Source organism: Mesorhizobium sp. B2-3-6 (assembly GCF_006442305.1).
Lineage (GTDB): Bacteria > Pseudomonadota > Alphaproteobacteria > Rhizobiales > Rhizobiaceae > Mesorhizobium.
This window is the reverse complement of the sequence record NZ_VFVW01000004.1, coordinates 610,412-666,996: the sequence shown is the minus strand read 5'-3', so window position 1 is coordinate 666,996 and position 56,585 is coordinate 610,412. Positions and strand designations below refer to the sequence as shown.

The window sequence follows — 56,585 nt, the reverse complement described above, 5'->3', positions numbered from 1 at the left end:
CCGCGACGCGGTGTCGCCGGCTCCTTGCGACCCTTTGAGCGTCACGCTGAGCGCCCCCAACTTGCCGCCGGACGCCGTGGCGCCGCTCTCGCCGCCGTCTTCGGCGATGCCGACGGTGGCATCCAGCGATATCACGCGCCGGGTCTCGGCATCGCGGCTGGCGGATGCGGCGACGGTCACCGCCTTGCCGTCGACATTTGCCTGCGAGGAGAACTCCATGCCGCCTGTCCCCGACTGCAGGACGACCGCGTCGGCGACTGTGATCAACCTGACCGCCTCGGTGTCGGGCAAAACGAATGCCACATTGTGAAGATCGATACGGTGCAGCGATTCCTCGCGCACCGCATCGAGAGCGTGATTGATGTTGGCAAAGAGCGCATCGGACAGTTTTTCGGGATCGATCAGCCCGTCCCGATTGCGCAGCTCGGCCGTCCAGTCGCCGCCCGACGGCATCGCCGCGGTAACGATGCGCGCATCGGAAATCCTGGCGCTGGTCAGCCGCACCTCGCCTCGAAGCAGCGGCAGCAGGCGGATGCCGAAACGCACCCTGCCCGCATCGGCCATGGGTTTACCGTCGCTGGCCTTCAGGCTGACGTCGCTCACCTGGAGCGCGACGAAGCTCGAACTGTCGAGGGTGATGCGGGCGGGCCCGACCGCAACATCGACATCGACGCCCGCAAGCTTCTCGATGGCGGCCTCCGCCTCGACGCGCAGCCGGTCGGCCCCTATTCCGGAGACACCGATGAGATAGACAGCCACCGCCGCCAGCAGCACCAGCGCAACGGCGCCGGCAAACAGCCGCGATAGGATACGAAAGCCGCGGCCGATCGCCGCCTGGCCGAGCGGCGGAACGCGGCAAGCCGATGGCAAGGCGCCCAGGTCGGTGATTTCATCCCGCCTGAACCTGATCTTCTCGTGCTGCGGTTGCTCCTGATCCACGCAATTTTCCGTTCTACGAACTCGCTCGTGGACGAATCCCCGCTCGACACTATATCGGTGTGGCTTCGCGCGTAACCTCAAACAAGGGCATGGATATGGCTGACCTCAATGTGGGCGATCCCGCGCCGCAATTCGAGTTGCCGCGGGACGGCGGTGGTTCGCTCAGCCTGGCCGGCTTTGCCGGCAGACCTGTCGTCCTCTACTTCTACCCACAGGACGACACCACCGGCTGCACCGCCGAAGCGATCAGCTTTTCGCAGCTGAAGCCGGAGTTCGAGAAGGCCGGCGCCGTCGTGATCGGCCTGTCGCCCGACAGCGCCAGGAAGCACGACAAGTTCAAGTCGAAATACGATCTTACCATCGACCTTGCCTCCGACGAGGAGCGCAAGGTGATCGAGGCCTACCACCTTTGGGTCGAAAAATCGATGTATGGCCGCAAATACATGGGTGTCGAGCGCGCGACGTTCCTGATCGGCCGCGACGGGCGCATCGCCAGGATCTGGCGCAAGGTGCGCGTCAAGGGCCATGCCGAGGAGGTGCTGGAAGCTGTGCGGGCGATTTGAGGGGGGCGCCTCCGCGCCCTTGTTTTCAGAAAGCGATGCGAAGCAACCCCATGCTCGCTTTGCGGGCAATTCTTGCCGGCGTCTTGCTTCGGCAAAGCTTTGTTAACCTTAATAATGTGTAGTCGGGCTGTCGTGGTGTCGTAAACGAAAGCTTGGTCCCGTGAACGCAACCGGTCAGTCCGCGATCTTTGGCAGGCGCAAGGAACCGCATACAGTCATCATCGCCCGCGGCAGCGAGATCAGGCACTTCACGATCCGGCCCTGGCTGGTTGTATTTCTCGGTTCGGCGCTGGCGGCGATCGCCATCGGTTACCTGCTGGCCACCTCCTATCTCGTGCTGCGCGACGACCTGATCGGCGCCACCACCGCGCGCCAGGCGCGCATGCAGCAGGCTTACGAAGACCGCATCTCGGCGCTTCGCGCCCAGGTCGACCGCATCACCAGCCGGCAGTTGCTTGACCAGCAATTGATGGAAACCAAGGTGAGCGAGCTTTTGGAGCGCCAGACGCAACTCAGCCAGCGCCACGGCCGCCTCGGCCCGCTGCTCGACCGCGCCGAAAATGAAGTCGGCGCAGCGACGGCCGAAGATCCGGCAGTGCCGGCAAAGCCTGACAAACACGCCGAAGTGACCGGCAGCATCGCCCAGCCTGCTCAAAGCTACGCGCTGGCCAGCCTCGGCGCCGCCCCTGGCGCCGCCGACACCAGGCCGTTCTCCCTGTGGGCGACCCGCTCCGATCCGCTGCCGAACGATTCAGCCGCCGATCGTGCCGACAAGCTGTTCATTTCGATCAACAAGTCGTTGAAATCCATCGAGAATGACCAGCTCACGCGCATCAGCATACTTGCTGACAACGCCTACAAGAATGCCGACGCCATAACCCAGGCGCTCGAGGCGGCCGGGCTGCCGGTCGACAGCGACTTCGGCAAGAACGAAAGCGATGTCGGCGGACCGCTGATCCCGCTTGACAGCTCGATGTTTTTCGACAGCAAGGTCAAGGAACTGGACGAGGCGCTGGACACGCTCGACCAGCTCAAGAAGGAAGCACGCCGGCTGCCGCTCGCGAATCCCGCACCCGGTCATTCCGTCACCAGCCCGTTCGGGGTGCGCACCGACCCGATCCTCGGCACGGCCGCCCTGCATTCGGGAATGGACTTCAGGGCGCCGATCGGCATGGCGGCCAAGGTCACCGCGCCAGGCGTGGTCATCAAGGCGGGCTGGAATGGCGGCTATGGCCGCATGGTCGAAGTCGATCACGGCAATGGGTTTGCCACGCGCTATGGACATCTCAGCGAAATCGACGTGACCGTGGGCGAAAAAGTGGATGCCGGCGCTGTCATCGGCAAGACCGGCAGCAGCGGTCGCTCGACCGGCCCGCATCTGCATTACGAAGTCCGCCACAATGGCGAAGCGATCGATCCTTTGCGTTTCCTCACGGTCGGCAAGAAGGTCGCGCAGTATCTCTAACGCACGGGCCCAGGCCGCCGCCATCCCGCGCCGTCCTCATTGCTTTTTCGCATCCTTGTCGCCGTTCAGGGCTTTTCCCTTTCGAGGCGACCGCAAATTGTCGAAGCCCATATAGTGGTCGGTATCAGATGTGTTCCATCTGCCGCCCAGGCAGATGATGGCAATGGCCGCGGCAAAGATCAGCAAGACATAAATCTTATCCATGTCCCGCTATCTAGGGCGCGGTGATCAGCCGGACACCGGCCGGCTTTTCCGCCGTAGCGGGCGCGTCCCTCAAATGCGGTGCATTTTTGAATTCCATTTGACTGAATAAATATTTGGTGCCAACCTTGCCTCAACCGGGGACGCAAGGCATGGCATTGCGAGGGACCAATCAGGAGTTCGGGCGGCCGTACAACCGACGCATCGTGCTCGAATCGATCCGCCGGTACGGCCCCATCGCCAGGGGCGATATCGCCAGGCATGTCGGCCTCACCGTTCAAACCGTATCGACCATCGTTCGCGAACTGGAGGAGCAGGGTTACGTCCTGTCCGTACGCGAGGAGCCGAAGGGCCGTGGCCTGCCACCGGCGACGCTGCGCATCAATCCCGAGGGCGGCTATGCCGTCGGCATCCACCTGACGCCGCTGGGGATCGACGCGGCGCTGATCAATCTCAGCGGTGACGTGATCGACAGCTTGCACCGCGAGGCCCCCAACGCGACGCCCGATCATGCGTTCGACCAGGTCCGCGCCATGGTCCGCGACCTGACCGGAACGCGCGCCGCGGGCCGCGTCATCGGCATCGGCATGGCGCTTCCCGGCCCGTTCGGCGTGGACACGATGAGCTTCATCGGGCCGACCACAATGGCCGGCTGGAAGGACGTGGCGCTGCGCGAGCGGCTGACGGCGGCGACAGGATTGCCGGCCTTTTTCGACGGCGACATGGCTGCGGCCGCCATGGGCGAGCGCCTCTACGGCATCGGCGCCCAGCATTCCGAATATTACTATCTCTATTTCGGCGTCGGACTTGGCAGCGCCATGATGCATGACGGCAGCGTGCTGCGCGGCGCCTGGGGCAATGCCGGCGAGATCGGCCATATTCCCGTCGTTCCCAATGGCGAGCTTTGCCCGTGCGGCAATCGCGGTTGCCTCGAACGTTATGTCTCGCTCGAAGCGCGAGGGCGCTGGAAGGGCAGCGATGCCGATTGGGTCGCCGAGGTCGGCCCGATCTTCCGCAACGCCATTGCCATCATCGAGAACCTTTTCGACCCCGAGACGGTCGTGCTCGGCGGGCTGGCGGCGCCGGACCTGCTCGAACGCCTGGCGAGATCGGCTGCGCCTCTGCACAATTCGGTTTCGGCCCGCAAGGACCGCAAGACGCCACGCATCGTCGTCGCCGGCGGCGGCCAGCAAGCCGTGCTGCGCGGCGCGGCCGCATTGGCCGTCTCTGGCGTGTTGTCGCCACGCTTCGGCCAGATGTTCACCGCCGGGCGCGAACGCGGCCGCGACATCCTGACAGCCGGGGAGGTTGCCTGATGAGCGAACCCTTGCTGGTGCTCGACAACGTCACCAAGAACTACGGCGCAATCCAGGCGCTGAAGGGTATCAGCTTCTCGATCGGCAAGGGCGAGGTGGTCGCGTTGCTGGGCGATAACGGCGCCGGGAAGTCGACGCTGGTCAAGATCATCGCCGGCGGCCTGGAGCCCACCTCCGGCCGCATGCTGTTCGAAGGCAAGGAGTTCCTTGCCAAATCCCCCGCGGAGGCCAAGGCGGCGGGCATCGAGACCGTCTACCAGGACCTGTCGCTGTGCACGAATGTCGACGTGGTGGCCAATTTCTTCATGGGCCGTGAGATCACGCGCAAGGTGCTCGGCATTCCAGTGCTCGACGAGCGGGCGATGGAGGCCGTGGTCGGCAAGGCGCTTGCCAGCGCCGGCACCCGTATTCCGTCATTGCGCACCAATGTCGAGCATCTCTCGGGCGGGCAGCGGCAAGCCATCGAGCTCAACCGCTTCGTGCACTGGGGCGGCAAGCTTGTGCTGCTCGACGAGCCGTTTGCAGCGCTTGGCGTCGAACAGACGCGGCGCGGCCTCGACATGATCCGCCAGGTGGCGAACCAGGGCATCGGCGTCGTCATCATCACCCACATCATGCAGCAGGCCTTCCAGGTCGCAGACCGGATCGTGGTGATCCGGCAAGGCGTCGTGGCCGGCGATGTCGCACGCAACAAAACAAGTCCCGATGCGGTGATCAACATGATCACCGGGGAGACGCTTGCCGGTGCCGGACCGGCGGGCTGAGGGACAAAAGAGGGGTCCGGCACTAGAGGAGCCAACGATATGAAACGAATACTTCTTTCTGTCCTCGGTATCCTGGCACTGGCAGTTGCCACGCTCACGCCGGCATTCGCCCAGTCCAAGGGTACCGTCTACTACATGGTGCCGACCTTGCTCGATGAGTTCCAGACCGGCTCGGTGAGCGCGCTGGAACTGTTCCTGAAGCAGGTCGGCTACGAGATGAAGACGCTGAACGCCGACAACAAGACCGACGCCCAGCAATCGCAGATGAACGACGTCATCGCGCTGAAACCGAAGGCGATCATCCTGGCCGCCGTCGACTTCAACGCGTTGAAGCCGTCGATCGAGGCCGCGCGCGCGGCCGGCATACCTGTCGTGGAATTCGATCGCCAGATCACCTCCACTCCGTCCGACTTCACCTCGGTAGCCGGCACTGTCGAGATCGGCCACGTCGCCGCCGAACAGGCCGAAGCGCTGCTGAAGGCCAAGAACGGCGCTGTGAAGGGCAAGATCCTGCAGGTGCTCGGCGACCCCGGCGATCCCTACACGCTCGACATCCAGAAAGGCTTTGAAGAGAAGATGAAGGCGTTCCCGGACGTCAAGATCATCTCGCTGCCGGCCATGCAATGGGAGGCCAGCAACGCCGGCACCATCGTCGCCGACCAGATGCTTGCCAACCCCGACATCGACCTGATCTTCAGCCACGCCGCGCATCTTTCGGTCGCCGCCGTCGCCTCGCTCGAGGCCGCCGGCAAGAAGCCGGGCGACGTCATGCTGATGAGTTCGAACGGCGCGCCGGTCGGCCTCGACCTGATCCGCAAGGGCTGGCTCAACGTCGAAGTCGAACAGCCGCTCTACGCGCAGGCCGCGGCCGTCGCCATGTTCATGGACAAGGTCGTCAACAAGCAGGAAATCAAGCCCGGCGACTATGACGTGCTTGGGCTGAAATCAGTGGTGACCAAGGAGGCCTGGGGCCCCAACATCAAGATCCCGGGTGCGGCGATCACCAAGGAGAACGTCGACAATCCAGCCTTCTGGGGCAACCAGAAGCCGCCGACGGACACCGTTAAGCCCGTCGAATAAACCTTCCCCAGAACGGCTCCGGGCCACACGCCCGGAGCCGCCCTGCCCGGCAGAATTGCCCGGCATAGAGCCGCCGCGGCATTCGAACCCAAACCGGATCAGCCCATGAGCCCCCGCACCCGTCAAATCCTCGAGTTCGTCCTCGATAATCTCGTCTGGTTCATGCTGGTCTTCGTGCTGGTGGTGTTCTCCCTTTTCATTCCCAATTATTTCCAGCTCGGCATTTTCGCCAACATCATCGAAGCCTCCAGCGTGCTGGGCGTGATGTCGATCGGCCTGGCGCTGGTCATCATCGCCGGGCACATGGACCTGTCGGTCGAATCGGTGGCCGCGCTCAGCGCCATGACGGTCGGCATCCTGTTCTGCTCTTCGGGCATCGGCCTTGGCGTGCAGTTGCACCCGGACTGGCTGATGGTGCCGGTCTCGCTGCTGCTGGCGCTTGCCGTCGGCGGCATCATCGGCGCTTTCAACGGATTCCTGGTCGTCAAGGTCAAGATGAGCGCCTTCATCATCACGCTGGCCTCCTACATCTGGGTGCGCGGCCTGGTGCTGGTCATTTCGGGCGGCCGCTCGGCGCAGGATCTGGCGCCTGCCATCCGCTGGTTCGGCATCCAGCGGCTGATCGGTCTGCCGCTCACCGCCTGGATCGCGATCGCCTGCTTCGTCGTCTTCTCGCTGATTATGGCCAAGACGCCTTTCGGCAGGCATCTGGTGATGATCGGCGGCAACGAGACGGCGACCTTCCGCGCCGGCATCCGCGTCAACCGCAACCTGATCATCGCGTTCGTACTTGCCGGCGCCATAGCCGGCCTTGCCGGCTGGCTGCTCGCCATCCGCACATCGGGCGCCACCGCCAATCTCGGCGTCGGCCTGCTGTTCAACGCCTTTGCCGCCGTCGTCATCGGCGGCGTCAGCCTGAAAGGCGGCGTCGGCACCTTACCCGGCGTCTATGCCGGCGTGCTGCTTTTGTCGGCAATCAACACGGCGATCAATCTGATGGGCCTGCCCGCCAACTTCACCCAGGTCATTCACGGCTTGCTGGTGCTGGCGGCGGTCCTGCTCGACGCCTTCAAGCAAACCATTCGCCAGAGGCTCGCATGACCGTAGGGCCAGAGACCGGAAGACTGTCGGGCAAGGTGGCGCTGATCGTCGGCGCCGCGCGCGGCATCGGCAAGGGCATCGCCCAACGTTTCGCCGAAGAAGGTGCCAGGCTTGTACTTGCCGACACCGAGATCGAGGTGGGGCGAGCGACCGCCAGTGAACTTGACGCCGCCTTCATCGGCACGGACATCTCGCTTTTGGCCGATGTCGAGGCCGCCGTCGCGCTGGCGCTCGCGCGCCATGGCCGCCTCGACATCATCGTCCAGAACGCCGGCATTTATCCCTGGCAATTGCTGGAGAACACCAGCCCGGACGACTGGGATCGCGTCATGGCGGTCAATCTGCGCGGCAGTTTCAATGCCGCTCGCGCCGCACTGGTGCCGATGAAGGCGCAGCGCCGCGGGCGCATGCTGTTCACCTCCTCGATCACCGGACCGCACGTCACCAGTCCCGGCCACGGCCACTATTCCGCGACCAAGGCAGGCATAAACGGGCTGATCCGTTCGGCGGCGCTCGAATTCGCCGGCTACGGCATAACCGTCAACGGCGTCGAACCCGGCAACATTCTCACCGAGGGAATGGAGCTTCACCGGGGTGCTGCCTTCATCAAGAACATGGAAGACGCCATTCCGCTCGGCCGGCTGGGCAGCCCGCGCGACGTCGCCAATGCCTTCCTGTTCCTGGCCTCCGACGATGCCAGCTACATCACCGGCACCACGATTGTCGTCGATGGCGGGCAATTGCTGCCGGAGGGGAGCGACTTCAGGCTGGCGCCGCCGTGAACAACGCGTGAGGGGAACAAGAAAGCCAGCGCACATCATCACTGATGCCAAGCGCAGCCGCAGCGTCCCCGCTGGCGGTGATCGGCGGGGATTTGGCCCACCGGAACCTCATGGCGATACACCCGTTCTTCCATGTGTGATTCAGGAGATAGCCACAATGGATTGGAACCGCGTCGAAGGAAATTGGAAGCAGGTCAAGGGTAAAGTCAAGGAGCAGTGGGGCAAGCTCACTGATGATGATCTCGACCGCATCGCTGGCAAACGCGATCAGCTTGAGGGCATTATCCAGGAACGCTACGGCATCGAGAAGGATCGCGTACGCCGAGACGTCGACGACTGGTATAGTCGGCAGGGCTGGTAGATAGCAGAGCTGCCAGGGGAGGCGTCTTTGCCGAGAGCCGTTATGCCAGCGGTCGGCGGGCTCTCTCCGCCTTCCCGGTCATCGGCATAATGGCGCTCCGGCGCGCAAAAAGGCACAACGTCTACACCTGCAAGATCTGCGGCCAGAAAGCCGATATGCGCTACCTACGCCGGTGGATGAGCAGCTGGATCATAGGCCCTTGAGATCGGCTGGAACTCGCCCATGTCGCGTAGATGTTCCGTTATCGCGGAATATCGAACCATAAGGTTTTCCGTCATTATACTTCCTGGCGGACCCCAACCCGCCTGGCCGGCGTCCTGCAAGTCGGGTTTACCCCACCCGCCCCCAAAAAAGGGCGCCGGCCACCTCCGCTCGGCACGGCGCGCGCCTTGCGTGGATGGTGTGGCAGAATCAGGAGAATAACGAGTGGTCTGGTGCCATTCGGCAAGCCTTTGGCCTCGGGAACTGCGGTTTCCGCAGATGCCCGCAAACCGTATTCACTTGGCGATCCCACCCTCGCTACAGAACTTCTGGGCACGACAGGCTTTGTTTCGATCGATTTCATCGACGTGCGGGAACCGGTCTTCTATGTGCCAGACGTCGATAGAGCGTTTGATGCGATCATCGACCTTTAACTTGTAAAGGACGCGCTCGCGCGAACCGATGAGGCGGCCGACAAGGCATTGCTGCGCCTGCGCGATCTACTGGAGGCGCATATGACCAGCGAGGGCGTACTCTTCGACTCGCGCGCGTGGATCATCACAGCTCATACGGCGACAAGGTGATTGGCTCTTGCGGCCTTGATCGTCCGGAAACGCTTTCACTGTGTGGATGTTTTTAACAAGCAGGCCGCGGAGCCACGTCCCAGATCCGCAAGGTCTGGGTTATCCCCGGCAAGAAAACATTTTGACATTCGACGTCGACATTTCTCCCAAGCCAAGGGTTTGTTTCCCCTAGGAGAAATGGCGCGAGTGACGGGGCTCGAACCCGCGACCTCCGGCGTGACAGGCCGGCACTCTAACCAACTGAGCTACACCCGCGCATTGACGAGCACGTGTCAGCCGTGTTCGTCGTTGGGCGCTGGATAAGGGGTTCGCCACCGGGTGTCAAGCGCACGAAACCATCATAACATCAAACTGGAGAAGGTTTTTTGACAGCCGGCGTTTTGTTCGCAAATACGGCCCGCAACCACGGCGTCCCACACTCATTTGGCCTTGCGAAGCTGGTCCCGACCGCTTAAAGGTCCGGCCCGGAGCGGGCGATTAGCTCAGTTGGTAGAGCGCTTCGTTTACACCGAAGATGTCGGCGGTTCGAGCCCGTCATCGCCCACCATTCAGGCGCCTTTCATTCAAAACGCCTCAGCCCCTTGCCAGCAGCGCCTCGACCTCGTGCAAGTCCGGCATGGACGGCGCGGTGCCTGGCCTCGTCACCGAAATGCCCGCAACGGCGCAAGCAAAGCGCACGGCTTGCAGGGGCTCCATCCCACGCGACAGCGCGGCGGCCAGGCCGCCATTGAAGGCATCGCCGGCTCCCGTGGTCTCGACCACCGGGCCGGCGCTGACGGCGGCGACATGTTCGGACCGATCCCTCGTGTGCAGCAATGCGCCTTTCTCTCCCAACGTGACGATGACGGCGCCGGCGCCTCTTTCGAGCAGCTTGCCGGCGGCTGCGCGGGCGTCATCGACCGAGGCCACCTTCATGCCGGTCAACTCCTCCGTCTCGGTCTCGTTGGGCGTGAGGTAGTCGCAGAGCGAATAGATGCGGTCGGGGAGCCTGGCCGCCGGAGCCGGGTTGAGGATGGTCGTCACCCCTGCCCCGCGCGCGATCTCCAGCGCCCGCAGCGCCGCCTCGATGGGCTGTTCGAGTTGCGTCACGAAGACGCCGGCGCCACGAATCAAGGCGGCATTGGCCTCGATGTCGTCGGGCGAGATCAGCATCGCCGCGCCGGGGCTGACGATGATGGCGTTATTGCCGGTGCCCTCCTCGACGAAGATATAGGCAGCGCCCGTGTAGCTGTCGGGCGTGTCGATCACGGCATTCTTCACGCCGGCGTCCTTCCAGGTGCGCTTGGCCATGTCGGCGAAGGCATCGACGCCGAGGCGTGTGAGGAGGGTTGCATCGGCGCCGAGCTTACCGGCCGCAACCGCCTGGTTCGAACCCTTGCCGCCGGGACCGAGGGTGAAGGACGTTCCGAGGATCGTCTCGCCCATGCGCGGCTGCCGCGCGGCGCGATAGGCCGTGTCGGCGACGAAGACTCCGAGGATGACGATCGGCTTGCCGGCCAGCATGCCGCTACTCCGCATCCGGCGGGACCACGCCCTTGCGGAAGGCAAAACAGCCGTAGAACCGGCGCTCGCCGGTCTGGATGACGCAGTAAGCCTGCTTGGCGCGCTCGTAGAAAGCGTAGCGCTCGACCGGCAGCATCGGCCATGGCTTGCCCTCGGCGGCGTCGATCTCCTTTTGCACTTCCTGCTGAACGGGCGGGATCTCGTCCGGCTTGCCGACGATCTCCATGCGCGCGGCCGAATCGTCGACGAACGTATCCAGCGGGTAGAGCGACAGCACCGCCTTCACGACTTGCGCCGCCGGCGCGTCGATGCGCAGCAGCCGCCCGAGCGCCGTCTGGCGCGCCACCGAATCGGAGGGGAAGTTGGTGTCGGCGATAATCAGGTCGTCGCCGTGTCCCATCGCCCGCAATGCCTGGAGCACGTCGGCATTGAGGAGCGGATTGATCCCTTTGAGCATGATATTCCTCGTGAAATGAGTTTGAGATCAGAGACGCTTGCCGGTCTCGGCATCGAACAGATGGATGTGGTCGAGCCGCGGCCTGAGCTTGAGCGTATCGCCGGGCTTGAAGTCGTGGCGTTCGCGGAACAGCGCCACCATCTCGCCGTCCCCGAAACGCAGGAAGACCAGGGTTTCCGAGCCAGTCGGCTCGACCACCGAAATCTTGGCAGGCACGCCATCGGCATGAATCTCGAGATGCTCCGGCCGCACGCCATAGACGACGGCGCGCCCTTCCTCCGCAGCGCTGCCGGGCGCGACCGGGAACAGAGCGCCGGCGATGTCGACACCGCCCTTGCGCGCGACGCCCTTGAGCAGGTTCATCGACGGAGAGCCAATGAAGCCGGCGACAAACAAGTTGGCAGGCCGGTCGAACAGTTCCAGCGGTGCGCCGACCTGTTCAATGCGGCCGTCGCGCATCACCACGATCTTGTCGGCCATGGTCATGGCTTCGATCTGGTCATGCGTGACATAGATGGTGGTGGTCTTCAGCCGCTGGTGCAGTTCCTTGATCTCGGTGCGCATCTGCACGCGCAGCTTGGCGTCGAGATTTGAGAGCGGCTCGTCAAACAGGAACACCTGCGGGTTGCGCACGATGGCGCGGCCCATGGCGACGCGCTGGCGCTGGCCGCCGGAAAGCTGCCGGGGATAGCGTTTTAGATAAGGGTTGAGGTCGAGGATGTCGGCGGCGCGCTTGACCCGCTCGGCAACCACGGCCGGATCGGTTTTGCGCAGCTTGAGCGCAAAGGCCATGTTCTGCTCGACTGTCTTGTGCGGATAGAGCGCATAGTTCTGGAACACCATGGCGATGTCGCGCTTGGCCGGCGGCAAGTGGTTGACCACACGGTCGCCGATGGCGATCGTGCCGCCGGAGACGGTCTCCAGCCCCGCCACCATTCTCAGCAGCGTGGACTTGCCGCAACCCGAAGGACCGACCAGCACCACGAATTGGCCGTCAGATATATCGACGCTGACTTCGTGCAGAACCTTGACGGTTCCAAACGCCTTGGCCACTTTGCTGATCGCGACTTGAGCCATATCTCCCCCATCGGCTCCATTGCCGTATGCGCAGAAGCTAACCAACGCGACCTGCCAGGGCAAGCCGGTCTCTTCCCGACAAAAACCCGGTCTCGTTGACACGGCGTTTGGTTGCGAGAATAGTGACGGGCGCTGGTCCGAATACCGGTTGCCCGAACCAAAAAACGGAACTTCAATCGAGCAGGTGGGGTCCTGCATCGTTCGTTTCCGAACCGGGAGAATCGTTTGGCGCTCCAGCGCCTGAGAAATTTGGCCGCATTCACAACAGATATTCTGGGAGGAACATCGATGAAAACAGGTCTCTACGAAACGCTGGTCCGCGCGGGGGCAACCCGACGCGACATATTGAAGGGCGCGGCCTCGATGGCCGCGATCGCTGCCGCATCCGGCGCCGGGCTCGGCGCCCTCACGCGCCCGGCCTCCGCCGCCAGTGAGCTGCGCTCGAAAATCCTGCAGATCCCCGGCGTGGGCAAGGGTCAGCCGACCGACGCCGACTTCCAGAAGGTCGGCGAGCTCTGTCTCGAGGCGACCAAGGCCAATGTCAAGGAAGGCGAATTCGCCGGCGTCGAGCTTACCTTCATGGGTCTCAACAATCAGAACCTGCACAATGTGCTATTCCGCGGCTTCCTGAAGCCCTGGGAAACCTATACCGGCGCCAAGATCAACTGGATCGATCTGGCGCAGGCCGACTACAATGCCCGCCTGCAGCAGTCGATCGCCACCGGCACGGTCGACTTCGACATCATCGAGATGGGCGCGCCGTTCGAGGGCGACGTCTGCGGCAAGGGCCTCACGTCCGAGATGCCCGACTGGGTCAAGACCCAGATCGATTTCGACGACCTCGTCAACTATCTGAAGCCGCCTGTCGGCACCTGGAACGGCAAGCAGTACCGCGTGACCGTCGACGGCGACGCGCATAATTTCAATTACCGCACCGATGTGTTTTCCGATGCCGACCTCGCCAAGGCCTGGAAGGACGGCGGCGGCGGCGGTGAATGGGGCGTGCCGAAGACCTGGCAGCAGGTCCAGGCGGTCACCAAGTTCCTCAAGGGCAAGCAGGTCAAGGGTCAGGACGTCTACGGCTATCTCGACGCGCCGAAACCCTGGGGCGGATTCGGCTTCTATTTTCTCGGCAGCCGCGCCACCGCCTACGCCAAGCACCCCGACGACAAGGCCTGGCTGTTCGACGCCGACACGATGAAGCCGCGCATCAACAATCCGGCCTGGGTGCGCGCCATACAGGACGTGATCGACGCGCTGCCTTCGGAGCCTGCCGACCAGATCAACGCCGATCCAAACACCACCGCCTTCCAGCAGTTCCTGGCCGGCACCGGCTCGATGGTCACCTGGTGGGGCGATGTCGGCTCGAACGTCAAGACCAACGACTCCTCCGTCGTGGGCGACGTCACCGGCTTCTCGATCCTGCCCGGCTCCGACGATGTCTACAACTCCAAGACCGGGCAGTGGGACAAACTCGCCAGCGGACCGAACTATGCGCCGAACTGCGCCTATCTCGGCTGGGGCGTATACGTCATGGCCCGCGTCGATAGCGACGAGAAGAAGAAGAAGGCGGCATGGTCCGCCGCCGCCCATCTCGGCGGCAAGGACCTGTCGATCTGGACGGCGATGTACCCGTCCGGCTTCCAGCCCTACCGCAACTCACATTTCGACATTCCGGAGTGGGTGGCGGCGGGCTATGACGAAGCCTTCATCACCTCCTATCTCAAGTCGGAATCGGACAGCTACAACCACCCGAATGCGGCGATCGAGCCACGCATCCCCGGCATCTTCCAGTACTATTCAGCCGCCGAGGACATTCTGGCCAACACCTTCGCCGGCAAGATGAAGGCGCAGGAGGGCGCAGACGCCATTGCCGCGGCCTGGGAGAAGCTGACCGACCAGATCGGCCGCGACAACCAGATCAAGCTCTACAAGGCCTCGCTCGGCCTGTAGGCAGGCGTTATGATGGATCACGGCCCGGCGGAACGTCGCCGGGCCGTATCTTGGCCGGCTTCGGCCGGTCATTTGCGCAAAAGAGGCAAGAGGCGTGGCTGACCAGACTTCGACCACGAATGCGTGGCCGGCAAATTCCGTACCGACCGATCTGATCCCGCCCGGCCGCAAACGGCTTGGTTGGGCCCTGATGGCCGTCGCGACGCTCGGCCTTCTGGCAACGATCCTGGTGCAAGTCCTCTACAAGAGCGAGGTCGACACGATCGGCTTCGAGACATGGCGGCCCGTGGTCTACGCCTATGTGCTGTGGGGCGTGGCACTCGGCGTCGGCCAGGTGCTGACGCGCGGCGAAGACGGCCAGCGGGCGCTGTTCCTGCTGCCGGCGCTGCTGTTCACCATCGCCATGGTGATCTTCCCGACCCTGTTCGGCTTCTACATCGCGCTGACCGACTGGAACCTGAGTTCATTCTCGGGCCGCAAGTTCAACGGGCTCGACAATTTCTGGCAGATGCTCGGCGATCCCTATTATCGCAACGCGCTGTTCAACATGGTGCTCTATGTGCTGGCGGTGCTGGTCGAATATGTCATCGCCTTCGGCCTGGCGCTGCTGCTCAACGCGCAGATCCGGGCGCGCAAATTCTTCCGCGTCGTCTTCCTGATGCCGCTGATGCTGTCACCGGTCGCGGTCTCGTGGATGATCGGCAAATCGCTGATGGAGTACCGGTTCGGGCCGGCGGCGACACTGGCCCGCCACCTCGGTTGGGACAATCCAGCCTTCTTCTCCAACCCGATCACCGCCCGCATCTCGATCATGATGCTCGACGCCTGGACCTTCATCCCCTTCATGATGATCATGCTGCTTGCCGGCCTGCAGGCGATGTCGCGCGAGGTGCTGGAGGCCGCGCGGGTCGACGGCGCCACGGCCTGGCAGACCTTCTGGCAGGTCACTTTCCCGCTGATGCTGCCGGTGTCGGTGACCGCGGTCGTGTTGCGCATCATCTTCAAGCTGAAGCTGGCAGACATCATCATCACGGTCACCTCGGGTGGTCCCGGCGGCGCCACCGATTCCGTGTCGAGCTTTATTTATCGCGAGTACCGCGACCGTTCCAATGTCGGCTACGGCACGATGCTGGCGATGGCCTATCTCGTCATCATCGTGGTGTTCGTGACCTGGCTGCTGAAGGTCGCCAACCGCTTCGTGCGCAATGTGAACTAGTGCGGCAGGGATCATGAGCGTTCAGACCACCGACTATACCGTCTCCGAAATCCGCTCACCGGCGAGCTTCATCACCAGCCGCGTCTTTATCTACGGCGCGCTGGTGTTCTGGGCCTTCATCTGCCTGTTTCCGATCTACTGGACGATCACGACCTCGTTCAAGTCGGCGGTAGACGTGACCCAGGGGCATCTGATCCCCTTCGTCGACTTCCAGCCGGACTGGAAGGGTTGGCGATCGCTTGGCCTGTCGCCGGATTCGATCTTCCAGACGTCGACCGTCCGCGACGAATTCTTCAAGCGCTTCATGAATTCGGTCATCACTTCGGTCGGCGCGTCGAGCCTCGCCATCGTCATCGGCAGCCTCGCCGCCTACGGCCTCACGCGCTACCGCTATCACTTCGCCTGGTTCAAGAACGAGGACATTTCCTTCTTCTTCCTGTCGCAGCTCATCCTGCCGCCAGTCGTGCTCGCACTGCCGTTCCTGGTGCTTTACCGCGAAGTCGGACTGCTCGACACGCGCATCGGGCTGATCCTGCTCTACACGCTGATGGTGCTGCCGATCGTCATCTGGATCATGCGCGACCAGTTCAATTCCATCCCGGTCGAGCTTGAGGAAGCGGCCCTCGTCGACGGGTTGTCGATCTGGGGCGCGTTCTTTCGCATCGTCATGCCGATCGCCCTGCCCGGCATGGTCGCCGCTTTCATCCTGGCGATGGTGCTGTGCTGGAACGAGTATTTCTTCGCCGCCCTTTTGACCTCGACCGACGCCAAGACAATTCCGGTCATGGTGGCGAGCCAGACCGGTTCGCAAGGCATCAACTGGTGGTCGATGGCAGCGCTTGCCACGGCGGCAATCGCGCCCTTGGCCGTCATCGGCATCGCGCTGGAGCGCTACCTGATCATGGGCATGACCGCGGGAGCGGTGAAATAGGCGGCGCCGTCCTTACCTTCTCCACAAGGCAGAAGGAGAACCGCGCTAGCCCCTCAGGATCGTGCGCAGGTGATCCATGATCATGGCAATGCCCTCTGTTCCGAGCGCAGCCGAGGCATCCGGAGCGCTGGCCGTATACCAGCTCGTATTATCGGCGAGATGGCCGGCATCGACAGCCTCAGGGCATAGCGCCAGCATCAGCGACGTCTCGCCGATCCCGGCATGGTCGAACGGGTACTTGCCGTTCATCTCGGCCGGCATCAGCGGATGCACCTGCACCCAGTTGAAAAAATTGCTGCCCTCGGCATGCTCGGCATAGTAGGCGGCCATCGCCTCGGAGCCCCACCAGCCTTCACCTCGTTCCTTCTCAAGGAAACGGAAGATCGCCTGACGTCCGGCGGCCTTGAAGGCGAGATCGGTCGGCATGCCGGCGGCGAAATTCTCGGTCTGATGGTGGATGATGGCGTGGACGTTGCGAAAACCGATGCGCAGAAGGCTATAGAACAGTTCCTCCGCGAAAGGCGCCAGTCGATTGCCGCCAACCTGCACCGAGCCTGTGCCCTCCGGCGGCGCCACGGCGTAGCTCGCTGCGCCGTAGTAGAAGGGGGGCAGGATGACGATCTCCCGCTCCTTCTCAAACAGCTCCAGCGTCTTGACGACCGCCAGCGTGTCCATGCCCACCGCCATGTGCTCGCCATGGTATTCGAGCACGCCGAGCGGCAGCGCGACCGGCCAGTTCTGGGCGATCGCCTTGCGGATCTGGTGCGGCAGCATCAGCTCGTAGCGCATCGCACTACTCCATATTGGTGTGACGGGCCCGCATCGCTTCCGGCGAGGCCGCGGTCAACCCCCTGAGCTTCATCACCATGACCTCGAACAGCAGGAACAGCGCGCCTTCGAACACCGATCCCATCGGCAGGACCGATGTTTTTTGCGGACCCTGGTCGTCGGCCATGGTCTGCGCCGGCACGAGCAGGGTGAAGTCGGCCAAGCGTGCTGCACTGCCGCCCGGCTGGGCGGTCAGAAGCAGAACCGTCGCGCGGGCCTGGCGCGCCACCTGCATCAGGGTTAGCACGGTCGCGGTTTCTCCAGGCCCGGAACTGACCAGGAAGACATCGCCCTGCCCCACGGGCGGCGTGGTCATGTCGCCGACCACCGACACCGGCAGGCCCAGATGATGGAGCCGCATGGCGAAGCCCTTGACCTGCAAGGCCTCGCGGCCGCAGCCATAGACGACGATCTGCCGTGCTCCTGCGAGCATCTCGCAGGCGGCATCGATCCGGCCGTCGTCAACGCGCGCCAGCACAGTGCCGAGCTCGTCCAGAGCGGTCCTGAACATCTGCGAGCCCGCATCGCTCATGATGGTGCCGTCCAACGATCCGAGGTCGAAGAAGAGTGGAAATTCCCGGTCACGTCTCTCCCGAACAGCTTGTTTTTATTGATGCTACCACCGCGAAAATCCGTGTCCAACGCCCCTGCGCGCTTTTGCTGTGCCACGAGCATGATAGTGTCATGTCAGACAAATCAATGAGGCAAACGGCAGGATATGAAGACACGGCATTTCGACCGCATCGGCAATGGCGGTATCAGCTTCACCGAACTCGGCTTCGGCACGGCGCCGCTTGGCAACCTCTACCGCGCCGTCTCCGACGAGGACGCCAATGCGACGCTGGAGGCTGCATGGGCGACCGGCTGCCGCTACTACGACACCGCGCCGCTCTATGGGCTTGGCCTGTCGGAGACGCGGCTCAACCTCTTCCTGCGCGGCAAGAAACGCGACGACTACGTGCTGTCGAGCAAGGTCGGCCGCATCATGCGCGCCTGTCCGCCGCAAGAGCGCACCGGCATCGGCAAGTTCTTCGACACGCCGTCGCGCAAGGAGGTCTACGACTACAGCTATGACGGCGTGATGCGCTCCTTCGAAGCGTCCCTGGAACGGCTCGGCGTCGACCGCATCGACATTCTGTTCGTGCACGACGTCGACATCTTCACCCATGGCAGCAAGGAAGCGTCCGACCAGCGCATAGAGGAGTTTATGCGCTCCGGCTATTACGGACTGCTTGCCTTGCGCGACCAGGGCGTCATCAAGGCCTTCGGCGGCGGCATCAACGAATGGCAGGTTGCCCAGACATTGGCCGAGCGCGGTGATTTCGATCTGTTCCTGCTTGCCGGCCGCTATACGCTGCTCGAGCAGGAGGCGCTGACATCCTTCCTGCCGCTCTGCCAGAAGCGCGGCATCGGCATCGTTTTGGGCGGCCCCTACAATTCCGGGATCCTGGCCACGGGGCCGAAGCCGGGTGCCTTCTACAACTACACCGAAGCGCCGCGGGACGTGCTCGACCGGGTGGCGCGCATCGAGGCGGTCTGCCGGCGGCATGACGTGCGCCTGATCGAGGCAGCGTTGCAGTTTCCGTTGCTGCATCCGTCCGTCGTGTCGGTGATCCCCGGTGGCCAGCGGCCAAGCGAGGTCGAAAGCAATCGGTCACTGCTCGATGCGAAACTGCCGGCGGCACTCTGGGCCGACCTGAAGAAGGACGGCCTGATGCGGGCGGACGCGCCGACCGGGTAGCTCGCAATCACGAACCTATCGACCAGTAGGAGCGCAAAAGAAAAGCCGGGGCTTGCCCGGCTTTTCTGATATTTTGAAATTTAAAAAAGGCGCTTAATTGACGGCGTCCTTGAGACCCTTGCCGGCCGAGAACTTCGGCACGGTGCGCGCCGGGATCTTTACTTCGGCGCCGGTCTGAGGGTTGCGGCCGGTCGAGGCTGCGCGCTTTGACACGGTGAAATTGCCAAAGCCGACAAGCCGGACATCGCCGCCCTTCTTCAGTTCGCCGGTGATGACGGAGAATACCGCATCGACAGCCGACTGCGCGTCACCCTTCGAAATGCTCGCGGCGTCGGCAACAGCGGACACCAGTTCGTTCTTGTTCATAAAAATTCCCTTCCATGAGAACACCGGAACTCACGACTCATCCGGCAGGAAACGGACTTTAGAAAGAAGCGCTCGCGCAACCAAGTCGAAAAGCCGGGAAAGAATGGAAAAAAGCCCGGAATTCCGGGGTTTTTCACATGAAAAAGCCGGGCGCGAGGCCCGGCTTTCTGTTTGTGCGCCGCAACTTTAGCAAGAACTAATGCGCAAGCGACTTTCCGGCGTCATCCGCAGTGTCCGTCGCGGCAGGAGGATTGACCGGTTCGACCCATTCGATTGGCTCCGGCATACGCACCAACGCGTGGCGCAACGCCTCGCCGACCCGCGAGACCGGGATGATTTCCATACCGTTCTTCACGTTGTCAGGAATATCCGCCAGATCCTTGGCGTTGTCTTCCGGGATCAGCACTTTCTTGATGCCGCCGCGCAGTGCGGCAAGCAACTTCTCCTTCAGACCGCCGATCGGCAGCACCCTGCCGCGCAGCGTGATCTCGCCGGTCATGGCGACATCGGCCCTGACCGGAATGCCGGTCAGCACGGAGACGATCGCGGTCGCCATCGCCACACCGGCCGACGGCCCATCCTTGGGCGTGGCACCCTCCGGCACGTGGACGTGGATGTCGCGCTTGTCGAACAGCGGCGGCTCGATGCCGAAATCGAGAGCGCGCGAGCGGACATAGGAGGCCGCCGCCGAAATCGATTCCTTCATCACGTCGCGCAGATTGCCGGTCACCGTCATGCGGCCCTTGCCGGGCATCATGACGCCTTCAACCGTCAGCAGCTCGCCGCCGACTTCCGTCCAGGCAAGTCCGGTGATGACGCCGACCTGGTCGTCTGCCTCGACCTGACCGAAGCGGAAGCGCGGAACACCGAGATAATCGGCGAGATTGTCCGCCGTGATGTTCACAGTCTTCTTCTTCGTCTTCAGGATCTCGGTCACCGCCTTGCGCCCGAGCTTCATCAGCTCGCGCTCCAGGCTCCTGACGCCCGCCTCACGGGTGTAGGTCTGGATGATGGCGCGGATCGCGTCCTCACTGACGGAGAACTCCTTCGGCTGTAGCGCGTGATCGCGCACCACCTTGGGCAGCAAATGCCGCTTGGCGATCTCGATCTTCTCGTCCTCGGTGTAGCCGGCGATACGGATGATTTCCATGCGGTCCATCAAGGGCGCAGGGATGTTCAGCGTGTTCGCCGTCGTCACGAACATCACACTCGACAGGTCGTACTCGACCTCCAGGTAGTGATCCATGAACGTCGAGTTCTGCTCGGGATCGAGCACCTCGAGTAGCGCCGACGACGGATCGCCGCGGAAATCCTGGCCCATCTTGTCGATCTCGTCGAGCAGGAAGAGCGGATTGGATTTCTTCGCCTTCTTCATCGACTGGATGACCTTGCCGGGCATCGAGCCGATATAGGTGCGGCGGTGACCGCGGATCTCGGCCTCGTCACGCACGCCGCCCAGCGCCATGCGGATGAACTCGCGGCCGGTCGCCTTGGCGATCGACTTGCCGAGCGAGGTCTTGCCGACGCCGGGAGGGCCGACGAGGCACAGGATGGGCCCCTTGAGCTTCTTCTGGCGGCTTTGCACGGCGAGATACTCGACGATGCGGTCCTTGACCTTGTCGAGACCGAAATGGTCGGTGTCGAGCACGTTCTGCGCGAACGCCAGGTCCTGCTTGACCTTGGAGTTCTTGCCCCACGGGATCGACAGGATCCAGTCCAGATAATTGCGCACCACGGTGGATTCCGCCGACATAGGCGACATCGTCCTCAGCTTCTTCAATTCGGCTTCCGCCTTTTCGCGGGCCTCCTTGGAGAGCTTGGTCTTCTTGATGCGGGCCTCGATCTCGGCGGCCTCGTCGCGGCCGTCCTCGCCTTCGCCGAGCTCCTTCTGGATCGCCTTCATCTGCTCGTTGAGGTAGTATTCGCGCTGCGTCTTCTCCATCTGGCGCTTGACGCGCGAGCGGATGCGCTTCTCCACCTGCAGGACGGATATCTCGGCTTCCATGAAGCCCATCGCCTTTTCCAGCCGCTCCTTGACCGAGAGCGTGGCCAGCATCTCCTGCTTTTCGGGGATCTTGATGGCGAGGTGCGAAGCGACCGTGTCGGCGAGCTTGGAATAGTCGTCGATCTGGCTGGCGGCACCAACCACCTCGGGCGAGATCTTCTTGTTGAGCTTGACGTAGTTCTCGAAGTCGGTGACGACCGAACGAGCCAGCGCCTCGACCTCAACCTCTTCCTCTTCCGGCTCGACCAGCGCGGTGGCGCGGGCCTCATGGAAGTCGGGACGGTCGGTGAACGCGGTGATTTTCGCGCGCGAGGCGCCTTCGACCAGCACCTTGACGGTGCCGTCGGGCAGCTTCAGCAATTGCAGCACGTTGGCGAGCGTGCCGATATCAAAGATGGCATCGGGCTCCGGATCGTCATCGGCGGCATTCATCTGGGTGGCGAGCAGGATCTGCTTTTCCTGACCCATCACCTCTTCCAGCGCCTTGATCGACTTTTCACGCCCGACAAAGAGCGGAACGATCATGTGCGGGAACACCACGATGTCGCGCAGTGGGAGGACTGCGAAGACGCCGTCGCTGGGAGCCTTGGTTATTTTGGCCATTGTCCAACCTTTCATGTCGCGGCCGCCAATCGGCCAACCGCGAATCTTATATTAACGACCGGGGATCGTTCCGCCTACCACCGTTGTGACGGGAGTTTTACAGCACAGAAATCGGGCACCTCGGCCTTCCCATGTTAGGTGGATGCAGGAGGGCCAAAGATCAAGAGTTAACATCGCCGGCTTTCCATTCCATCACGAAGGTCGCACGCCCCTCATGGCAAAACGGCGCCCCGAGGGCGCCGTTCCACAAAAATATGGGCTCAAGTGGCATGTCAGGCGCTGACATTGCCCTTCTTTTCCTTCTGTTCGGAATAGATGTAGAGCGGCCGGGCGCTGCCGGTCACCACTTCTTCCGAAATCACCACTTCGCGCACGCCTTCGAGCGCCGGCAGTTCGAACATGGTGTCGAGCAGGATCGCTTCCATGATGGAGCGCAGGCCACGCGCGCCGGTCTTGCGCTCGATGGCGCGCTTGGCGATCGCAGACAATGCGTTCTCGTGGAAGGTCAGGTCGACATTCTCCATCTCGAACAGCCGCTGGTATTGCTTGACCAGTGCGTTCTTCGGTTCGGTCAGGATCTGGATCAGCGCCGGCTCGTCGAGGTCTTCCAGCGTCGCCAGGACCGGCAGACGGCCGACAAACTCGGGAATGAGGCCGAACTTCAAGAGATCCTCTGGCTCCACAAGGCGGAAGACATCGCCGGTGCGGCGATCCTCGGGCGATGCCACGGTGGCGCCGAAGCCGATCGAGGTCTTGCGGCCACGATCCGATATGATTTTGTCCAACCCGGCGAAGGCGCCGCCGCAGATAAACAGGATGTTGGCGGTGTCGACCTGCAGGAACTCCTGTTGTGGATGTTTCCTGCCGCCCTGTGGCGGTACCGAGGCGACAGTGCCTTCCATGATCTTCAACAGCGCCTGCTGCACGCCCTCGCCCGACACGTCGCGGGTGATGGAGGGGTTATCGGACTTGCGCGAGATCTTGTCGATCTCGTCGATGTAGACGATGCCGCGCTGGGCGCGTTCGACATTGTAGTCGGCCGACTGCAACAGCTTCAGGATGATGTTCTCGACGTCCTCGCCGACATAGCCGGCCTCGGTCAGCGTCGTGGCATCGGCCATGGTGAAGGGCACGTCGATGATGCGGGCCAGCGTCTGCGCCAGCAGCGTCTTGCCGCAACCGGTCGGGCCGATCAACAGGATGTTGGACTTGGCCAGTTCGACATCGTTGTTCTTGCCGGCATGGGCGAGGCGCTTGTAGTGATTGTGGACGGCCACCGAAAGCACGCGCTTGGCGTACGGCTGGCCGATAACGTAGTCGTCGAGAACCTTGAGGATCTCCTGCGGGGTCGGCACACCCTCGCGCGACTTCACCATCGAGGTCTTGTTCTCCTCGCGGATGATGTCCATGCACAGCTCGACGCATTCGTCGCAGATGAAGACCGTCGGGCCGGCGATCAGCTTGCGCACCTCATGCTGGCTTTTGCCGCAAAACGAGCAATAAAGCGTGTTCTTGGAATCGCCGCTGTTGTTGCCGACTTTGCTCATTTTCATGTCCTTTCATGGCCGCCCGCCGATGGTCTGGCTGAAAGGGCGCATACTCTATTTATCGCGGGAATCCGCCGCCGCCAGTATCCCGGCTCCCGCAACGTATTCCGTACGAAACACAAATCAGAAAACGTGGCAATGATTCGCAGCAACCCCACACAAAGCTAAGCCGTCGAAAATCAACATAGCCTTAACGTAGGCAATCCCGATCGTCGAGGGAACAGCCAATTGTGGCCGAAATGCCGCAAGACGCGCCAAAAGCGCGTGATGCCGCCATCCAACTGCCAATATGCCGTTATGCCAGCGCCCCTTCGGCCGCTTCGCGCGACGAAATGACCTTGTCGATCAGGCCGAAGTCCTTGGCCTCGTCCGCGGTCATGAAATGGTCACGGTCGAGCGTCTTTTCAATCTCGTCGTAGCTCTTGCCGGTGTGCTTGACGTACACCTCGTTGAGGCGGCGCTTCAGTTTGATGATGTCCTGGGCATGACGCTCGATGTCGGACGCCTGGCCCTGGAAGCCGCCGGACGGCTGGTGAACCATGATGCGGGCGTTCGGCGTGGCGAAGCGCATGTCCTTGTGGCCGGCGGTCAGGAGCAGCGAGCCCATGGAGGCCGCCTGGCCGATGCACAGCGTCGACACGGCCGGCTTGATGAATTGCATGGTGTCGTAGATGGCCATGCCCGAGGTGACGACGCCACCGGGCGAATTGATGTAGAGGTTGATTTCCTTCTTCGGATTCTCGGCTTCCAGGAACAGAAGCTGCGCGCAGACCAGCGTCGCCATGCCGTCCTCGACCGGACCGGTGATGAAAATGATGCGCTCCTTGAGGAGGCGCGAGAAAATGTCGTAGGCCCGCTCGCCGCGATTGGTCTGTTCGACCACCATCGGAACGAGGTTCATGTAGGTTTCGACGGGGTTCTTCATTCGTTATCTCTTGTCTCGCGGTGGGATTCCGGCGCCGGACATGCTGGCAACTCGGGCAGAATCGGTTCTGGATCGTTATTGTGTAAATAGGATGCCGGCTCATCCTTGTGCAAGGCCGACCCCTCCTAGCCATCTGGGTAAGTCGAATCAAGCTTTCCAGGCGAGATTCGCAGCGGCGGGCGCTTCCGCAGGCTCGCGACGGCACCTGCGGCCGAAGACAGGTAGCAGTTTCTTAACGCATCACTTAACGAAATGCGCCGAAACTGCTTTTCTCGCGGACCGCTTCCCCTACAATTCAACGTTGAACTTGTGTCCACGGTTCAACAGGGGGAATGTCATGTCCAGGAAAACCGCATGCTTCGCCATGGCCGGGCTGACCATGCTTGGCTCGATTTCGCAGACGGCCGCGGGCGGCCGCGCCGTCGAATGCTATGAGCCGGTCCGCACGCCTGATGTCTATGATACCGTGTATGAGGACGTGATGATCAGTCCGCCCAGCCAGCAGGTCGATTATGAAGCGCCGATCTACGGCACGCGCGAGCGCGTGGTGATGACGGTTCCGGCACAGGTGACCTATGAGGTGGTGCCCGCAATCACCCGCACCGTCTACCACACAGTCAAGGTCGACGATGGCGGCTATTCCTGGGAATGGCGCGTCATCCACGGCCGCAAGGTGCTGTGCAAGGTCCGGCACGGGGCGCGCTATGAACGCGTCGCCGAAACGGTGGTGATCCGGCCGGAGCGCACGAGGCGCACCGTCATCCCGGCGCAATATGACAGGATCGCCGAGGAGGTGCTGGTGCGACCGGAGCAAAGGCGCGTCGTCGACATTCCCGCCGCCTACCAGACCGTCGCGCGGCGCGTGCTGGTGCGCGAAGGCTCATCCGGCTGGCGGCGCGTGCATATTCCCAGGCATTGCCAGGACTGAATTCAGGCGATTTCGGCTCGCAACCAACGTTTCAGGCCGGCAATATCGCCATCATCGACAGCCGCCGCCACGCGCCGGCCGACCGCCGCGCCGAACTTGTAGCCATGGCCCGAGCAGGCCGAGACGATCAGGCATTTGCCCGTCTCATGCGCCAGGAATTTCTCATCGTCCGTGAATGTATAGGCGCAGGTGACCACTTCGGTCACCTCATACTCCTCGATGCGGGCGATCGGCGGCGAAAACAGGTTGCGAATCGCCTCGCCCTCGCCCGGCACCGGCTGCCGGTTCCAGTCGGCGTCGCTGGTCGGCACCCTGTGCAGGCCTGAACCGAATTTCATGCCGGCACCTCGGGTCAGCGGGATCATGTAACCGTCGGTCTTGCCACCTACATCGAGGACTACGGGCGCAACTTCCCAGACGGCCTTGAGGTCCGTCGGCGGTTCGACATAGGCGAGCGCGGTTCGGTACGTCTTCAGTTCGCCGCCGAGTTCGGGGAACAATTTCAGCACCCAGGCGCCCGCAGCGACGACGATGCGGTCGGCCTGCATCGTCTCGCCGGACGCGAGCACGATATGCCCTGCCTCGGAGTCGACCGCCGTCACCTTGCTGTTCTCGTAGACGTTGGCGCGGTTGGCGCGCAGCCACTTGGCCAGGCCGGACGCGATCTTGCGGCAATGCAGCGCGCCGCCTTCCGGCGAAAAATAGGCGTAGCGGAACGAGCCCGGCTCCAGGAAAGGCCAGCGTTCGACCGCGGCATCAGGTTCCAGCAGGTCGAACGGATAGTTTCCCTCCTCCAGCCCTTCCCGGTATTCCTCGGCTTCGTCGCCCGGCTCGCGCGAGACGCAGAGGAAGCCCCTGGAATCGAGATGGTTCTCCCCGAGGTCGGCCCACATCTCGTCCCAGGCTTCATAGGCCTCGCCGATCAGCCGGCCGTAGCCGGTCCCGGCCCGGTAGGCACGGCGAATGATGCGGTGATGGTCGCCGGATGCCGCCAGCGGATTGGGGATCGGCCCCTGCTCGACGATGGAAACGCTCTGGCCGGCCTTGACCAGCGCCCATGCGGTGGAGAGACCGGCGATGCCCGCGCCGACAACGATCACATTCATCAAATCAGACTTTCCGCAGCCGTTGCGGCTGGCTCAACGCATTGGATTGCGGGCGCCAACATACGGTCTGGAACCAGGCTGGCAAGCCGCGCTATTGGTCTGGCATGACCAAATCGACGCCATCCTACCTCGCCTTTGATCCAGCGACCCGTCATCTGAGGCTTGACCCGCACGAGTGGGCTTTCTTCCAGGATCCGTACGTGGCCTATGCGTTCCTGCACGATGCATCGAACGTCTTTTTCTGGGAAGAATTCGGGTTCTGGTGCTTTGGCGGCTTCGACGATGTCAACAAGCTGTTGCGCGACCGCCGCTTCGGCCGCCATAACCCGGCGGGCATTCCCGACAGTCGTGGCATCGACCGGGACAGAACACATCTCAAGGCATTCGACGGCATCGAAGCCAATTCCATGCTGGAACTGGAGCCGCCGGTGCACACGCGGCTTCGAACACTGGTCAACCGCGCCTTCGTCTCGCGCCAGGTCGAGCGGCTGCGGCCGCGTGTGGAGGCACTCGCCAACGAACTGATCGATCGTTTCGAGCCGGGCAAGCAAGTCGACCTGCTGCCCGCCTTCGCTTCTCCCCTGCCCATCACCATCATCGCCGAGATGCTCGGCGTGCCGGTCGAAATGGGACCGCAACTGCTCGACTGGTCACATCGAATGGTCGCCATGTACGTGCATGGCCGCACTCGCGAGATCGAGGAGACGGCCAATCGCGCGGCTCAGGATTTCGCCGATTTCCTGCGCGGCACCATCGCCGAACGGCGCAAAAATCCAGGCGACGACCTGCTGTCGCTGCTGATCTCGGCGCAGGAGGGCGGCCAAAAATTGTCGGAAGACGAAATGGTGTCCTCGGCGATCCTGCTGCTCAATGCCGGCCACGAAGCGACCGTGCACCAGACCGGCAATGCGGTGCGCTCGATTTTGGCGCAAGGCGGCGACCCGCGCCGTTTCTTCACCTCAGCCGAGGCAACAGCGGCCGCTGTCGAGGAATGCCTGCGCTTCGACGCGCCGTTGCACATGTTCACCCGCTACGCCTACCAGGAGATCGAAATCGCTCCCGGGATCGTCGTGCAGCCCGGCCAGACGATCGGTCTGCTGCTTGGCATGGCCAACCATGACCCTCATGCCTTTGCCGAGCCGCGGGCCTTCCGGCCGGATCGTGCCGACCAGAAGAACGTGTCGTTCGGCGCCGGCATCCATTTCTGCATCGGCGCGCCCCTGGCCAGGCTCGAATTGCAGGTGTCGCTGAAAACCTTGTTCGAGCGGCACCCAAAGCTTCGTCTTGCCGAAAGCCCAAGCTTCCGCGACACGTATCACTTCCACGGGCTGGAAGCGCTCACCGTCGGCTTCTGAAGGAGCGCAGGCCTGAGCTGTGAGCTGCGCGCAGCAAAGGATCACAGCCTGATCACATACTCCTTGCGGGTGGTTTCAAGCACTTTCCAGCTTCCCTTAAAGCCAGGCCGCAGCACGAAGCTGTCGCCGGCCCTGACGGTGCGCGCTTGGCCACCCTCCTCTTCGATCACCGAAACGCCGGAGAGGATGTGACAGAATTCCCATTCGTCGTAGACGATGCGCCACTTGCCCGGGGTCGATTCCCAGATACCGGCATAAAGGCCGCCTTCGCGCTCCTCGACGTTCCAGGTGCGGAATTTCGGATCGCCCGAGATCAGGCGATCGGGCGTCGGCGCGCCTTCTTCGGCGTCGACAGAATCCGTCGATATCGTCAGATAATGCTCGGACAGGATTTGCCTCCATGAAGAACCGGCCTCGGGCCGGCTCGCCTTACCCCGGCGTTTTGCGCCGACCCGCCCACGAGGGGGAGGATAGATCAAACTTTGGCGAGTGCCTGTTCGAGATCGGCGACGATATCGGTGACGTCCTCGATGCCGATGGACAGCCGCACCGTGTCCGGTCCCGCACCCGCCTTGACCTTCTGCTCGTCGGACAGCTGTCGGTGCGTGGTCGACGCCGGATGGATGACCAACGACTTGGTGTCACCGACATTGGCCAAGTGCGAGAACAACTCCAACGCTTCAACGAATTTGACGCCGGCCTCGTAACCGCCCTTGAGGCCGAAGGTGAAGACCGCGCCGGCGCCTTGCGGCGAGTATTTCTTTTGCAGGGCGTTGTTCTTGTCGCTGGGAAGGCCGGGATAGTTGACCCAGGCCACCTTGGGATGGTTGGACAGCCAGCCCGCGACGGTGATCGCATTGTCGCAATGGCGCTGCATGCGCAGCGGCAAGGTTTCGAGGCCTGTCAAAATGAGAAAGGCGTTGAACGGCGAAATCGCCGGGCCGAGATCGCGCAGGCCAAGCACGCGCGCGGCGATGGCGAAGGCGAAATTGCCGAAGGTTTCGTGCAGCACCAGGCCGCCATATTCGGGGCGCGGTTCCGACAGCATCGGGTACTTCCCTGATTTCGACCAGTCGAACGTGCCGCCATCGACGATGGCGCCGCCGATCGAGTTGCCGTGACCGCCAATGAACTTGGTCAGCGAATGGACGACAATGTCGGCGCCGTGCTCGATCGGCCGGATCAGGTAGGGCGAGGCCAGGGTGTTGTCGACGATCAGCGGCAGGCCATGCTTACGCGCGATGTCGCCGATCTTCTCGATGTCGACGAAGGTGCCGCCGGGATTGGCCAGACTCTCGATGAAGATCGCCTTGGTCTTGTCATCGATCTGGCTCTCGAAGGTTGACGGATCGTTCGCTTCGGCCCAGCGCACCTCCCAGCCAAAGTTCTTGAAGGCATGGCCGAACTGGTTGATCGAACCGCCATAGAGCTTGTTGGCGGCGACGAAATTGTCGCTCGGCTGCAACAGATTGTGGAACACGATTACCTGGGCGGCGTGGCCGGACGCGACCGCAAGGGCGGCCGTGCCGCTCTCGAGCGCCGCTATGCGTTCTTCGAGCACCGCCTGCGTCGGGTTCATGATGCGGGTGTAGATGTTGCCGAAGGCCTTCAGCCCGAACAGCGAGGCGGCATGATCGGCGTCGTCGAAAACAAAGGAGGTCGTCTGGTAGATCGGCGTGGCGCGTGCGCCGGTGGCCGGATCGGGCTTGGCGCCGGCATGGACGGCGAGCGTGTTGAAACCGGGCGTGCGGGTCACTGAAACCTCCCTCGAAAAAACTTCTGAATTCGCCGGCCATTCTTGGCCAAGCTCGACCACGAATGCAAAGAAGAAAATGCCCTTCGGCGTGTCATCTTCGACCGGGCAGCAGGAAAATGCGGCTCCTGCCGGAATAATTTTGCGCCTTCCCGTTGTCTATTTTTGCCGCACGCCGAAACTCTGGAATCCCGACCGCATCAGCGGCTTCTTCGACGACAGCACGCCGGAATTGACCCCGGTCCAGCCGATCTCGCCGGACAGCTTGCCATATTCGATCTTGGGGCAGCGGTTCATCACCACCTTGATGCCGGCGGCTTCGGCGCGCGCGGCGGCTTCGTCGTTGCGCACGCCGAGCTGCATCCAGATCACTTTCGGCAGAGGATCGAGCTTCAGCACCTGGTCGACAACGCCGGCCACCGCCGCCGAGGCGCGAAAGATGTCGACCATGTCGATGGGCTGCGCAATCTCGGCAAGGCTGCCATAGACCGTACGGCCGAGTATCTCCTTGCCGGCATGGCCCGGATTGATGGGGAACACCTCAAACCCCTTGGCCAGCAGGTATTTCAACACGAAATAGCTTGGACGCACGTCGTTAGCAGACGCGCCGACCATGGCGATGGTCTTCACCGAATTGAGGATGCCGGCGATGTAGGCGTTGTCGTAGCTATCGTGATTCATGGCTCGTCCTCATACAACGCCTCGGCGAGAAAGCCATCAGGATCACTGCTGAAATCGCGCATCATGCGGAAGTGGTCCGTATCACGAAAATCGGTCGGATCGAGCCCGAACCGGCTGATGCGGAACAGCCGCGCGCCCGGACAGGCCATCAGCAGCGGCGAATGCGTCGCCATGATCACTTGCGCAGTGCCCGACCGATCCATGCGCCGCAGCATCTTGAGAAGTTCGATCTGGCGCGATGGAGACAGCGCGCTTTCGGGCTCGTCGAGGATGTAGATGCCTTGCCTGCGGCAACGTTCCTCGAAGAAGCGGATGAACCCTTCGCCATGCGACCAGGACAGAAAGTCGGGCGGAGGTGGCTTGAACGGATCTTCCAGGGCCACCTGGTCAAGATAGCGAGCCACCGAGTAGAAGGATTCGGCGCGAAAGAACCAGCCGGCGGTGACTTTTGGCAACCAATGGCCACGGAAGGTATCTGCCAGCGCGGCACCACTCCTGTCGATGGCGCCGGAATGGTCGACAGGCCGGTAGCCCTTGCCGCCTCCGGCTTCGTCGTAACCGGCGAGCGCGCCGATCGCCTCGAGCAATGTCGATTTGCCGGTGCCGTTCTCACCGACGATGATGGTAATTGGTGTGGTGAATTCGAGTTCGAAGGCGTGACCGCGAAACAGCGGCAGGTTCCACGGGTATTTTTCCCAATCGGTCACCCGCTCGGAATCGAGCAGAATGCGCTTGAGATAGGGCGCCTTGAGCCGCGTCAACTGCCTGCGGTGAGCCATCAATCGGGCAGCGAGATCGTACCGTTTTCCGCGATCGGAAAGGCCGGGTTGTGCGCCACTTCCCAGACATGTCCGTCGGCATCGGCGAAATAGCCGTACCAGCCGCCCCAGAAGGCACGGCCTGCCGGCTTGACGATGCGGCCGCCGGCCTCTTCAGCCATCGCAAGCACCGCGTCCACTTCGGCATCGGAGCGGGTGTTGTAGGCGAGATAGACGGCGGAAGGCGCCTTGGCGAAGGTGATGCCGGAATCCTCCTCGGCGCTGGCGCGCGGGAACAGGCCGAGTATAACACCACCCATCTGGAAGAAGGCGACGCCATCGGTGATGCCCGCATGGCGCTTCAGGCCCATCGTCTCGTAGAAGCGCACCGCACGATCGAGATCGTCGGTGGCGATGGTGATAATGGAAATGCGCGGCTCCATGACTTTCGTCCTTATTCGTCGGTCCATTCCGGCTTGCGTTTGCCGATAAAGGCGCCGATGCCCTCCTGGGCGTCACGCGCCAGCATGTTCTCGACCATGACCCGGCCGGTATAGGCATAGGCATCCGCCAGCCCCATCTCGGCCTGCGCATAAAACGCTTCCTTGCCGGTCTTCAGCACCGAAGATGATTTTGAAGCAATGGCTTGGGCGTATTTGTTGACAATCTGATTCAGGTACTCGCGCGGCACGACGCGGTTGACCAGGCCGAACTCCTTGGCGGTCGCGGCATCGATGGTTTCGCCAGTCAGGAGCATTTCCATGGCGTGCTTGCGCGAGACGTTGCGAGACAACGCCACCATCGGCGTCGAGCAGAACAGGCCGATGTTGACGCCCGGCGTGCAGAAGGTCGCCTCATGCGAGGCGATGGCGAGGTCGCAACTGGCGACAAGCTGCAGGCCGGCGGCGGTGGCAAGGCCATCCACTTCGGCGATCACCGGCTTGGGGTGGCGCACGATCGCCTGCATCAGCGTAGCGCAGGCGGCAAACGTCTCTTCGAAGAAGGCCTTGCCGCGATCGGCGTCGGCGCGGCGCGCTGTCATCTCCTTCAGATCGTGGCCGGCGCAGAATACCTTTCCGGCCGCCGACAGCACTATGACGCGAACGGCCTTGTCGGCCCTGGCACGGTCCAGTTCCTCCGTCAGCGCCGTCATCGCCGCCAGGGAAAGCGCGTTCGCGGGGGGATTGGCAAGCGTCAGGCGCAGCACGCCCTCGTCGCGGCTAGCCGCAACCGGCCCTTCAACTGCGACAGGCTTGATGGCAAGGATTTCGGCCATGGCTAAGGTCTCCGCGATTCCATTCCGCTGGCAGCGTATCTAATATCGGCTGGGGTTTCATCAACACCGTATCGCTTGCGCCAGTAGGATGAAGGTGTTGCCAGAAACGCGCCGCTTCGCCCATACAGGCTTGGCGCAGAATGAGGACCGAAATGCCCGCCCAGACCAAGCTCGAGCCGGTGCTGACAGCAGCCCAGGTCAATGCGCTGATGGAGACCGTGTTTCCGCAGCTTAACGAAAAGGGCGCGGCCTTTGAGGCAACCGACGTGTTCCCCGGCGGCTGCACCGTGCGGCTCAATGCCGGCGAACGGCATTTGCGTCCCGGCGGTACGGTGTCCGGCCCCGCCTTGTTCACGCTGGCCGACATTGGCGGCTATGTTTGCGTGCTCAGCCATGCCGGGCCGGATGCGCTCTCGGTCACCACCAATCTCAACATCAATTTCGTCCGCAAGGCCGAGGCAGGACCGATCGATGGCCATTGCCGCATCCTGAAGCTCGGAAAGAACCTGATGGTCTTCGACATCGACATCGTCGCCGGCCCGGAGGGGCAGACAGTGGCGCACGCCACCGGAACCTATTCGATCCCGCCGAAACGCTGACACGGAGAAGGCCGATCCGGCATCCTGGCCGGAACTCCCGATCGACACGTCCGTTTTGCGGCATGCCCGATCTGACCACATACCTTGCCTTTCTCGGCGCCGTGCTTGCCTACCAGCTTTCCGGCGTCGGGCCCGATATGATGCTTGTGATCAGTCGCGGCGTCGGACAGGGCTGGCGCCACGCGCTGGCGGCCGCGACAGGCTGCGTATCGGCCGGCGTCGTACAAATTCCATTACTTGCGATGGAACTTGCCACGCTGATCACATCCTCGCCGCCTCTTTACAGCTTTCTCCAAATCGTCGGCGCCATCTATCTGATCGCCATCGGGGTCAAATTCCTGTTGGCGCGCCGGCAGGATGAAAGTCGTACCTCTGCCTTTGCCAACACCGGTGGCACTGCTGCCGCTTTCCGGCAGGGCATGATCTGCAATCTCACCAATCCGACGACGCTTGCCTTCATGTTAGCGATGCTGCCGCAATTCGTTCACCCTTGGGCCGGTCCAGCGGCGTTGCAGTTCGTCATTCTCGGCACGACTATGAAGATGATGGGAATGGTTGTCCTCGGCGCCATCGCGCTGACCTCCGGCGCGGTCGGCGGCTGGCTGTCGCGCCGAAGCAGCTTCGTCGTGTGGCAGGGAAGGCTAGCCGGAGCCATTATGGTCGGCGTTGGCATCAGACTCCTGCTTGCAGTGACGAGTGGCCGGCGGTGAGCGAAATACCAGCCGTTTTGGCGGTAGGCCGTGTTGTAAAATAATACCACATAGTTTAGCCATTGAAATTTAACGGTTTTTCGTTTTCGTTGACTCCCAATGATGCTTGACGAGGGCTACCCTTCTCCCCTATAAGCCCTCACGAAGCAGCGGCCCGCAAAGGCCGCCGTTTTGTTATTGGCGGCGGGCAAGCGCTTTTCGCCAATCCAAGCAACAAGAAACGCCTTCCTTATCGTTTGTGGATTGGGGAAGGTCCGAACCGAAAGCAGAAAACATGACAACCTTTTCGCAGAAGCCTGCGGATGTGGTGAAAAAGTGGATCCTGATCGACGCCGAAGGTCTCGTCGTCGGCCGTCTCGCCACCGTTATCGCCAATCATCTTCGCGGCAAGCACAAGCCGACCTTCACCCCGCATGTCGACGACGGCGACAATGTCATCGTCATCAATGCCGACAAGGTGGTGTTCACCGGCAAGAAGTTCACCGACAAGGTCTATTACTGGCACACCGGGCACCCCGGCGGCATCAAGGAGCGCACCGCGCGCCAACTGCTTGAAGGCCGTTTCCCCGAGCGTGTCGTCGAGAAGGCCGTCGAGCGCATGGTGCCGCGTGGCCCGCTCGGCCGTCGCCAGATGAAGAACCTGCGCGTCTATGCAGGTGCCGAGCATCCGCATGTCGCCCAGCAGCCAGAAGTGCTCGACGTGGCCAAGCTGAATTCCAAGAACAAGAAGGTCGCATAAGATGGCTGAGCTTTCCTCGCTCGCAGAACTGGGCGCCGCTACCGGCAACACCAATACGCAGGCCGCGGCACCCGTCCATGTCCAGAAGCTCGACAAGTCGGGCCGCGCGTATGCCACCGGCAAGCGCAAGAACGCCATCGCGCGTGTTTGGGTGAAGCCAGGTTCGGGCAAGATCGTCGTCAACGACAAGGAATTCGCGACCTATTTCGCGCGTCCGGTCCTGCAGATGATCCTCAACCAGCCGATCATCGCCGCCAACCGCTCGGGCCAGTACGACATCGTCGCCACGGTCATCGGCGGCGGCCTTTCGGGCCAGGCCGGCGCTGTGCGTCACGGCATCTCCAAGGCGCTGACCTATTACGAGCCGGCGCTGCGTGCCGTGCTCAAAAAGGGCGGCTTCCTGACCCGCGACAGCCGCGTCGTCGAGCGCAAGAAGTACGGCAAGGCGAAGGCCCGTCGTTCGTTCCAGTTCTCGAAGCGCTAAGCGCATCGCAGCTTCACAACCGAAAGGCCGCCTCCGGGCGGCCTTTTTGCGTTGCGCATCACTATTGAGCGGAATGGTCGGCGTCGCGGATGAACAGGAACGCGCAAAGTGCCGAGCCGGCCACCGCGAGCGCCGAGGCCAGGAATGCCAGTTGCATGCCCTCGATCGTGCCCAGCGCCAAGGCGGATCCGAACAGCGCCACCCCGATCGCGCCACCCGACTGGCGCACGGTGTTGAGCACGCCCGATGCCGTTCCCGACATCTCCGCCGGCATGGAAGACAACAGCGCGGTGGTCATGGCCGGTACGGCAAGACCAATGCCGACCGGCAGGAACAGCAGGCGCCACAGCAGCGACAGGTAGGACGTATCGGCCTGGATCAGCGCCATCAGTCCGAAACCGGCTGCCCCGACGAACAGGCCAATCGCCATGGGCGATCGTGGGCCATGATTTGCGGCAATGCGCCCGGCGGCAATGTTCGACAGGGTGACTGCCGCCATGAACGGCAGGAAGGCCAGCCCTGTCATTTCGGGAGAAAAATGCCTTTCCTGCTGGAAATACAGGCTGAGCATGAAGATCGTGCCATAGAGCGTCAAGTTGACGGCCAGTCCCACGAGGCTCGTCACAGCCGGCACGCGGCTGGCAAAGAGACCGAGCGGAAACATCGGCGCCCTCGTCCGGCTCTCGACCAGCAGGAACAGGCTTGCGGCCACCGCCGCCAATACCAGTCCGCCGATGACCGGCATCGAGGTCCAGCCCGATGAACCGGTTTCGATAAAGGCGCCGGTCAGCGAAAACAGCGCCAGCACGACAAGTCCCTGCCCCACCCAGTCGATCGGCGGCCGCTCGGCCTTGAGCGGCGTTTCCTGCAGAAACCGATAAGCCATCCAGATGGCGAGAGCGCCAATGGGCAGGTTGACCAGAAAGATGCTGGCCCAGCCAAGCGACGCGACCATGAAACCGCCGAGCACCGGCCCTGCCGACAGCGCGATGCCGCCCGCCGCCGTCCACAGCCCAACGGCGCGTGCCCGGCGCGCCTTGTCGGATGCGTAGGCGCGATTGAGGAGTGCCAGCGAACACGGCATCAGCAAGGCGGCACCCGCGCCTTGTGCAGCGCGCGCCGCAATTAGCAACCAGGCACTCTGAGCCAGGCCGCAAGCCAGCGAAGCAATGCTGAACAGCGCCATGCCGCCAACGAAAACGCGGCGAGCGCCGACCCTGTCGCCGAGGGCGCCGCCGGCGAGCAGCAGCGAGGCGAAGGCAAGCGTGTAGGCGTCGACGACCCATTGCAGGCCGCCGACCCCCATCGACAGCCCAGTACCGATCCTGTTCAGCGCGACGTTGACGATGGAGACATCGAGCTGCACGACCACGAAGCCGAGGCTGGTCGCAGCAACGGTGGCGGCATAGGCGGCAGGGCGCTTGATAACGATGGTATCGGGCATGCCCATGGATAACGGGTTTCCCCTGACACCGTTGCGTCAGCAGGCGCCGGCCTGCGACAGCCAGGCCGGAACTTCAGCCGCGCAAATCAATTGATGCTGGCGGTCGCGGCAGGTTCGACGCGTTCGCCCGTCCCCGCATAGGGCACGCGAAACCCATTTGCCGCCAGCCAGCCTATCGCCGCCTTCGGCTCATCGGTCTGGATGATGGTGGCGCCGCGATCGGCCCAGAAGCCCCAGGCTTCACGCGGCAGGCTGGCCTGAACCGCCAGTTCATCGCCCCGGCCGCCGGCAAGGAAGCCGCCGGGCTTGTCGACGATGGCGTAGGTGTCGGCCCAGATGTGCCAGTCGCCCCTCACCGCCGCCGCGCGCATGCGCGCGCTGAACAGCGCTCCGCCAGTCTCGGTCAACGTCTCCGCGCCGGCGCGCCAGTTGATCAGCTCGATCGCGCGCGGCGCAAAAGCATGGTCGACCGTCGCGGCGAAACCGGCGTCATGCACTGCGTCGTCGGCGATGATCGGCATGAACTGGAAGCCGCCGCCGACCGCTTCCATGGCAGCCTTCACCGTAGCGATCCTGGTCTGGTTCCACAGGTTTTCCTTGACGATGACCTGGTCGGCCATGCCGAGATCTCGCGCCACCGCGACCATGCCCGACAGGTCCCCAACCTCCAGCTTGTTGTCGAGATTGATGAGAATCCTGTCCCTGGTCGCCAGCAGCATCTCGCGCAGCGTCGAGACTGTCTCGTCGGTGACGGGGCCCGTGCCTTCGATCACCAGCCGGCAACTCTTCAGTTCGGCCAGCGTGTACTTAACCACCTCACCCTCGCAGGTCGTGGTGCGATCAAGCCAGCTGTCATGCATGACGACGAACTCGCCGTCCTTCGAGCGCCGGATGTCGACCTCGACGATCTCGGCGCCGATCGCGATCGAGCCTTCGACGGCGGCAAGCGAATTTTCCGCATACAGCGTCTTGCCAGCCTGCATGCTGCCGGCGCGATGCGCAGCCACCATGACGTGGTCGCGCCACTGGTTGGCATGTTCGAAGCGGTCGAGGATCTGCCTCGCACGGGTTTCGCCCGCCATTGACTGGCTGGCGGAAGCCGCCAGCGTGACGGAAAACAGAAGGCTCGGCCAGAAGGTCCGCATCGAGAATCGCTCCATTCCGGATCGAACCGGGAATAGGCGATGCCCGTGACGTCTAGGTGAACGAAGCCGGCTAGCGGTTGCCAGCGATATGTCGCCTCAGATGCGTTTCGACAGTCGGCGGAACCAGGCCATCGCAGGCATCTCGACGAAACGCCAGGTAATCCAGGAGACACCTATCGTGGCAAGGAGCATGACGAGGATCGCAACGTCCCCCGCCCAGCCGGCGCCGAAGCCGGTCGCCGGCTCTCCGCGCAAGACGATGTCGCCGACAAGACCGAGGCCGAGCTTGCGCTCGACCAGGCCGGCGACATTGATCATGCGCGCCTGGACGAAGATGTGGACCATGTAGATCGAGTAGGACAGCGCGCCGAGCGTCAGAATGACTGGGGTTCTCAGAAAGACACTGATCCAGCCCCCCTCATGAGCAAAGAGAAACAATGCCAGTGCAAACACCAACGGTGCTGCGATCCCGGCATCATTGTCGCCCGCCAGTGCGACGAAAAGCACAATGACAGCCGCCATGACGATTTCGGCAAGGGTCCAGCTCAGCAACGGGCCGGTCCGGGCAAGCGCCTGTCGCGCGCCTGCAATGGAATCATGCTGGAACGAGGCAAGCAAGGCGCCGAGCGAGAAGCCGTACAGGCAGCGTATGAAGCCGAAATCGAAGGACACATCCATATGGTGGGTCGAGAAGCCAAGCAGAAACAGAGGCGCGGTGATGGCGGCGGCGACGAACCACACCCAGGCGCGTGCCCCGGCGGTGAAGACCACTCCCGCGAACAACAGGTAGGCGAAGAACTCCGCCGAAATGCTCCAGCTTGGCGCATTCCAAGTCAATTGGTCATCGAAGCCGACCCCCTGGAGCAGCAGCAGATTGCTAAGCAGGCTCTCGAGGCTGAAGCCGCCGGTGAAGGGAGCGGCACCGGCGCCATGCACCTGAGGCAGCATCAGCCGCAGCAGCTCGAATCCGGCAAAAGCGGCGAGCATGAGAAAGTGCAGCGGATAGATGCGGCCGAAGCGCACCAGCGCAAAGCGTGCGACCTCCCGCGGCTGGTTCAGCCGCCAGCCATAGGAGCTGGCGATGACGAAACCGGAGAGAACGAAGAAGAAGTCGACAAACAGATAGGACGAACCGACAAAGGCGCTTTGCGAGATCGTCGAAGCGGTCGGGAAGTGGAACAGCGCCACCAGCAGGGCGCAGATGCCGCGCCACGAATCGAGAACCAGGAACCGCTCACCCGCCACCGTGCCGGACTGGATCGACGCCGCGCCATGGGGAGAATCAAGAAACGCGGTCTGCGTCATGATGATACAATCCTGTCTCGCGGCGGCACCGCGCCCGCGCCGTTTCGTTTCCCCAAGCTGTGACTGGCATGTTGCGTGCCGGTTCTGTAGTTGTTGCACCCCGATGAAAACCAAGGATCCGTAATGGCGAACAAGAACATCGACCATGCCTTCACAGCCCGCTCGAAGACGGGCGCTTCGCTGGAGCCGACCTATGCCGGCGCGCTGTCGTTCATGCGACGCAAATACACGAAGGATGTGAAGGGCGCGGACGCTGTGGTTTGGGGCATCCCTTTTGATGCCGCCGTCACCAATCGGCCCGGCGCGCGTTTCGGGCCGCAGGCGATCCGCCGCGCCTCGGCAATCCTCGACAACGATCCGCAATATCCCTTTTCGCGCGATCTGTTCGAGCACCTCGCGGTGGTCGACTGTGGCGATTGTCTGCTTGATACCGGCAACCACCAGAAGACGCCGGGGACGATCGAACGCGAGGCGGCCAAGATCCTGAAGTCAGGTGCCTTCCTGCTGTCGCTGGGCGGCGACCATTTCGTCACCTGGCCCCTGCTCAAGGCACATGCCGCAATCCATGGCCCGCTCGCTCTGGTGCAGTTCGATGCGCACCAGGATACCTGGGAGGATGACGGCAAACGCATCGACCATGGATCCTTCGTCGGCCGCGCGGTCAAGGAAGGCATTATCGATCCCGACCGCTCGATCCAGATCGGCATCCGCACCCACGCGCCCGACACGTTCGGCATCAAGATCCTCTACGGTCACGAGATCGAGGAGATGCGTGCATCCGACATCGCCTACGCCATCGTCGACAGGACGGGCGGCAAGAAGACCTATCTCACCTTTGATATCGACTGCCTTGATCCCGCCTATGCACCCGGCACCGGCACGCCGGTCGCCGGCGGGCCGTCCTCTGCAAAGATCCTGTCGACGCTGCGCCAGCTCAACCAGATCGATATTGTCGGGGCCGATGTCGTGGAGGTTGCGCCGGCCTACGATCACGCCGATATAACGGCGATTGCCGGCTCGATGATCGCCATGCAGTATCTCGGCCTGCTGGCCGAGCGGAAAGCACGGCTCGAAGAGCTGAACAACGGCAGCCACAACGGTGCCGCGGTGAACCAAGGCAACGGCATATAGTTTTCGATATCAGGGAATTTGATCAGCCAATGAAACCGAAAATCTTCATCGACGGCGAGCACGGCACCACCGGTCTCCAAATCCGGGCGCTGCTTGCCGAGCGCGGCGACCTGGAGATCATTTCAATTCCCGCCGAGCGCCGCAAGGAAACGGCGGCGCGAGCCGAATTCCTCAATGCCGCCGACGTTGCGATCCTGTGCCTGCCGGACGATGCGGCGAAGGAGAGCGTGTCGCTGATCTCCAACGAGACCACCAGGGTCATCGATGCTTCGACCGCGCATCGCGTAGCGCAAGGCTGGGAATATGGCTTTGCCGAGATGGACAAGGAGCAGGCGAAGAAGATCGGGGCGGCGAAACGCGTCGCCAATCCCGGCTGCTGGCCGCAGGGACCGATCGCGACGCTGCGGCCGCTGGTCGCCGCCGGCCTGCTGCCTGCGGATTTCCCGGTCACAGTCAACGGCATCTCGGGTTATTCGGGCGGCGGCCGCCCGATGATCGAGGACTATGTCGCCAAGGGCGAGGACGCCTCTGAATTCCTGCCCTACGGGCTCACCCTCCAGCACAAGCACGTGCCGGAGCTCAGGGCCTATGCGAAACTGTCGCACGATCCGATCATGCAGCCAGCGGTGGGCAATTTCGCGCAAGGCATGATCACGGTGGTGCCGCTGCAGCTCGGTGGCCTCGACCATGTGCCGACCGGTGCGGAACTCCATGCAGCCATCGCCGACCATTTCGCCGCCATCAAGGGCGGCGTGGTCGAAGTGGCGCCCTATGCGCATGTGGAGCGCATTCCGGAGATCGATCCGGAAATCTACAATGGCACCAACCGAATGAAGCTCTACGTCTTTGCCAATGACAAGCGCGCGCAGGCCCTGCTGCTCGCCGTTTACGACAATCTCGGCAAAGGGGCATCGGGGGCTGCCGTACAGAACATGGACCTGATGCTCGGCCTCTGATGGCGGCACCGGCATTTCCGGACCGTTGGAAGATCAGCGCGCCCGAGCTCATCGCCGAGACCTTTTCGAGCCGCATCTGGAAGGTGCGGCGCGAGGACGGCTCGCCGGCGATCGTCAAGGCGCTGAAGCCATTCGATGACGTCGCAGACGAGTTGCGCGGCGAGCATTTCCTTGCCTGGCGGCGCGGCGAAGGCGCCGTGCGGCTGCTGGGCCGCGACGGGCATTCCATGTTGCTCGAATATGCCGGGGAGACCATGCTGTCGCATGTTCTTGCCGAGCAGGGAGATTTGGCCGCCACGGAAATCGCGGCGGAGGTGATGGCAAAGCTGTTTTCGCCATCGGATCACCCCGCTCCGCCCGACCTGCAGCCGCTTCGGGAACGATTTTCCAGCCTGTTCAAGAAAGCGGAGGCCGACCGTGTCGTTGGCCGGAACAGCCTTTATGTCGAAGCGGCGGAAATCGCCGACCGGCTGCTGGGTGGTCCGCATGATGTCAGGCCGCTGCATGGCGACCTCCATCACGACAACATCATGCACGGAGCACGCGGCTGGCTGGCGATAGATCCGAAGAGCGTTCTCGGCGACCCGGGATTCGATGCCGCGAACATGTTCTACAATCCTCTTGATCGCGACGACCTTTGTCTCGATCCCCCACGGATTGCCGGGATGGCTGAAGTCTTTGCGCGAACGCTGAGCCAGACGCCGGCGGCAATACTGGATCACGCCATCGCCTATGGCTGCCTGTCGGCTTCCTGGCACCATGAGGACGACAACGCGATCGAGGAGAACCGCGAACTGTCGGTCGCAGCAGCGATCCGAACGGTACGGCTCGGCTTCTGATCCGTGCCGCCTTGCGTCAGGCGGAATTCGACGGCGACAAGACGATGGCGCAGTCGAACGTTCTGGATGTGACCGGAGAGACTCAGCGTCCGAGGGCGATCTCGTGGGGCAAGGGATATGCGCCCTTGGTGCCGCGCCAATGCGCGGCGGCGAACCCCAGCACGATCAACGCGAATCCCTGGTGGATCAGCGCCATGTGCAGCGGCACATGCATCAACAGCGTGCCGATGCCGACGGAGGCCTGCACCAGCACCAGGGCAAACAACAGCGTCGCGCGACGAGCATGCGTTGAACCGGGCAGACGGCGACGCGTGGCGATCATGTGCCACAGGGCGACGACGAACACCGTGTAGGCGCCGATCCGGTGCACGAACTGCACCGTCTTGGGGCTTTCGAAGAAATTGCGCCATGCCGGCTCCAGGATCAGCAGATCGCCGGGAATGATCTTGCCGTCCATCAGCGGCCAGGTGTTGTAGCTCAGGCCAGCGTGGAGCCCGGCGACCAGACCGCCGAGATAGATCTGGATCAGCGCCAGAAGCACTATGAAACCAGCCAGTTTCTGGGTCGAACGATCGGCCGCAGGTTCCGAATGCGGCGCCAGGCCGCGCGCGACGACCATGGTCGCCGTGAAGATCAGGGCGGCAAGCGTCAAATGGGTGGCGAGCCGGTATTGGCTGACCGAGACGCGGTCGACCAGACCCGAGGCAACCATCCACCAGCCGATGGCGCCCTGCAGACCGCCGAGAAGCAGGATGCCGACCAGCTTCGGCCCCAGTCCGCGCTCGATGCGGCGCGCCGCCCAGAAGAACAGCAGCGGCAAGGCGAAGACCAGGCCGACGCTGCGCGCCAGGAGACGATGCGCCCACTCCCACCAGAAGATCGACTTGAATGCCTCGATGCTCATGCCCTTGTTGAGCTCGGCATATTGCGGGATCTGCTGATAACGCTGGAATTCCTCTTGCCATTCGGCGTCGTTGAGCGGCGGGATGACGCCGTGGATCGGCTGCCACTCGGTGATCGACAGGCCGGACTCGGTGAGCCTTGTGGCGCCGCCGACCAGCACCAGCGCGAACAGCACCAGAAGCACCACGTAGAGCCAGCCGCGCACCAGCGCGCGGTTGTGCAGATCGCGGTCACGCGCCTCGTAAGGCGCGGCAGTAATGGCGGCCATGGATTTATCCCGGCAGGTTGAAGCCGATTGGTGGACCATCGCACTCCCGCATGCAAGACCGGGCGGCGCGGCACGCCGTCGCGCCGCGTCTGTCGGGTTGCACAGCTTCGCGTCAAGGCCTATGGCGAAGCCGACACATTGAGCTGGGCCGCACTTTACCCCGGCTCCAGGAGGCCAACCATGCCCGTGCGCCTGAAAAAGCTGATCGGAATGTTCCTGCTGGTGGCGCTTGTCATCATCTATGCGCTGGTCGCATCGATCTTCGCGGTCGCCCGGCTGTCCGAGGCGGGCCCGTGGACGCATTTCCTGTTCTTCCTGCTAAGCGGCCTGCTCTGGGTGCTGCCGGCGATGGGCATCATCAAATGGCTGATGCTGGAGCCTCGGCCCAAGCGCTGAACCGTTGCCGGCCGGCCTCAGATGGTGACCACCATCTTTCCGGCATTGGCGAGCGGCGTCGTCACGCCAGACAGCATGGTGCGGATGTGGGCGAGGTTCTGATAACGGCCGTTGACCGAGATGCGCGGCAATGCGTGCAGGAAGCCGGCGTGTTCGGCGCGCAGCACGCCATGACGGGTGGTCACGGCCGAGGTGTAGCCGGCATCGCGGACAAGGCCCACTTCGCGGCAGCCGACGGCGCTGGCATAGCCGTAGGGATAGGCGAAATGGCGCGGCTCCTCGCCCAGCTCGGCTCGCAGGATGGACTTCACCCCGACGATTTCGTGCCGCGCGTCGGCTTCTGAAAGCCGCTTCAGATTGCTGTGGTTGATCGTATGAGCACCGATCGTTACGAGCGGATGCGCTGCGATCGCGCGGATCTCCGACCAAGTCATCAGCGTGTCGACGCGCGGCCGGCCGGCGTCGACGCCGTTCGCATGCGCCAGTTCGCGCAGCACGGCGCGCAGGTCCTCCTCGCGAACCTCGCTGGTGAGATAGGTGTGCAGCCGTGCGATGGCCTGGAGCTTTTTGGCCGGGCTGGTGCAGTCGATCGTCGTTTTCCCTTCGGACGTCGTCAGGGTCAGGCGATCGCCCGCGTTGACGAGATCCTCGACCACGTCCCACCACAGATCCGCAGTGCCGTTGATAAGCCCCGGAGCCACATAGATGGTGATCGGCGCGCCGTGCTTTTCCAGCACCGGCAAGGCCTCGGTCATGTTGTCGCGATAGGCGTCGTCGGCGGTGATGGCGGCGAACTGGCCGCCCTTGCCGCGCGCCGCGATACGCTCCACCGCCTCGTCCATCGAGACGAAGGCGTAGCCATCCGCCTTCAGGCCGGCGATCATGGCGTCGAGGAAGCCGGGCGCAATGTTGAGATGACGGTTGACGCTGTCGGGCTTTTCGGGCTTTGCCGTAACGCGGTGCAGCATGAGGATGGCGCCAATACCGCCGACCAGCGGTTTGGCCAGCGGTGCGAGGCCGGTATAGCGGGCGACATTGAGCGCCAGCTTTCGGATTGCCTCCCCGCCGTCGATCATTCCTTCACCTTTTGCGCCTAGGCTGAACCAAGCACGGATACGCCTGAGCGCCCCCAAATCGGCAGCAATACGCCCTAAGGATTGAGGTATGGTTGACGCGGCCGCGTCATTTGACGGCAATCGCCTGGCGGCAATCGAAGCCCCGCCCAGTGTGCCGCCGATAGAGCCGGCTGGGCTGTCGGTTTCCACCGCTTCCGCCGATGGGCTCGCGGCCTATGCCGCGTTCTGCCGCTCCGCCGTGTTCGCGCCGGCGCAGAGCGCGGTTTGGATCCGCAACTGGGCCGCGCAGGTCGAGCCGGACCCGGTCGTGGCGATGCTGAATTGCGAAGGCAGACCGGTTTTCGCACTGGCGCTGGAGGTCGTCGGCCATGGGCCATTCCGTGTTGCCCGCTTCATGGGCGGCCGCCACGCCAATGGCAATTTCGTCGCCGCCGACCCGCAATGGCTTGCCAGGGCGGACAGTGCGGCTATTCGTTCGACCCTGGCGGCCATAGCCGAGGCTCGCCCCGACATCGATCTCGTCGCCTTCGAACGCCTGCTGCCTGACCTCGATGGCGTAGCCAACCCACTCGCCTCGTTCGATTATTTCGACAGCCCGAACCTGTCGCTCGCCGTCGACCTGGTCGGCGGTTTCGATGCACTGCTCTCTCGCGCAAACGGAAAGCGCAAACGCAAGAAGCACCGCTCGCAGACGCGCAAGTTCGAGGCCATCGGCAGCCATCGGCGCATCGAGGCGCGGACCGTGGACGAGGTCGGCCGGCTGCTCGACGGCTTTTTCGAGATGAAGGAATCCCGCTTCCGCAGGATGGGCATCGCCAACGTCTTCGGCGACAATCAAGTGCGCGCGTTCTTCCGTGCTCTGTTCACCGAGGCGCTTGCCGAGGATAAGCCCTCCTTCGTGCTGCACGGGCTCGAGGTCGCCGGCAAGCTTCGCGCCGTGACCGGATCGAGCCGCTCGGGCAAACGGCTGATCTGCGAGTTCGGCGCGATCGCCGAGGATGATCTCGCCCACACCAGCCCCGGCGACTTCCTGTTCTTCGACAATATCCAGGAAGCCTGCGAGGCGGGTTTCGACGTCTATGATTTCTCGGTCGGCGACGAGCCGTACAAGCGTTTATGGTGCGATATCGAAACGCAGCACTTCGAGGTGCTGGTTCCGCTGACGTCGAAAGGCCGCGCACTGGCGCTGGGGCTGCGGCAAAGCGCCAGGCTGAAAGCCGTCGTCAAGAACAGTCCGACGATCTGGAAGCTAACCAAGCTGCTGCGTCGCAAGGCCGCTGGCCAGGCGCCGGCGCCCGCCGAGGACGGTAGCTAACCCGCCCACCTTCCAACGTGATGACCACAAGCGCCGCTCATCGGACTCAAGCCGCCGAGCGCCTTCCCGGCACCGGGGTGCCCGGCGGTTCGTGGCCGAGCGGGGTCACCAGCGTCAACTCCGGATAGCCATTCTCGATCAGCTTGACGGCGGCCTGCGTCACCTCATCATCCGGCTCCAGCATGGAGAGGAACACCTCGGTCGCATCGCCACCCAGACGGCTGATGCCTTGGGCGTCGGCGGGACCGCATTCGACCACCACCAGGTCATAGGCGGTGGTCAGCGATTGCATGATGATCGGCAGCCGGTCGGCGGCGCGCATGGCGCGAACCGGATCGGCGGTGCCGACAGGAATGACATGGCAGTCGGAATAGAGGTCGGGGTGGATGACTTCGCTGAACTGCGCCTGCGACGCGAGCAGATTGGTGATGCCCGGGAACAGTCCGCTGTCGAGCATCGGTCGCGAGGCGGCGCCGGAAGCCGTGAGGTCGAGCAGCAGCACGCGCAGGCCGGCGTCGGAGACCTCACGCGCCACCAGGATCGCGGACGCGGCCGCCTCGTCACCTTCGGGCGACACGAAGATGGCGCGCGCGGCGCCGCTTGCGATCAGCTTTTCCGCCGCTTTTTCAACGTCGATCTCGCCCAGCACCGAACGCGGCCTGGTTTTGGCGACCGGGACGGCCTCGGCAACAGGGACGGTTTCGGCGACCGGTGCGCCGGCGGCGGGTTCGACCTCTATGACAGATTCCGCCGGCGAGGGCAGATCCGGTTCCACCATCATCTCCGGTTCCACCGCTTTCTCAGCGTGGTCCTCAGGCCCGGACTCTGGAATGATCGTCGTTTCCCTGGCCGCGACCGGCATCGCCACCTCGTCGATCGGCTCGAAGCGAGCGCCGCTGGCCGGGCGCATGGCGCGGCCGGAAAAGAGTTCGCGCAGCAGCGTGAACACCGACATGAGCAAAAGCGAGGCGGCAAAAGCAGCACCGACGATCGGCCCGATCTTGGGGAAGTAGGCCTCGGAAGGCACTACGGCCTTCGAGATGACACGCGCGTCGACCGGCACGTAATTGCGATCCTGGCGCGAAGCCGCCTCGCGGTAGTTGGTCAGGTAAAGTTCGAGCTGCTGGCGCTTGGCGGCAGCGTCACGCTGCAGCGCATCGAGACCGACCTGCTGTTCGCCTGCCTCCGCGGAAGCCGCCTTCAGCGTGTTGACGTCGGCGACGAGCTGGCTCTCACGTGACTTGGCGGCATCGGCCTGCATAGCCAGCCCCTTCATCACCTTTTGAGCTTCGCTGCGGATCTGCGCGTCGAGATCGGCCAGCTGTGATTTTGCCGCGCGAATGCGCGGATGATTGTCGAGCAGCGTCGTCGACAGGTCGGCGATGTTAGCGCGCAGTTCGACCTGCCGTTCGCGCAAGCGCTGGATCAGATCGGATGACAGCACCTCGGGCAGCGAATCCAGCGAGCCGCCATTCTGCAGCGCCTTGCGCACGCTGTCGGCGGTGCCCTCGGCGGCGGCGCGGTTGGCCCGCACCCGCGACAATTCGGTCGACAGTTCGGCCAGTTGTTGGGTGGCGAGCACAGAATTGTTGCCGCCCACCAGAAGGTCCGACTGGGCGCGATAGGCGGCGACCTTGGCCTCGGCATCCCTGACCTGCTTCTGCAGATCGGCGATCTCGGGAGCCAGGAAGTCCGCCGCGGCGGTGTTGGATTCGAGCTTGGCCGCGCCCTGCCCGGCAATGTAGGCGGCGGCAATGGCATCGGGGATAGCAGCCGCGAGCTTGGGATCTTCCGAGGAGAACTCGATGGCGATGATACGCGTCTTTTCGACGCCATAGACGTTGAGCTTCTCGCGCATCTTCTTCAGGACGCGTTCGTCGACCGGAATATCCATGGGATCGTTCTTCAACCCCACCAGGATCAGCAGGCGGTTGAGAGGCGACATATCGACAGTTTCGTCGAATTCGTGCAATCGCGACAGATCAAGCTTCTGCGCTACCTGCTTGAGGATTTCGTTGGACGAAATGATCTGGACCTGGGTGGCGACGCCTTGCTCATCGAGGATAGGCTTGTCGCTGTCATTGCTGCCGGCCGGGCGCGTGTAGACGGATTCACGCGTATCGATCTGAACCTGCGTCTGGGCCTTGTAGTGCTTGGTTGCCAGCGAAGCGAGCGCAAACGCCAACCCGGCAACCACCAGGGAGACGACCAATATTCGCAGCCAGTTCCTCGCCAGGCCGGCGAAGAGCTGCCTGAGATCGACGTCAACGTCTGCGGCCGTGGACTGAACGGACATGCATCCTACTCCGATACGGATCGCATGCACCGTAAACAACTATGGTAACTCAGCCGTTAAGATCACAGGAAGCTTCCGTCAGGACTTACTGGCAGGCGCCAAGCAAAACCGTCAAAGTTATAAAACTCCTGCCGATCGATGCCGTATCGATCGCGCCCTTTACCGGCCATTAACCCTAACAGGACGATAACGAACGCGCTCTCAGATGTTTGCTGCGACGCCGCAGCGGCCAGTCGAAGGTATGTGTCCTGTCATGAAAAGCACTGCTTCCCTCTTTCGCGCGCTGCTTGCCGTGTCGATGCTTGCCGGCTGCTCCAGCTACCGGCCGACGCCGGCCGCCTTCCACGAGGTGCTCGATCAACCCTATCGCCTGGGCGCCGGCGACCGCGTCCGCGTCACGGTGTTCGAGCAGGACGGGCTGACCAACACCTATAGTGTCGACCAGTCCGGATATCTCTCCTTCCCGCTGGTCGGTGCCGTGCCGGCCCGTGGCCACACCGCCCAGCAGATGGAAAAGGAAATCGCCGACAAATTGCGCCAAGGCTATCTGCGCGATCCTGACGTTTCCGTCGAGATCGACCGCTACAGGCCTATCTTCGTCATGGGCGAAGTGGGCGCCGCCGGCCAGTATTCCTATGTGCCCGGCCTCACCGTTCAGAAAGCCGTCGCCATTGCCGGCGGCTTCACGCCGCGCGCCAACCAGGAAAGCGTCGACATCACCCGAGATATCAACGGCAAGGTGATGACCGGCCGGGTTGTCACGTCAGACCCGCTGCTGCCCGGAGATACTGTCTATGTGCGTGAACGTCTGTTCTGACGAACACACGTGGCGGACAAACTCAGGATCGTCCATTGCTTTCGTTCACCTGTCGGCGGGATCTTTCGGCATGTGCGGGACCTCGCGGAAGCTCAGGTCGCCGCCGGCCATTCGGTCGGCATCGTGTGCGATTCGACCACAGGCGGGGAGTACGAGGAGCGCCTGTTCGAGCGGATGAAGGCCATGCTGGCGCTCGGCATCCATCGCACGCCGATGCAGCGCCATGTCGGACTGGGCGATCTCGCCTCGGCCTGGCGCACCTACGGAATCATCAAGGAATTGCGGCCGGACGTGCTGCACGGGCACGGCGCCAAGGGTGGCGCCTATGCCCGTCTGTTCGGCTCACTGTTGCGGGTATCAAGGTCTCGCGTAGCCCGCCTTTATTCGCCGCATGGCGGTTCTCTCCACTATGACGAGAGCACGTTCACGGGAAAGCTGTTCTTCGCGCTCGAGCGATCCATGGCTCACTTCACCGACTGTCTGCTGTTCGTCTCGGACTATGAGCGACGCACCTATCGCAGGAAGGTCGGCGAGGCGCCCATTCCGAACGCGCTAATCTACAATGGCCTGCGCGCGGCTGAGTTCGACCCCGTTCCGGAGAAGCCCGGAATGGTGGACCTGCTCTACATCGGCATGATGCGTGACCTCAAGGGACCCGACATCTTCATCGACGCGCTGGCCCTTGCGGGGACACGGCTCGGACGCCCGCTGGGCGCGGTCATGGTGGGCGACGGCGACAACCTGCCTCGGTACCGCGCGCAAGTGAGGCGGCTCGGGCTTGACGGCAATGTGCGTTTCCTGCCGCCGATGCCGGCCAGGGATGCCTTTGCGCTGGGCGCGCTGGTCGTCGTTCCTTCGCGCGCCGAAGCATTGCCGTATGTCGTGCTCGAGACGCTGGCGGCGGGAAAACCGATGATCGCCACGGCCGTTGGCGGCATACCGGAGATCTTCGGCGCCGATTCCCCTGCCCTGATCAGACCTGATCCGTTGCAGCTTGCCGACAAGATCGCCGAAGCGCTGGCCGATCCCGCCGCCTATCGAAAACTGATGCCCGATCGCGCCGATCTGGAGGCACGCTTCGGAGCCGATGTCATGGCTGCCGAGATCGAGAAAGCGTATTTCGCGGCGCTGGCCAAATAAACCACCGGCCCAAGCCCTTCCAAAGCCACGCGTTGTTTCAAGGGTTTCTTAGCTCTCTTTTGCTATTGCCTGGGGGAAGCTTGCGGAAATCCCATGAACGAGATCGATCCCGTGCACCGCTTTTCGGCAGAGGCTGTGCGCAAACTCGACACCCCGACCGATGGCGGCATGCCGGGCGGCATGAATGATGTCGCCCGTCAGGTCGCCTCGCAATACCGGCGCGATACGATGTCGCCGATCATGGTCAGCGGCGTCCTGCGGATGGTCGAGTTCGCAGTGCTGTTCCTTTCCGGCCTCGGCGTCTATTTCTACTTTGTCGGCTTCTTCAACTATTTCGCCTGGCAATATCCGCTGACGATCGCCGCCGCGTCGTTCCTTGCAGTGGTGCTGCTCGACGTCACCGATTGCTACCAGATCGTCTCGCTCATGCGGCCGATCGCCAATTTTGGACGTTTGCTGCTGGTCTGGGCCGGCACGTTCGCCCTCATGGCGCTGACGGCATTCGTGATGAAGATATCTGAAAACTATTCACGATTGCTGTTCGGCACCTGGTTCGCCGTCGGTTTCATTCTCATCTTCGGCCTGCGGCTGGTGATGTCGAAGCTGATCCGGCGCTGGGCGCGCGACGGCCACATGGAGCGGCGCGCCGTCATCGTCGGCGGCGGCAAGGCAGCGGAGGTCCTGATCCGCTCGGTCGAGAGGCAGCCCTACAACGACATCCGCATTTGCGGCATTTTCGACGATCGCAGCGACAAACGCTCGCCGCCTATCGTCGCCGGCTATCCCAAGCTCGGCACAATCTCGGAGCTGATCGAATTCGCCCGCATCGCCCGCATCGACATGCTGATCGTGTCGCTGCCGCTGACCGCCGAGTCGCGCGTGCTGCAATTGCTGAAGAAACTGTGGGTGCTGCCGGTCGACATCCGGCTGTCGGCGCATTCGAACGCGCTGCAGTTTCGTCCACGCGCCTATTCCTACATCGGCTCGGTGCCGATGCTCGACATCTTCGACAAGCCGATCAACGACTGGGATTCGGTGGCCAAGCGCGCCTTCGACATCGTTTTCAGCCTGATCGGCATCGTCGTGTTCTCACCGGTGATGCTGGCGACCGCTATCGCCATCAAGCTCGACAGCAAGGGACCGGTGCTGTTTCGCCAGAAGCGGCATGGTTTCAACAATGAGGTGATCGAAGTTTACAAATTCCGCTCGATGTATGCCGACCGGTCGGACCCGACCGCCAGACAGACGGTCACCAAGAACGACCCGCGCGTTACCCGCGTCGGCCGCTTCATCCGCAAGACCTCGATCGACGAGCTGCCGCAGTTCTTCAATTCGCTCTTGGGTTCGCTGTCGCTGGTCGGCCCGCGGCCGCACGCGATTGCCGCGCAGTCGCACAACCTGCTCTACAACGAAGTGGTCGACGGCTATTTCGCGCGCCACAAGGTCAAGCCCGGCGTCACCGGCTGGGCGCAGATCAATGGCTGGCGCGGCGAGATGGACACCAACGAGAAGATCCGCATGCGGACGGAATACGACCTCTATTATATCGAGAACTGGTCGATGCTGTTCGACCTGCGGATCCTGTTCCTGACGCCGATCCGGCTGCTCAACACGGAAAACGCCTATTGAGCGCGGTCACCCATGACCTGCCGCGCGCGGCGGTCAATGCCAAGCTGATCGCGCTGATTTCCTCGGGCGCGGTCGGGCTCGGCATCCTGCTTTCCGGCTTCGTTATCAGCGAGCCGGCTCCTTACGAAATCTACATGGCCGGCCTGATCGCCATCTGGGCGCTTTTCGGTTTGAGGATTTCGCGCGCGGCCGCGCCGCTGCTGGTGCTTCTGGTGACGATGAATATCGGCGGCATGATCGCCATGACGCAGATGTCGGACCTCGCCAACACGCCGCTCTACCTTGCAGTGTCGCTGTTTCTCGCCTTCAGCGCGGTCTTCTTCGCATCGGTCACCGCCACGCAGCCGAGCCTCTACCGGCTGATCTTCATTGCCTATGTCGTATCCGCGGTGATGACTTCGCTGCTCGGCATAGCAGGGTATTTCCATGCCTTCCCGGGCGCGGAGATGTTCACCAAATACGACCGCGCCGCAGGCGCCTTCCAGGACCCGAACGTGTTCGGGCCGTTCCTGGTGCTGCCCGGCATCTATCTGCTCTATCTGCTGCTGACCGGGCCGGTCTCGCGCATGCCGCTGCTGGCGGTGCCGCTGCTCATCATCACATCAGGCATCTTCTTCTCCTTCTCGCGCGGCGCCTGGGGCATGTTTGCCGTCTCTGCCGTTCTGCTTACCGGCTGCCTGTTCCTGCAGAGCAACAGCGGCATGTTCCGGCTGCGCGTGGTGGTGATGACCATCGCGGCACTGTCGCTGCTGACGATCGCCATGATCGTCATCCTGCAGCTGCCCGGCGTGGCGGAGATGTTCTCCAACCGTGCCCATCTCGAACAGAGCTACGACACCGCCCGCCTCGGCCGCTTCGCCCGCTATGCGATCGGCTTCCAGATGGCGATGGAGCACCCGTTCGGCATCGGGCCTCTGGTGTTCGGCACCATCTTCGGCGAGGACACCCACGACATCTGGCTGAAGATGCTGATGGACTATGGCTGGCTCGGCTTCGTATCGTTCCTGACGCTTGTCATCTGGACGATATGTGCCGGATTCCGCATCCTGCTGCGCGACCGGCCGTGGCAGCCCTATCTCCTGTGCGCCTATGTCGCTTTCATCGGCAATGTCGGGCTCGGCACCTTCATCGACATCGACCATTGGCGCCACGTCTATCTGCTGCTCGGATTGGTCTGGGGCGCGATCGCGCTGGAACACCGTCATCAGCGGCAAGTGCGGCCGGCGATGCCGAAAGCTTCACCTGACCGCGGAGCGCTATCGGCTCGATAGTCGCCGCCGCCGACAGGCAGCGCGCGCTGCCGCTGTCGCACGATCATGGCCGGCGAAATTCGACGCGATGACAGGCCCGATTGTCGTTTTGCGGCATCGCTGTCGGCCGCGGCGCGAGACAAGAACATCTGCGTCGTCTCGGCGAGATGGCTCTTGAGCCAATCCCCCATCGCCTCCTCTTCGCGCAGATTCTGTTCACACACACGCGCCACCTCGACCTCCCCTTCGGCGTTGGCCGCGGCGATGAGCATCGTGTAGGAGGCAATCTCCATATGCTCGAAAGTATAGCTGGCAAGCGAACCCTTCATCACCTCGTCGCCGGCGAACACGCCGCTGATCGACTGGGCCATGGCGGTGAGCTTGCCGCCTGCGTCTTTCATCGCGGAGGATCCCTCTCCGATCCGGTCAAGACAGCTTTTGAGGCGCGAGGCCTGCTGCCGCGTCTCGTCGAGATGCTGACGGATGCGGTCGCCGAGTTCCGGATAGCTTTCGAGGCGTGACAGTTGCCCGGAGAGCATCGTCTCGGCCTGCTCCTCCATGGCGTGAGCGTCTCTCAGCCACTGTATCAACCAGTCGCGCGATTGTGTCATGAAGGTCTCCCTTGGGTTGCTCGCCCAAACCGCGAGTGGAGAGCATTGTTCCGCCCGGACTATGGCAGGTTCGGCCAGAGGCGCTGCCAACGCGCGGATTGGCCGCCGACGCGACGGTCACTTCTTGCTCTGGCCCGAGGCATCGGCCAATGCCGGGTTCACCAGCTTGCTGCGGACGTCCCGCGCCATTTGCAGATGCTCCAGTACGGCCGGCAGGATATCCGAGGCGAAATGCTGGACATCCGGATCCTGGCCGGAGCCGATCTCCCATTCAAGGAGTTGCACAGTCTTCTGATGCTCGACGATCTGGCCGCTGATGTAAGCCAGATCGAATTCGACGCCTGTAAGCTTTTCCAGCCTGGTACGCATCTCCTCGTGCTCGGCATCCAGCCCAGGCGGAAGCGGCATCTTGGCCGCTTCGGCGAGCGACTTCAGCCTGTCGTTCGCCCTCTGGTGGTCGTCAACCATCCTGCGGGCAAAGTCTTTCACCGCGGCATTTTCGGATTTTCCGGCAAGCTCGCCGAAGCGGACCTCGGCCAGACCGCCAGCAGCGGCAAGCTGCGCGAACAGCCGGTCCTGATAGTTGGTTTGGTGAGGCATTGGCTTGCCGGGAGATTCCTTCATCGTGTCCGGCGCCATGCCAGCCGGATTGCCGAACTGGGCGAAGGCGGTGGCGGCAGGCAGAAGCGCAAGCCCCACGACAGTTGCGAGTAGACGCATGCGAACCTCCTCGGGAAGCGTATCGCGCCGGATATCACGGCGCGCTTTCTCAGAGCACGAGCAGATAGGCGACCAGCGCGTCCTTTTCCGATTGGTCGAGTTTGGTGCCCAGCACCAGATTGAAGAACTCGACCGTGTCGGCGAGCGTCATCAGGCGGCCGTCATGCAAATAGGGCGGCGTGTCCTTGATGCCGCGCAGCGTGAACGTCTTGATCGGACCGTCGGGAAGCTCGACCATGTCGTTGACGGTCTGTCCTGGCTTGTAGAAACGATCGAGCTTCAGATCGTGCATGTTGTTGTCCATGAAGGACGTCTGGGGATTGTGGCATTGGGAGCAGCGGCCCTTGCCCATGAACACCGCTTCGCCTTTCAATTCCTCTTCTGACGCCAGTGCCGGATCGAGGCGGCCAAACGGATCGAGCTTAGGCGCCGGCGGGAAATCGATGATGTTTTGCATCTGTGCCATCATCGCCACCTGGTTCGGGCGGTCAGGCAGGTTGACGCCCTTGCGGGTGGCACTGACATGATCGCCATTGAAATACGCGGTGCGCTGCTCGAATTCGGTGAAATCCTCCACTGACCGCAATGAGCGCTTCGATCCATGTATCTGCTGGTTGAAGAGGCCGCGCAGACTGGTGGTGTCGAGACGGAAGCGCGCCGCCTGCGGCCTGATGTCGGGTGTCTGATGGAAGGCGGCGTTAGTGTTGAAATTGGAATGGCAATCAAGGCAGGCGACACCCATGCTCTGGCCAGCGACCTTGCGGTCCTCGGTCTGATTGAACTCTTCCTGCGGGAATGGCGTCAGCAGAAGCCGCAAACCCTCCATCTGTACTGGGGTGATGATGCCGTTCATGATCTCGTAGTAATTGCGGATGGTAAGCAGTTCGCCGCGCGAGACATCGCCGAGTTCAGGGTGGGTGGTCAGGAAAATCGGTGGCGGGAATTCGGGCGTCAGGTGATCGGGAAGATCGAAATCGACGTCGAAGCGGCGCAGATCACGGCCTTCCTGGCGGCCGATCTCGCGGATTTCCTTCTCGGGAAACACTTGGCCTCCGGCAGCCTGCTTGACATGAGGTAGCGGCAGGAAGCCAGCCGGCAGAAGACCCTGGTCACGAATATCGCCGGGGCTCATCGAGCTTAGCCTGTCCCAGGTCGAGCCACCCGCCAGCTTGACCCTGACGCCACCCTGGACCGGCTTCTTGCCGTCGGTCATCATCACGCCCGGTATCGGACGGTCAGCCAGATCATAACGTTGCTCCAAAAGCTTCTTCTGACGCTCCATCACGCCAGGCTTCTGCGCCTCGTCATCGGCTTTCACCGCGGAAAAGGGCTGGCTCGGCAATGGCCGATAGGTGATGTCAGGAGGCAGCGGATCCGAGAACGCACTGATGCTGGCCGCCGCGACGATGATCGCGCACGGAAGGCCGATATGGAGTTTGCCGGTCATTTCGTCCCTCCTAAGTTCCCCGGACGGTTGCCAAACCGGACCGGGGGCGGTTTGTTCCAAGGCGGGAGTTGGCGAAAGGGAATTTATTTCCGCCACCGGATTGAGCCATCGCCGGGCTCGTCATCTCTGAATGCAGGGCGACATCTTCCCCGCCTCGAACGGCGACGCCACGTTTGGAAAGCAATTCCCGGCCAAGAGGGCCCCGACAGGTGGAGGCATTTACTCTGAAGGAAGCCTTGCTCATGGCATGGTCCACGGAGCGACCCGCGAACGCCCGTGGGACTTCCGGTCAGGTTTGACGCGATTTATCGGCGATGGTTGGTTCTGCTTCCGGAGGCGGTTTTAGCGCTTGCGCGCCAAGCCTCGAATATATATGGCTTTGCGCGGTCCGGAGTGTAGCGCAGCCCGGTAGCGCACTTGACTGGGGGAAAAATGCTCTCAGCCGGCTTTCCCCAAACCTTTCAAGCGTTTGTCCGTCGTCTCTCTCGTTTCCGTGGGACTTTCCGTGGGACCTTTTGCGCCGGCGGCTTCTAGGGCGTTGAGGACATCTTCAACCATCGCATGCGCGTATTTCGTCGTGGTTTTGATGTCTTCGTGGCCGAGCAGCTGCTGCACCACCTTCAGATTGCTGTTGCGCAGCACGCGCGTCGCCGCGGTGTGGCGGGTATCGTGGAAGTGGAAGTTCTTGACGCCCGCCTTAGGCACCGCCCGGCGCATCGCGATCTTCAGGCCGGCCTCGGTGAGCGGGTATCGGTTGCCCTTGATGAGGCCGCGATTGCCCATCTTGACCGTCCGGGCGGCAACATAGGTGAATACCTTCTCGGCGTGGAAGTTCTGCTGGGCCCACAGAATCTCGAATGTCCGCTTCGTCATAGGGACGACCCGGCTCTTGTTGCCCTTACCGATCACGGTGAACTGGCGGCCGAAGAAATCGACCCGAGACCACTCCAGGCCGAGGATCTCCATCCGCCGGCAGCCGTTGATGAAGGCAAATTCGAC

General features: G+C 62.8%; 54 protein-coding genes, 2 tRNA genes and 2 pseudogenes (2 of these 58 running past the window's edge). 29 read left to right on the top strand and 29 right to left on the bottom strand.

Translation table 11 applies throughout. From position 1 onward, the window contains the following. A protein-coding gene (locus FJ953_RS15950) for a DUF3971 domain-containing protein (protein ID WP_140624749.1) crosses the window boundary here: on the bottom strand, positions 1–939 show its start. It extends 2,451 nt beyond the left edge of the window; 939 of the gene's 3,390 nt are visible here — the first part of the coding sequence; it begins with the start codon at positions 937–939; its stop codon lies off the left edge, out of view. A 95-nt stretch (positions 940–1,034) separates the two neighbouring features. On the opposite strand from FJ953_RS15950, the gene FJ953_RS15945 reads away from it, so the two are divergent. Both FJ953_RS15945 and FJ953_RS15940 read left to right on the top strand, forming a co-directional pair. Further along, positions 1,035–1,502, top strand: a complete 468-nt coding sequence (locus FJ953_RS15945; protein ID WP_140493897.1) for a peroxiredoxin — start codon at positions 1,035–1,037, stop codon at positions 1,500–1,502. Between the two features lie 160 nt (positions 1,503–1,662). After that, the gene (locus tag FJ953_RS15940) at positions 1,663–2,967 is read left to right on the top strand and encodes a M23 family metallopeptidase (protein ID WP_140556941.1); all 1,305 of its coding nucleotides are present in this window, start codon (positions 1,663–1,665) and stop codon (positions 2,965–2,967) included. 36 nt (positions 2,968–3,003) lie between these two features. Here FJ953_RS15940 and FJ953_RS30510 read toward each other — a convergent pair whose 3' ends face one another. Then, on the bottom strand, positions 3,004–3,153 hold the full coding sequence (locus FJ953_RS30510) for a hypothetical protein (protein WP_181165117.1): 150 nt from the start codon (positions 3,151–3,153) through the stop codon (positions 3,004–3,006). A 167-nt stretch (positions 3,154–3,320) separates the two neighbouring features. On the opposite strand from FJ953_RS30510, the gene FJ953_RS15935 reads away from it, so the two are divergent. The 7 genes and pseudogenes from FJ953_RS15935 to FJ953_RS15905 form a co-directional block, all read left to right on the top strand. Then, complete coding sequence (locus FJ953_RS15935) at positions 3,321–4,484, top strand: ROK family transcriptional regulator (protein WP_140624748.1); 1,164 nt, start codon at positions 3,321–3,323, stop codon at positions 4,482–4,484. After that, positions 4,484–5,248, top strand: coding sequence for an ATP-binding cassette domain-containing protein (locus tag FJ953_RS15930; protein ID WP_140493903.1), 765 nt, complete (start codon positions 4,484–4,486; stop codon positions 5,246–5,248). Before FJ953_RS15935 ends, FJ953_RS15930 begins: the two co-directional genes overlap by 1 nt. 39 nt (positions 5,249–5,287) lie before the next feature. Next, the gene (locus tag FJ953_RS15925; protein WP_140515774.1) at positions 5,288–6,328 is read left to right on the top strand and encodes a sugar ABC transporter substrate-binding protein; all 1,041 of its coding nucleotides are present in this window, start codon (positions 5,288–5,290) and stop codon (positions 6,326–6,328) included. A 105-nt stretch (positions 6,329–6,433) separates the two neighbouring features. Next, positions 6,434–7,429 (top strand): ABC transporter permease, encoded by a 996-nt coding sequence (locus FJ953_RS15920; protein ID WP_140624747.1) that lies wholly within the window; start codon positions 6,434–6,436, stop codon positions 7,427–7,429. Then, on the top strand, positions 7,426–8,211 hold the full coding sequence (locus FJ953_RS15915) for an SDR family oxidoreductase (RefSeq protein ID WP_140624746.1): 786 nt from the start codon (positions 7,426–7,428) through the stop codon (positions 8,209–8,211). Before FJ953_RS15920 ends, FJ953_RS15915 begins: the two co-directional genes overlap by 4 nt. 157 nt (positions 8,212–8,368) lie before the next feature. Continuing rightward, the gene (locus FJ953_RS15910) at positions 8,369–8,572 is read left to right on the top strand and encodes a CsbD family protein (protein ID WP_140493912.1); all 204 of its coding nucleotides are present in this window, start codon (positions 8,369–8,371) and stop codon (positions 8,570–8,572) included. Positions 8,573–8,951: 379 nt separating this feature from the next. Further along, positions 8,952–9,357 (top strand): annotated as a pseudogene (locus tag FJ953_RS15905) (methyltransferase); the annotation flags it as partial. Between the two features lie 178 nt (positions 9,358–9,535). Here the strand turns inward: FJ953_RS15905 and FJ953_RS15900 are convergent. Next, a tRNA-Asp gene (locus FJ953_RS15900) sits at positions 9,536–9,612 on the bottom strand. Positions 9,613–9,828: 216 nt separating this feature from the next. On the opposite strand from FJ953_RS15900, the gene FJ953_RS15895 reads away from it, so the two are divergent. Further along, a tRNA-Val gene (locus FJ953_RS15895) sits at positions 9,829–9,904 on the top strand. A gap of 26 nt (positions 9,905–9,930) precedes the next feature. Here the strand turns inward: FJ953_RS15895 and rbsK are convergent. From rbsK to ugpC, 3 genes are read right to left on the bottom strand one after another with little or no spacing between them, the layout of a single operon-like run. Next, entirely contained in the window at positions 9,931–10,860 is a 930-nt protein-coding gene (gene rbsK / locus FJ953_RS15890) for a ribokinase (protein ID WP_140515766.1), read from the bottom strand. 4 nt (positions 10,861–10,864) lie between these two features. Further along, positions 10,865–11,317: an RbsD/FucU family protein gene (locus tag FJ953_RS15885; protein WP_140515764.1), complete on the bottom strand. Its 453-nt coding sequence runs from the start codon at positions 11,315–11,317 to the stop codon at positions 10,865–10,867. 27 nt (positions 11,318–11,344) lie between these two features. Further along, positions 11,345–12,394, bottom strand: coding sequence for a sn-glycerol-3-phosphate ABC transporter ATP-binding protein UgpC (gene ugpC, locus FJ953_RS15880; protein WP_140515762.1), 1,050 nt, complete (start codon positions 12,392–12,394; stop codon positions 11,345–11,347). Positions 12,395–12,682: 288 nt separating this feature from the next. On the opposite strand from ugpC, the gene FJ953_RS15875 reads away from it, so the two are divergent. From FJ953_RS15875 to FJ953_RS15865, 3 genes are all read left to right on the top strand, one after another. After that, on the top strand, positions 12,683–14,347 hold the full coding sequence (locus FJ953_RS15875; RefSeq protein WP_140493924.1) for a sugar ABC transporter substrate-binding protein: 1,665 nt from the start codon (positions 12,683–12,685) through the stop codon (positions 14,345–14,347). Between the two features lie 94 nt (positions 14,348–14,441). Continuing rightward, entirely contained in the window at positions 14,442–15,563 is a 1,122-nt protein-coding gene (locus tag FJ953_RS15870; RefSeq protein WP_140515760.1) for a sugar ABC transporter permease, read from the top strand. A gap of 13 nt (positions 15,564–15,576) precedes the next feature. Continuing rightward, complete coding sequence (locus FJ953_RS15865) at positions 15,577–16,494, top strand: carbohydrate ABC transporter permease (protein WP_140515758.1); 918 nt, start codon at positions 15,577–15,579, stop codon at positions 16,492–16,494. Positions 16,495–16,539: 45 nt separating this feature from the next. Here FJ953_RS15865 and FJ953_RS15860 read toward each other — a convergent pair whose 3' ends face one another. Next, the gene (locus FJ953_RS15860) at positions 16,540–17,283 is read right to left on the bottom strand and encodes a creatininase family protein (protein ID WP_140624745.1); all 744 of its coding nucleotides are present in this window, start codon (positions 17,281–17,283) and stop codon (positions 16,540–16,542) included. Positions 17,284–17,287: 4 nt separating this feature from the next. After that, positions 17,288–17,854 (bottom strand): SIS domain-containing protein, encoded by a 567-nt coding sequence (locus FJ953_RS15855; RefSeq protein ID WP_140624744.1) that lies wholly within the window; start codon positions 17,852–17,854, stop codon positions 17,288–17,290. Between the two features lie 186 nt (positions 17,855–18,040). Between FJ953_RS15855 and FJ953_RS15850 the strand changes: the two genes are divergently transcribed. Continuing rightward, positions 18,041–19,063, top strand: coding sequence for an aldo/keto reductase (locus tag FJ953_RS15850; RefSeq protein WP_140624743.1), 1,023 nt, complete (start codon positions 18,041–18,043; stop codon positions 19,061–19,063). Positions 19,064–19,156: 93 nt separating this feature from the next. Here FJ953_RS15850 and FJ953_RS15845 read toward each other — a convergent pair whose 3' ends face one another. From FJ953_RS15845 to clpP, 4 genes are all read right to left on the bottom strand, one after another. Next, entirely contained in the window at positions 19,157–19,429 is a 273-nt protein-coding gene (locus FJ953_RS15845) for an HU family DNA-binding protein (protein ID WP_006201846.1), read from the bottom strand. A gap of 196 nt (positions 19,430–19,625) precedes the next feature. Further along, positions 19,626–22,037: an endopeptidase La gene (gene lon / locus FJ953_RS15840; protein ID WP_140493937.1), complete on the bottom strand. Its 2,412-nt coding sequence runs from the start codon at positions 22,035–22,037 to the stop codon at positions 19,626–19,628. Positions 22,038–22,309: 272 nt separating this feature from the next. Then, the gene (gene clpX, locus FJ953_RS15835; RefSeq protein ID WP_140493939.1) at positions 22,310–23,584 is read right to left on the bottom strand and encodes an ATP-dependent Clp protease ATP-binding subunit ClpX; all 1,275 of its coding nucleotides are present in this window, start codon (positions 23,582–23,584) and stop codon (positions 22,310–22,312) included. 295 nt (positions 23,585–23,879) lie between these two features. Beyond that, positions 23,880–24,509: an ATP-dependent Clp endopeptidase proteolytic subunit ClpP gene (gene clpP, locus FJ953_RS15830; protein WP_027028064.1), complete on the bottom strand. Its 630-nt coding sequence runs from the start codon at positions 24,507–24,509 to the stop codon at positions 23,880–23,882. Between the two features lie 337 nt (positions 24,510–24,846). On the opposite strand from clpP, the gene FJ953_RS15825 reads away from it, so the two are divergent. Then, positions 24,847–25,437: a hypothetical protein gene (locus tag FJ953_RS15825; protein ID WP_140521843.1), complete on the top strand. Its 591-nt coding sequence runs from the start codon at positions 24,847–24,849 to the stop codon at positions 25,435–25,437. 2 nt (positions 25,438–25,439) lie between these two features. On the opposite strand, the gene FJ953_RS15820 is transcribed toward FJ953_RS15825, so the two are convergent. Beyond that, a complete protein-coding gene (locus tag FJ953_RS15820; protein ID WP_140624742.1) occupies positions 25,440–26,543 on the bottom strand; it encodes an FAD-dependent oxidoreductase in 1,104 nt (367 codons plus the stop codon). A 104-nt stretch (positions 26,544–26,647) separates the two neighbouring features. Here FJ953_RS15820 and FJ953_RS15815 point away from each other — a divergent pair, with 104 nt between their 5' ends. After that, on the top strand, positions 26,648–27,898 hold the full coding sequence (locus FJ953_RS15815) for a cytochrome P450 (RefSeq protein ID WP_140624741.1): 1,251 nt from the start codon (positions 26,648–26,650) through the stop codon (positions 27,896–27,898). A 41-nt stretch (positions 27,899–27,939) separates the two neighbouring features. Here FJ953_RS15815 and FJ953_RS15810 read toward each other — a convergent pair whose 3' ends face one another. The 6 genes from FJ953_RS15810 to FJ953_RS15785 form a co-directional block, all read right to left on the bottom strand. Beyond that, positions 27,940–28,287 (bottom strand): cupin domain-containing protein, encoded by a 348-nt coding sequence (locus FJ953_RS15810; RefSeq protein WP_140624769.1) that lies wholly within the window; start codon positions 28,285–28,287, stop codon positions 27,940–27,942. An 86-nt stretch (positions 28,288–28,373) separates the two neighbouring features. Continuing rightward, on the bottom strand, positions 28,374–29,654 hold the full coding sequence (locus FJ953_RS15805; protein ID WP_140624740.1) for an O-acetylhomoserine aminocarboxypropyltransferase: 1,281 nt from the start codon (positions 29,652–29,654) through the stop codon (positions 28,374–28,376). Between the two features lie 156 nt (positions 29,655–29,810). After that, positions 29,811–30,332 carry a CoA-binding protein gene (locus FJ953_RS15800; protein ID WP_140624739.1) on the bottom strand — a complete coding sequence of 174 codons (522 nt, stop codon included), beginning with the start codon at positions 30,330–30,332 and terminating at the stop codon, positions 29,811–29,813. After that, positions 30,329–31,111 carry an AAA family ATPase gene (locus tag FJ953_RS15795; RefSeq protein ID WP_140624738.1) on the bottom strand — a complete coding sequence of 261 codons (783 nt, stop codon included), beginning with the start codon at positions 31,109–31,111 and terminating at the stop codon, positions 30,329–30,331. The genes FJ953_RS15800 and FJ953_RS15795 overlap by 4 nt, the downstream gene beginning before the upstream one ends. Further along, entirely contained in the window at positions 31,111–31,533 is a 423-nt protein-coding gene (locus FJ953_RS15790; RefSeq protein WP_140624737.1) for a VOC family protein, read from the bottom strand. Before FJ953_RS15790 ends, FJ953_RS15795 begins: the two co-directional genes overlap by 1 nt. 11 nt (positions 31,534–31,544) lie before the next feature. Continuing rightward, positions 31,545–32,366, bottom strand: a complete 822-nt coding sequence (locus tag FJ953_RS15785) for an enoyl-CoA hydratase (protein WP_140624736.1) — start codon at positions 32,364–32,366, stop codon at positions 31,545–31,547. A gap of 152 nt (positions 32,367–32,518) precedes the next feature. Between FJ953_RS15785 and FJ953_RS15780 the strand changes: the two genes are divergently transcribed. From FJ953_RS15780 to rpsI, 4 genes are all read left to right on the top strand, one after another. After that, complete coding sequence (locus FJ953_RS15780; protein WP_140493956.1) at positions 32,519–32,965, top strand: PaaI family thioesterase; 447 nt, start codon at positions 32,519–32,521, stop codon at positions 32,963–32,965. Between the two features lie 101 nt (positions 32,966–33,066). Then, the gene (locus FJ953_RS15775; RefSeq protein WP_246674817.1) at positions 33,067–33,675 is read left to right on the top strand and encodes a LysE family translocator; all 609 of its coding nucleotides are present in this window, start codon (positions 33,067–33,069) and stop codon (positions 33,673–33,675) included. A 274-nt stretch (positions 33,676–33,949) separates the two neighbouring features. Beyond that, positions 33,950–34,414 carry a 50S ribosomal protein L13 gene (gene rplM, locus FJ953_RS15770; protein WP_010915638.1) on the top strand — a complete coding sequence of 155 codons (465 nt, stop codon included), beginning with the start codon at positions 33,950–33,952 and terminating at the stop codon, positions 34,412–34,414. 1 nt (position 34,415) lies between these two features. Further along, positions 34,416–34,898 (top strand): 30S ribosomal protein S9, encoded by a 483-nt coding sequence (rpsI, locus tag FJ953_RS15765; RefSeq protein ID WP_140493960.1) that lies wholly within the window; start codon positions 34,416–34,418, stop codon positions 34,896–34,898. A 61-nt stretch (positions 34,899–34,959) separates the two neighbouring features. On the opposite strand, the gene FJ953_RS15760 is transcribed toward rpsI, so the two are convergent. The 3 genes from FJ953_RS15760 to FJ953_RS15750 form a co-directional block, all read right to left on the bottom strand. Further along, on the bottom strand, positions 34,960–36,348 hold the full coding sequence (locus FJ953_RS15760; RefSeq protein WP_224684444.1) for an MFS transporter: 1,389 nt from the start codon (positions 36,346–36,348) through the stop codon (positions 34,960–34,962). Positions 36,349–36,428: 80 nt separating this feature from the next. Continuing rightward, positions 36,429–37,487 carry a glycerophosphodiester phosphodiesterase family protein gene (locus tag FJ953_RS15755; RefSeq protein WP_140624734.1) on the bottom strand — a complete coding sequence of 353 codons (1,059 nt, stop codon included), beginning with the start codon at positions 37,485–37,487 and terminating at the stop codon, positions 36,429–36,431. A 96-nt stretch (positions 37,488–37,583) separates the two neighbouring features. Then, a complete protein-coding gene (locus tag FJ953_RS15750; RefSeq protein WP_140624733.1) occupies positions 37,584–38,792 on the bottom strand; it encodes an acyltransferase in 1,209 nt (402 codons plus the stop codon). A gap of 123 nt (positions 38,793–38,915) precedes the next feature. Between FJ953_RS15750 and speB the strand changes: the two genes are divergently transcribed. Genes speB through FJ953_RS15735 form a run of 3 tightly spaced genes read left to right on the top strand, consistent with a single transcriptional unit; the run spans position 38,916 to position 41,718 of the window. Next, the gene (gene speB, locus FJ953_RS15745) at positions 38,916–39,923 is read left to right on the top strand and encodes an agmatinase (RefSeq protein WP_140624732.1); all 1,008 of its coding nucleotides are present in this window, start codon (positions 38,916–38,918) and stop codon (positions 39,921–39,923) included. Positions 39,924–39,952: 29 nt separating this feature from the next. After that, positions 39,953–40,879, top strand: a complete 927-nt coding sequence (gene argC / locus FJ953_RS15740) for an N-acetyl-gamma-glutamyl-phosphate reductase (protein ID WP_140493968.1) — start codon at positions 39,953–39,955, stop codon at positions 40,877–40,879. Further along, entirely contained in the window at positions 40,876–41,718 is an 843-nt protein-coding gene (locus FJ953_RS15735) for an aminoglycoside phosphotransferase family protein (protein WP_210240087.1), read from the top strand. The genes argC and FJ953_RS15735 overlap by 4 nt, the downstream gene beginning before the upstream one ends. A gap of 82 nt (positions 41,719–41,800) precedes the next feature. Here FJ953_RS15735 and FJ953_RS15730 read toward each other — a convergent pair whose 3' ends face one another. Next, entirely contained in the window at positions 41,801–42,889 is a 1,089-nt protein-coding gene (locus FJ953_RS15730; protein WP_140565223.1) for a COX15/CtaA family protein, read from the bottom strand. 180 nt (positions 42,890–43,069) lie between these two features. Here FJ953_RS15730 and FJ953_RS15725 point away from each other — a divergent pair, with 180 nt between their 5' ends. Beyond that, a complete protein-coding gene (locus tag FJ953_RS15725) occupies positions 43,070–43,285 on the top strand; it encodes a DUF2842 domain-containing protein (RefSeq protein WP_140522178.1) in 216 nt (71 codons plus the stop codon). Between the two features lie 17 nt (positions 43,286–43,302). Here the strand turns inward: FJ953_RS15725 and FJ953_RS15720 are convergent, their stop codons facing one another. Further along, complete coding sequence (locus FJ953_RS15720) at positions 43,303–44,361, bottom strand: polysaccharide deacetylase family protein (RefSeq protein ID WP_140624731.1); 1,059 nt, start codon at positions 44,359–44,361, stop codon at positions 43,303–43,305. A gap of 88 nt (positions 44,362–44,449) precedes the next feature. On the opposite strand from FJ953_RS15720, the gene FJ953_RS15715 reads away from it, so the two are divergent. After that, positions 44,450–45,676 carry a GNAT family N-acetyltransferase gene (locus FJ953_RS15715; RefSeq protein WP_140493978.1) on the top strand — a complete coding sequence of 409 codons (1,227 nt, stop codon included), beginning with the start codon at positions 44,450–44,452 and terminating at the stop codon, positions 45,674–45,676. Between the two features lie 46 nt (positions 45,677–45,722). On the opposite strand, the gene FJ953_RS15710 is transcribed toward FJ953_RS15715, so the two are convergent. Next, positions 45,723–47,972 (bottom strand): exopolysaccharide transport family protein, encoded by a 2,250-nt coding sequence (locus tag FJ953_RS15710; RefSeq protein WP_140624730.1) that lies wholly within the window; start codon positions 47,970–47,972, stop codon positions 45,723–45,725. A gap of 253 nt (positions 47,973–48,225) precedes the next feature. Here FJ953_RS15710 and FJ953_RS15705 point away from each other — a divergent pair, with 253 nt between their 5' ends. The 4 genes from FJ953_RS15705 (at position 48,226) to FJ953_RS15690 (ending at position 52,829) form a co-directional block, all read left to right on the top strand. Then, positions 48,226–48,789 carry a polysaccharide biosynthesis/export family protein gene (locus tag FJ953_RS15705; RefSeq protein ID WP_140493982.1) on the top strand — a complete coding sequence of 188 codons (564 nt, stop codon included), beginning with the start codon at positions 48,226–48,228 and terminating at the stop codon, positions 48,787–48,789. Between the two features lie 9 nt (positions 48,790–48,798). After that, complete coding sequence (locus FJ953_RS15700; protein WP_140515721.1) at positions 48,799–49,929, top strand: glycosyltransferase family 4 protein; 1,131 nt, start codon at positions 48,799–48,801, stop codon at positions 49,927–49,929. A gap of 93 nt (positions 49,930–50,022) precedes the next feature. Then, positions 50,023–51,558: an undecaprenyl-phosphate glucose phosphotransferase gene (locus FJ953_RS15695; protein ID WP_140493986.1), complete on the top strand. Its 1,536-nt coding sequence runs from the start codon at positions 50,023–50,025 to the stop codon at positions 51,556–51,558. Then, entirely contained in the window at positions 51,555–52,829 is a 1,275-nt protein-coding gene (locus FJ953_RS15690) for an O-antigen ligase family protein (RefSeq protein WP_140624729.1), read from the top strand. The genes FJ953_RS15695 and FJ953_RS15690 overlap by 4 nt, the downstream gene beginning before the upstream one ends. 113 nt (positions 52,830–52,942) lie before the next feature. Here FJ953_RS15690 and FJ953_RS15685 read toward each other — a convergent pair. The 4 genes and pseudogenes from FJ953_RS15685 to FJ953_RS15670 form a co-directional block, all read right to left on the bottom strand. Beyond that, positions 52,943–53,419 (bottom strand): annotated as a pseudogene (locus FJ953_RS15685) (DUF892 family protein); the annotation flags it as partial. A 117-nt stretch (positions 53,420–53,536) separates the two neighbouring features. After that, entirely contained in the window at positions 53,537–54,139 is a 603-nt protein-coding gene (locus tag FJ953_RS15680) for a DUF4142 domain-containing protein (RefSeq protein WP_140624727.1), read from the bottom strand. 49 nt (positions 54,140–54,188) lie between these two features. Beyond that, a complete protein-coding gene (locus FJ953_RS15675; RefSeq protein WP_140624726.1) occupies positions 54,189–55,586 on the bottom strand; it encodes a cytochrome B6 in 1,398 nt (465 codons plus the stop codon). A 438-nt stretch (positions 55,587–56,024) separates the two neighbouring features. Continuing rightward, positions 56,025–56,585: the end of a site-specific integrase gene (locus tag FJ953_RS15670; RefSeq protein WP_140624725.1), read on the bottom strand. Its footprint extends 627 nt past the window's final position; only the last 561 of its 1,188 coding nucleotides appear in the window; its start codon lies beyond the right edge, outside the window; it ends in the stop codon at positions 56,025–56,027.

Bases quoted from the DNA above. Each gene is read 5' to 3' on its own strand.
- argC (WP_140493968.1), top strand. From the start codon at position 39,953: ATGAAACCGAAAATCTTCATCGACGGCGAGCACGGCACCACCGGTCTC.
- lon (WP_140493937.1), bottom strand. From the start codon at position 22,037: ATGGCCAAAATAACCAAGGCTCCCAGCGACGGCGTCTTCGCAGTCCTC.
- FJ953_RS15760 (WP_224684444.1), bottom strand. From the start codon at position 36,348: ATGGGCATGCCCGATACCATCGTTATCAAGCGCCCTGCCGCCTATGCC.
- rplM (WP_010915638.1), top strand. From the start codon at position 33,950: ATGACAACCTTTTCGCAGAAGCCTGCGGATGTGGTGAAAAAGTGGATC.
- FJ953_RS15730 (WP_140565223.1), bottom strand. From the start codon at position 42,889: ATGGCCGCCATTACTGCCGCGCCTTACGAGGCGCGTGACCGCGATCTG.
- rpsI (WP_140493960.1), top strand. From the start codon at position 34,416: ATGGCTGAGCTTTCCTCGCTCGCAGAACTGGGCGCCGCTACCGGCAAC.
- FJ953_RS15845 (WP_006201846.1), bottom strand. From the start codon at position 19,429: ATGAACAAGAACGAACTGGTGTCCGCTGTTGCCGACGCCGCGAGCATT.
- FJ953_RS15820 (WP_140624742.1), bottom strand. From the start codon at position 26,543: ATGAATGTGATCGTTGTCGGCGCGGGCATCGCCGGTCTCTCCACCGCA.
- FJ953_RS15680 (WP_140624727.1), bottom strand. From the start codon at position 54,139: ATGCGTCTACTCGCAACTGTCGTGGGGCTTGCGCTTCTGCCTGCCGCC.
- FJ953_RS15935 (WP_140624748.1), top strand. From the start codon at position 3,321: ATGGCATTGCGAGGGACCAATCAGGAGTTCGGGCGGCCGTACAACCGA.
- FJ953_RS15755 (WP_140624734.1), bottom strand. From the start codon at position 37,487: ATGCGGACCTTCTGGCCGAGCCTTCTGTTTTCCGTCACGCTGGCGGCT.
- FJ953_RS15780 (WP_140493956.1), top strand. From the start codon at position 32,519: ATGCCCGCCCAGACCAAGCTCGAGCCGGTGCTGACAGCAGCCCAGGTC.
- FJ953_RS15875 (WP_140493924.1), top strand. From the start codon at position 12,683: ATGAAAACAGGTCTCTACGAAACGCTGGTCCGCGCGGGGGCAACCCGA.
- FJ953_RS15710 (WP_140624730.1), bottom strand. From the start codon at position 47,972: ATGTCCGTTCAGTCCACGGCCGCAGACGTTGACGTCGATCTCAGGCAG.
- FJ953_RS15825 (WP_140521843.1), top strand. From the start codon at position 24,847: ATGTCCAGGAAAACCGCATGCTTCGCCATGGCCGGGCTGACCATGCTT.
- ugpC (WP_140515762.1), bottom strand. From the start codon at position 12,394: ATGGCTCAAGTCGCGATCAGCAAAGTGGCCAAGGCGTTTGGAACCGTC.
- FJ953_RS15720 (WP_140624731.1), bottom strand. From the start codon at position 44,361: ATGATCGACGGCGGGGAGGCAATCCGAAAGCTGGCGCTCAATGTCGCC.
- rbsK (WP_140515766.1), bottom strand. From the start codon at position 10,860: ATGCTGGCCGGCAAGCCGATCGTCATCCTCGGAGTCTTCGTCGCCGAC.
- FJ953_RS15885 (WP_140515764.1), bottom strand. From the start codon at position 11,317: ATGCTCAAAGGGATCAATCCGCTCCTCAATGCCGACGTGCTCCAGGCA.
- FJ953_RS15945 (WP_140493897.1), top strand. From the start codon at position 1,035: ATGGCTGACCTCAATGTGGGCGATCCCGCGCCGCAATTCGAGTTGCCG.
- FJ953_RS15815 (WP_140624741.1), top strand. From the start codon at position 26,648: ATGACCAAATCGACGCCATCCTACCTCGCCTTTGATCCAGCGACCCGT.
- FJ953_RS15705 (WP_140493982.1), top strand. From the start codon at position 48,226: ATGAAAAGCACTGCTTCCCTCTTTCGCGCGCTGCTTGCCGTGTCGATG.
- clpP (WP_027028064.1), bottom strand. From the start codon at position 24,509: ATGAAGAACCCCGTCGAAACCTACATGAACCTCGTTCCGATGGTGGTC.
- FJ953_RS15790 (WP_140624737.1), bottom strand. From the start codon at position 31,533: ATGGAGCCGCGCATTTCCATTATCACCATCGCCACCGACGATCTCGAT.
- FJ953_RS15795 (WP_140624738.1), bottom strand. From the start codon at position 31,111: ATGGCTCACCGCAGGCAGTTGACGCGGCTCAAGGCGCCCTATCTCAAG.
- FJ953_RS15925 (WP_140515774.1), top strand. From the start codon at position 5,288: ATGAAACGAATACTTCTTTCTGTCCTCGGTATCCTGGCACTGGCAGTT.
- FJ953_RS15910 (WP_140493912.1), top strand. From the start codon at position 8,369: ATGGATTGGAACCGCGTCGAAGGAAATTGGAAGCAGGTCAAGGGTAAA.
- FJ953_RS15695 (WP_140493986.1), top strand. From the start codon at position 50,023: ATGAACGAGATCGATCCCGTGCACCGCTTTTCGGCAGAGGCTGTGCGC.
- FJ953_RS15915 (WP_140624746.1), top strand. From the start codon at position 7,426: ATGACCGTAGGGCCAGAGACCGGAAGACTGTCGGGCAAGGTGGCGCTG.
- FJ953_RS15855 (WP_140624744.1), bottom strand. From the start codon at position 17,854: ATGAGCGATGCGGGCTCGCAGATGTTCAGGACCGCTCTGGACGAGCTC.
- FJ953_RS15800 (WP_140624739.1), bottom strand. From the start codon at position 30,332: ATGAATCACGATAGCTACGACAACGCCTACATCGCCGGCATCCTCAAT.
- FJ953_RS15850 (WP_140624743.1), top strand. From the start codon at position 18,041: ATGAAGACACGGCATTTCGACCGCATCGGCAATGGCGGTATCAGCTTC.
- FJ953_RS15675 (WP_140624726.1), bottom strand. From the start codon at position 55,586: ATGACCGGCAAACTCCATATCGGCCTTCCGTGCGCGATCATCGTCGCG.
- FJ953_RS15715 (WP_140493978.1), top strand. From the start codon at position 44,450: ATGGTTGACGCGGCCGCGTCATTTGACGGCAATCGCCTGGCGGCAATC.
- speB (WP_140624732.1), top strand. From the start codon at position 38,916: ATGGCGAACAAGAACATCGACCATGCCTTCACAGCCCGCTCGAAGACG.
- FJ953_RS15725 (WP_140522178.1), top strand. From the start codon at position 43,070: ATGCCCGTGCGCCTGAAAAAGCTGATCGGAATGTTCCTGCTGGTGGCG.
- FJ953_RS15860 (WP_140624745.1), bottom strand. From the start codon at position 17,283: ATGCGCTACGAGCTGATGCTGCCGCACCAGATCCGCAAGGCGATCGCC.
- FJ953_RS15785 (WP_140624736.1), bottom strand. From the start codon at position 32,366: ATGGCCGAAATCCTTGCCATCAAGCCTGTCGCAGTTGAAGGGCCGGTT.
- FJ953_RS15750 (WP_140624733.1), bottom strand. From the start codon at position 38,792: ATGACGCAGACCGCGTTTCTTGATTCTCCCCATGGCGCGGCGTCGATC.
- FJ953_RS15930 (WP_140493903.1), top strand. From the start codon at position 4,484: ATGAGCGAACCCTTGCTGGTGCTCGACAACGTCACCAAGAACTACGGC.
- clpX (WP_140493939.1), bottom strand. From the start codon at position 23,584: ATGAGCAAAGTCGGCAACAACAGCGGCGATTCCAAGAACACGCTTTAT.
- FJ953_RS15920 (WP_140624747.1), top strand. From the start codon at position 6,434: ATGAGCCCCCGCACCCGTCAAATCCTCGAGTTCGTCCTCGATAATCTC.
- FJ953_RS15865 (WP_140515758.1), top strand. From the start codon at position 15,577: ATGAGCGTTCAGACCACCGACTATACCGTCTCCGAAATCCGCTCACCG.